Annotated in this window: 48 protein-coding genes, 1 tRNA gene, 1 pseudogene and 1 riboswitch (1 of these 51 cut by a window edge); of the genes and pseudogenes, 25 read left to right on the top strand and 25 right to left on the bottom strand. The window is 61.8% G+C overall.

Features of this window, described 5'->3' with window-relative positions; genetic code table 11:
* Positions 1–12: 12 nt before the first annotated feature.
* The 12 genes from NE851_RS28820 to NE851_RS28875 all read left to right on the top strand — a co-directional run bounded on the left by NE851_RS28820 (position 13) and on the right by NE851_RS28875 (position 13,872).
* Positions 13–219 (top strand): hypothetical protein, encoded by a 207-nt coding sequence (locus NE851_RS28820; protein ID WP_025570485.1) that lies wholly within the window; start codon positions 13–15, stop codon positions 217–219.
* Positions 220–378: 159 nt separating this feature from the next.
* Entirely contained in the window at positions 379–1,185 is an 807-nt protein-coding gene (locus NE851_RS28825; protein WP_029733032.1) for a pseudouridine synthase, read from the top strand.
* A gap of 14 nt (positions 1,186–1,199) precedes the next feature.
* Positions 1,200–1,898 carry a phosphoribosyltransferase gene (locus NE851_RS28830; RefSeq protein ID WP_254962461.1) on the top strand — a complete coding sequence of 233 codons (699 nt, stop codon included), beginning with the start codon at positions 1,200–1,202 and terminating at the stop codon, positions 1,896–1,898.
* A 111-nt stretch (positions 1,899–2,009) separates the two neighbouring features.
* Complete coding sequence (locus tag NE851_RS28835; RefSeq protein WP_254959511.1) at positions 2,010–2,954, top strand: phosphoribosylaminoimidazolesuccinocarboxamide synthase; 945 nt, start codon at positions 2,010–2,012, stop codon at positions 2,952–2,954.
* A gap of 108 nt (positions 2,955–3,062) precedes the next feature.
* Complete coding sequence (locus tag NE851_RS28840) at positions 3,063–3,665, top strand: TetR/AcrR family transcriptional regulator (protein ID WP_183906166.1); 603 nt, start codon at positions 3,063–3,065, stop codon at positions 3,663–3,665.
* A gap of 156 nt (positions 3,666–3,821) precedes the next feature.
* Positions 3,822–5,033: an efflux RND transporter periplasmic adaptor subunit gene (locus tag NE851_RS28845; RefSeq protein ID WP_025570605.1), complete on the top strand. Its 1,212-nt coding sequence runs from the start codon at positions 3,822–3,824 to the stop codon at positions 5,031–5,033.
* A 48-nt stretch (positions 5,034–5,081) separates the two neighbouring features.
* The gene (locus tag NE851_RS28850) at positions 5,082–8,192 is read left to right on the top strand and encodes an efflux RND transporter permease subunit (RefSeq protein ID WP_183906167.1); all 3,111 of its coding nucleotides are present in this window, start codon (positions 5,082–5,084) and stop codon (positions 8,190–8,192) included.
* A gap of 147 nt (positions 8,193–8,339) precedes the next feature.
* Positions 8,340–9,779 carry an efflux transporter outer membrane subunit gene (locus tag NE851_RS28855; RefSeq protein WP_029733030.1) on the top strand — a complete coding sequence of 480 codons (1,440 nt, stop codon included), beginning with the start codon at positions 8,340–8,342 and terminating at the stop codon, positions 9,777–9,779.
* Between the two features lie 171 nt (positions 9,780–9,950).
* Positions 9,951–10,991, top strand: a complete 1,041-nt coding sequence (locus NE851_RS28860; RefSeq protein WP_029733029.1) for a LacI family DNA-binding transcriptional regulator — start codon at positions 9,951–9,953, stop codon at positions 10,989–10,991.
* Positions 10,992–11,010: 19 nt separating this feature from the next.
* A complete protein-coding gene (locus NE851_RS28865) occupies positions 11,011–11,163 on the top strand; it encodes a hypothetical protein (protein ID WP_165932280.1) in 153 nt (50 codons plus the stop codon).
* A gap of 4 nt (positions 11,164–11,167) precedes the next feature.
* Complete coding sequence (locus NE851_RS28870) at positions 11,168–12,088, top strand: nucleoside hydrolase (protein WP_025570667.1); 921 nt, start codon at positions 11,168–11,170, stop codon at positions 12,086–12,088.
* Positions 12,085–13,872 carry an adenine deaminase gene (locus NE851_RS28875; protein WP_097545467.1) on the top strand — a complete coding sequence of 596 codons (1,788 nt, stop codon included), beginning with the start codon at positions 12,085–12,087 and terminating at the stop codon, positions 13,870–13,872. The genes NE851_RS28870 and NE851_RS28875 overlap by 4 nt, the downstream gene beginning before the upstream one ends.
* A 54-nt stretch (positions 13,873–13,926) precedes the next feature.
* On the opposite strand, the gene NE851_RS28880 is transcribed toward NE851_RS28875, so the two are convergent.
* The 6 genes from NE851_RS28880 to NE851_RS28905 form a co-directional block, all read right to left on the bottom strand.
* A complete protein-coding gene (locus tag NE851_RS28880; RefSeq protein ID WP_097545466.1) occupies positions 13,927–15,096 on the bottom strand; it encodes a M20 aminoacylase family protein in 1,170 nt (389 codons plus the stop codon).
* Positions 15,097–15,203: 107 nt separating this feature from the next.
* Positions 15,204–16,709 (bottom strand): tripartite tricarboxylate transporter permease, encoded by a 1,506-nt coding sequence (locus tag NE851_RS28885; RefSeq protein WP_018243405.1) that lies wholly within the window; start codon positions 16,707–16,709, stop codon positions 15,204–15,206.
* Between the two features lie 9 nt (positions 16,710–16,718).
* Positions 16,719–17,180, bottom strand: a complete 462-nt coding sequence (locus tag NE851_RS28890; RefSeq protein ID WP_029868283.1) for a tripartite tricarboxylate transporter TctB family protein — start codon at positions 17,178–17,180, stop codon at positions 16,719–16,721.
* Between the two features lie 180 nt (positions 17,181–17,360).
* Positions 17,361–18,344, bottom strand: a complete 984-nt coding sequence (locus tag NE851_RS28895; RefSeq protein ID WP_029868282.1) for a tripartite tricarboxylate transporter substrate-binding protein — start codon at positions 18,342–18,344, stop codon at positions 17,361–17,363.
* A gap of 283 nt (positions 18,345–18,627) precedes the next feature.
* On the bottom strand, positions 18,628–19,962 hold the full coding sequence (locus tag NE851_RS28900; protein WP_029868281.1) for a sigma-54-dependent transcriptional regulator: 1,335 nt from the start codon (positions 19,960–19,962) through the stop codon (positions 18,628–18,630).
* Complete coding sequence (locus NE851_RS28905) at positions 19,959–21,755, bottom strand: sensor histidine kinase (protein WP_254959512.1); 1,797 nt, start codon at positions 21,753–21,755, stop codon at positions 19,959–19,961. Before NE851_RS28905 ends, NE851_RS28900 begins: the two co-directional genes overlap by 4 nt.
* Before the next feature lie 296 nt (positions 21,756–22,051).
* On the opposite strand from NE851_RS28905, the gene NE851_RS28910 reads away from it, so the two are divergent.
* The gene (locus NE851_RS28910; RefSeq protein ID WP_127430769.1) at positions 22,052–22,714 is read left to right on the top strand and encodes a sulfite oxidase-like oxidoreductase; all 663 of its coding nucleotides are present in this window, start codon (positions 22,052–22,054) and stop codon (positions 22,712–22,714) included.
* Here the strand turns inward: NE851_RS28910 and NE851_RS28915 are convergent.
* The 3 genes from NE851_RS28915 to NE851_RS28925 form a co-directional block, all read right to left on the bottom strand.
* On the bottom strand, positions 22,699–23,331 hold the full coding sequence (locus tag NE851_RS28915) for a hypothetical protein (RefSeq protein WP_183904059.1): 633 nt from the start codon (positions 23,329–23,331) through the stop codon (positions 22,699–22,701). The genes NE851_RS28910 and NE851_RS28915 overlap by 16 nt on opposite strands.
* 49 nt (positions 23,332–23,380) lie before the next feature.
* A complete protein-coding gene (locus NE851_RS28920; RefSeq protein ID WP_097543134.1) occupies positions 23,381–24,127 on the bottom strand; it encodes a CbtA family protein in 747 nt (248 codons plus the stop codon).
* A 113-nt stretch (positions 24,128–24,240) separates the two neighbouring features.
* Complete coding sequence (locus tag NE851_RS28925) at positions 24,241–24,450, bottom strand: CbtB domain-containing protein (RefSeq protein ID WP_047616573.1); 210 nt, start codon at positions 24,448–24,450, stop codon at positions 24,241–24,243.
* A 13-nt stretch (positions 24,451–24,463) separates the two neighbouring features.
* Positions 24,464–24,606, bottom strand: a riboswitch (adenosylcobalamin (AdoCbl) riboswitch).
* An 88-nt stretch (positions 24,607–24,694) separates the two neighbouring features.
* Here NE851_RS28925 and NE851_RS28930 point away from each other — a divergent pair.
* Together NE851_RS28930 and NE851_RS28935 are read left to right on the top strand one after the other, a co-directional pair.
* Positions 24,695–25,249: a histidine phosphatase family protein gene (locus tag NE851_RS28930; protein ID WP_047616570.1), complete on the top strand. Its 555-nt coding sequence runs from the start codon at positions 24,695–24,697 to the stop codon at positions 25,247–25,249.
* A 544-nt stretch (positions 25,250–25,793) separates the two neighbouring features.
* Positions 25,794–27,365 carry a putative bifunctional diguanylate cyclase/phosphodiesterase gene (locus tag NE851_RS28935; RefSeq protein ID WP_047616569.1) on the top strand — a complete coding sequence of 524 codons (1,572 nt, stop codon included), beginning with the start codon at positions 25,794–25,796 and terminating at the stop codon, positions 27,363–27,365.
* Positions 27,366–27,374: 9 nt separating this feature from the next.
* On the opposite strand, the pseudogene NE851_RS28940 reads toward NE851_RS28935, so the two are convergent.
* A pseudogene (locus tag NE851_RS28940) lies at positions 27,375–27,596 on the bottom strand (inorganic phosphate transporter); the annotation flags it as partial.
* 113 nt (positions 27,597–27,709) lie between these two features.
* On the opposite strand from NE851_RS28940, the gene NE851_RS28945 reads away from it, so the two are divergent.
* Both NE851_RS28945 and NE851_RS28950 read left to right on the top strand, forming a co-directional pair.
* Entirely contained in the window at positions 27,710–28,888 is a 1,179-nt protein-coding gene (locus NE851_RS28945) for an acetate/propionate family kinase (RefSeq protein WP_063475372.1), read from the top strand.
* Between the two features lie 71 nt (positions 28,889–28,959).
* Entirely contained in the window at positions 28,960–31,341 is a 2,382-nt protein-coding gene (locus NE851_RS28950) for a phosphoketolase family protein (RefSeq protein ID WP_127430766.1), read from the top strand.
* A 63-nt stretch (positions 31,342–31,404) separates the two neighbouring features.
* Here the strand turns inward: NE851_RS28950 and NE851_RS28955 are convergent, their stop codons facing one another.
* Positions 31,405–32,295, bottom strand: a complete 891-nt coding sequence (locus NE851_RS28955) for a helix-turn-helix domain-containing protein (protein ID WP_127430765.1) — start codon at positions 32,293–32,295, stop codon at positions 31,405–31,407.
* Positions 32,296–32,412: 117 nt separating this feature from the next.
* On the opposite strand from NE851_RS28955, the gene pobA reads away from it, so the two are divergent.
* The 7 genes from pobA to NE851_RS28990 all read left to right on the top strand — a co-directional run bounded on the left by pobA (position 32,413) and on the right by NE851_RS28990 (position 39,600).
* Positions 32,413–33,585: a 4-hydroxybenzoate 3-monooxygenase gene (gene pobA, locus NE851_RS28960; protein WP_063475370.1), complete on the top strand. Its 1,173-nt coding sequence runs from the start codon at positions 32,413–32,415 to the stop codon at positions 33,583–33,585.
* 199 nt (positions 33,586–33,784) lie between these two features.
* Complete coding sequence (locus NE851_RS28965; RefSeq protein ID WP_063475369.1) at positions 33,785–34,957, top strand: ABC transporter substrate-binding protein; 1,173 nt, start codon at positions 33,785–33,787, stop codon at positions 34,955–34,957.
* Positions 34,958–35,064: 107 nt separating this feature from the next.
* On the top strand, positions 35,065–35,928 hold the full coding sequence (locus NE851_RS28970) for a branched-chain amino acid ABC transporter permease (RefSeq protein WP_127430764.1): 864 nt from the start codon (positions 35,065–35,067) through the stop codon (positions 35,926–35,928).
* A gap of 1 nt (position 35,929) precedes the next feature.
* Entirely contained in the window at positions 35,930–36,934 is a 1,005-nt protein-coding gene (locus NE851_RS28975; RefSeq protein WP_127430763.1) for a branched-chain amino acid ABC transporter permease, read from the top strand.
* Complete coding sequence (locus NE851_RS28980; protein ID WP_047616555.1) at positions 36,931–37,695, top strand: ABC transporter ATP-binding protein; 765 nt, start codon at positions 36,931–36,933, stop codon at positions 37,693–37,695. The genes NE851_RS28975 and NE851_RS28980 overlap by 4 nt, the downstream gene beginning before the upstream one ends.
* Positions 37,676–38,392, top strand: coding sequence for an ABC transporter ATP-binding protein (locus tag NE851_RS28985; RefSeq protein ID WP_097595158.1), 717 nt, complete (start codon positions 37,676–37,678; stop codon positions 38,390–38,392). Before NE851_RS28980 ends, NE851_RS28985 begins: the two co-directional genes overlap by 20 nt.
* 374 nt (positions 38,393–38,766) lie before the next feature.
* Positions 38,767–39,600 carry a cadherin-like domain-containing protein gene (locus tag NE851_RS28990; protein WP_047616551.1) on the top strand — a complete coding sequence of 278 codons (834 nt, stop codon included), beginning with the start codon at positions 38,767–38,769 and terminating at the stop codon, positions 39,598–39,600.
* A gap of 440 nt (positions 39,601–40,040) precedes the next feature.
* Here the strand turns inward: NE851_RS28990 and NE851_RS28995 are convergent.
* The 3 genes from NE851_RS28995 to NE851_RS29005 form a co-directional block, all read right to left on the bottom strand.
* Positions 40,041–40,117, bottom strand: a tRNA-Met gene (locus tag NE851_RS28995).
* A gap of 135 nt (positions 40,118–40,252) precedes the next feature.
* Positions 40,253–41,452: a tRNA 2-thiouridine(34) synthase MnmA gene (gene mnmA / locus NE851_RS29000; RefSeq protein ID WP_063475365.1), complete on the bottom strand. Its 1,200-nt coding sequence runs from the start codon at positions 41,450–41,452 to the stop codon at positions 40,253–40,255.
* A gap of 461 nt (positions 41,453–41,913) precedes the next feature.
* Positions 41,914–43,998 carry a putative bifunctional diguanylate cyclase/phosphodiesterase gene (locus NE851_RS29005; RefSeq protein WP_254959513.1) on the bottom strand — a complete coding sequence of 695 codons (2,085 nt, stop codon included), beginning with the start codon at positions 43,996–43,998 and terminating at the stop codon, positions 41,914–41,916.
* Positions 43,999–44,211: 213 nt separating this feature from the next.
* On the opposite strand from NE851_RS29005, the gene NE851_RS29010 reads away from it, so the two are divergent.
* The gene (locus tag NE851_RS29010) at positions 44,212–44,478 is read left to right on the top strand and encodes a hypothetical protein (protein ID WP_168332515.1); all 267 of its coding nucleotides are present in this window, start codon (positions 44,212–44,214) and stop codon (positions 44,476–44,478) included.
* Between the two features lie 96 nt (positions 44,479–44,574).
* On the opposite strand, the gene serA is transcribed toward NE851_RS29010, so the two are convergent.
* The 11 genes from serA to tolA (NE851_RS29065) form a co-directional block, all read right to left on the bottom strand.
* The gene (gene serA / locus NE851_RS29015) at positions 44,575–46,170 is read right to left on the bottom strand and encodes a phosphoglycerate dehydrogenase (RefSeq protein ID WP_047616765.1); all 1,596 of its coding nucleotides are present in this window, start codon (positions 46,168–46,170) and stop codon (positions 44,575–44,577) included.
* A gap of 87 nt (positions 46,171–46,257) precedes the next feature.
* The gene (locus tag NE851_RS29020) at positions 46,258–47,436 is read right to left on the bottom strand and encodes a phosphoserine transaminase (protein ID WP_047616763.1); all 1,179 of its coding nucleotides are present in this window, start codon (positions 47,434–47,436) and stop codon (positions 46,258–46,260) included.
* Between the two features lie 190 nt (positions 47,437–47,626).
* The gene (locus tag NE851_RS29025) at positions 47,627–48,463 is read right to left on the bottom strand and encodes an outer membrane protein (protein ID WP_047616539.1); all 837 of its coding nucleotides are present in this window, start codon (positions 48,461–48,463) and stop codon (positions 47,627–47,629) included.
* Positions 48,464–48,721: 258 nt separating this feature from the next.
* On the bottom strand, positions 48,722–50,074 hold the full coding sequence (gene glmM, locus NE851_RS29030; protein WP_047616623.1) for a phosphoglucosamine mutase: 1,353 nt from the start codon (positions 50,072–50,074) through the stop codon (positions 48,722–48,724).
* Positions 50,075–50,315: 241 nt separating this feature from the next.
* Positions 50,316–52,247: an ATP-dependent zinc metalloprotease FtsH gene (gene ftsH, locus NE851_RS29035; RefSeq protein WP_047616537.1), complete on the bottom strand. Its 1,932-nt coding sequence runs from the start codon at positions 52,245–52,247 to the stop codon at positions 50,316–50,318.
* A gap of 97 nt (positions 52,248–52,344) precedes the next feature.
* Positions 52,345–53,766, bottom strand: a complete 1,422-nt coding sequence (gene tilS, locus NE851_RS29040; RefSeq protein WP_254959514.1) for a tRNA lysidine(34) synthetase TilS — start codon at positions 53,764–53,766, stop codon at positions 52,345–52,347.
* 11 nt (positions 53,767–53,777) lie between these two features.
* Entirely contained in the window at positions 53,778–54,764 is a 987-nt protein-coding gene (gene ybgF / locus NE851_RS29045) for a tol-pal system protein YbgF (RefSeq protein ID WP_168332517.1), read from the bottom strand.
* Between the two features lie 162 nt (positions 54,765–54,926).
* On the bottom strand, positions 54,927–55,460 hold the full coding sequence (gene pal / locus NE851_RS29050; protein ID WP_018243435.1) for a peptidoglycan-associated lipoprotein Pal: 534 nt from the start codon (positions 55,458–55,460) through the stop codon (positions 54,927–54,929).
* A gap of 153 nt (positions 55,461–55,613) precedes the next feature.
* The gene (tolB, locus tag NE851_RS29055) at positions 55,614–56,924 is read right to left on the bottom strand and encodes a Tol-Pal system beta propeller repeat protein TolB (RefSeq protein ID WP_254959515.1); all 1,311 of its coding nucleotides are present in this window, start codon (positions 56,922–56,924) and stop codon (positions 55,614–55,616) included.
* A gap of 23 nt (positions 56,925–56,947) precedes the next feature.
* Positions 56,948–57,385 (bottom strand): cell envelope integrity protein TolA, encoded by a 438-nt coding sequence (tolA, locus tag NE851_RS29060; protein ID WP_254959516.1) that lies wholly within the window; start codon positions 57,383–57,385, stop codon positions 56,948–56,950.
* Positions 57,386–57,671, bottom strand: partial view of a cell envelope integrity protein TolA gene (tolA, locus tag NE851_RS29065; protein WP_047616750.1) — the end only. The gene runs 857 nt beyond the window's last position; 286 of the gene's 1,143 nt are visible here — the last part of the coding sequence; its start codon lies off the right edge, out of view — the gene reads right to left on this strand; its stop codon occupies positions 57,386–57,388.

The raw sequence follows: 57,671 nt of genomic DNA on the forward strand, positions 1-57,671 counted from the left end.
GGGAGGATCATCATGGAAAACAAGAGGGCCAACTGCATCATCGAAGTCAGCGTCGACGGCGCCAATGGCCGTCACGCGGTCGGCATCATGAATATGCGCCAGGCACTCGACCTGCCGGAAATGCCAAGCCTTTCTTATACACATCCGGACCCGGTCAAGGCCGCCGCCGGTATTGTCGTCAGCCGCCAAGAACTGGCGGGCTTCATGGCCTGCCACTGAGGCAGCGTTACCCTGTCAAAGCCCTGACGGCGCTTTATCCCAAAGCGCCGAAATTGTTTTGCGGCGTCTTTTATTCCCCTCGTTTTTTTGTTCCGATTGCTGGCATCCTTGTGCCGTTCATGCCAAGAAACGGCATCAAAAGCAGGACAAGGACGGCAGATGAGGGAGCGGCGCCCACCGCATAAGACGCGCGAGCGGACAAAGCCCGCCGATAACGCCGCGGCTAAGCGGGTTACCCTTCCCCGTGCCCTTTCCAAGCTCGGTTATTGCTCCCGCACCCAGGCCGAACGGCTGATTGCCGAAAACCGCGTTGCCGTCGACGGCCGCACGGTCAGCGAGACCTCGGCATGGGTCGATCTTAGCACTGCCAGGATCAGCATCGACGGCCTGGTCATCGCTGCCGAAGCGAAAATCTATCTGATGCTCAACAAGCCCCGCGGTCTCGTCACCACCCGCCACGATCCCGAAGGCAGGCCAACGGTCTATGATTGCCTCAGGGATTTCGACATCCCGCATCTCTCTCCGGTCGGCCGGCTCGACAAGGCGAGCGAGGGCCTGCTGCTTTTCACCAACGACACCGAATTCGCTCAGATCCTGCTCGATCCGGTCACGCATGTGACGAAGACCTATCATGTCCAGATCGACGGCATCATGGACGACGAGGGCATTGCCGCGATGACATCGGGCATCCGCCACGACGGCGAGCTGCTGACGGCAACCGCCGCACGGCGCCTGCGCCAGGGCGACAGGAACTCATGGATCGAGGTTGAGCTGGACGAGGGCCGCAACCGCCAGATCCGCCGCATGCTGGAAGCGCTCGGAAGCGAATGCCTGCGCCTCGTGCGCGTTGCAATCGGCGGGCTCGCACTCGGCGAACTGCCGAAAGGCGCGGTGCGTGCCCTGACAGAGACGGAATTGCAGGCATTGCGCCGGAAGGCCGGGATGGAAAAGGCGAGACGCAATTGACTGAAATGACGGAGATGGCGCCGCACGATTTCTGGCAGGAGATTCACCCGTCGGGCACCTTTGCCGATGATGGCGAGTTCACCTCCTTCTATGTCGCCGTTCTCGAAGACGGCCGCCAGCTTCGCCTGCCGATCCGCGCGCTGGCGGATGGCGATCACGCTCTCGCTTCGCTGATCGTCAACCAGGCGAGCTTCGCCGTTCTCGATGCGCTCGCCGAAAGCCTCGCCGAAAAGATCAGGCCGATGCGCATCGATATCGTCGCCGGTCTGCCGACCCTCGGCCTGACGCTGGCCGCCGCCGTGGCGCAAAAGCTCGGCCACAGCCGCTACGTCCCGCTCGGAACCTCACGCAAATTCTGGTATCGCGACGAGCTCTCCGTTGCCCTGTCGTCGATCACCACGCCGATGCAGCAGAAACGCCTCTATATCGATCCGCGCATGCTGCCGCTGCTCAAGGGACGGCGCGTCGCGCTGATCGACGATGTGATTTCCAGCGGCACCTCGATCGTCGCGGGCCTCAACCTGCTGACAGGCTGCGGCATCGAACCCGCCGTCATCGCCGCCGCCATGCTGCAATCGGAGCGCTGGCGCGAAAGCCTCGCGGCCGCTGGGCCGCAATGGACCACGCGCACCGTCGGCGTCTTCGCAACGCCTATTCTGGAGCGGAACAAAGCAGGCCGCTGGCAGGCACCATCGGCCAGACGCGGGACATGAGGATTGTTCTTCTTTGCTTGAGGGCGCCTCTGTCCAGCCTCTGCTTGACTTCCCCAGCAATAAAACTAGAGCAGGAAGTCTTCACCCAATAATCAAGGATAGTCGAGCGCCGTGCGAATTCTCTCCGAAGCCCATTTCCCCGAATTGCCGAACTATTATCGCGGCAAGGTGCGCGAGAATTACGATCTTCCGGACGGACGCCGTATCATAATCAGCACCGACCGGCTGAGCGCTTTCGACCGCATCCTTACCTGCATCCCCTATAAGGGCCAGGTCCTGACGCAGACAGCGCGCTTTTGGTTCGAGGCGACGAAGGACATCTGCCCCAACCACGTTCTCGACTATCCGGATGCGAATGTCGTCATCGGCAAGCGGCTCGACATCCTGCCGGTCGAGATCGTCGTGCGCGGTTATCTCGCCGGCACCACCGGTACCTCGATCCTGACGCTTTATAGAAAGGGTGAGCGCGAGATGTACGGCATGCGTCTGCCCGACGGCATGCGCGACAACCAGATCCTGCCCGAGCCCGTCATCACGCCGACCAGCAAGGAATTCGACGGCGGCCATGACGAGCCGCTGACGCCTGCCGAAATCGTCAGCCGCGGCCTTTTGACCAAGGAGCAGTGGGACACTCTGTCGGGATATGCGCTCGCCCTTTTTGCGCGCGGCCAGGAAATGGCGGCCAAGCGCGGTCTGATCCTCGTCGACACCAAATATGAATTCGGCACCGATGGCGACGGCAACATCATTCTCGCTGACGAGATCCACACCCCCGATAGTAGCCGTTACTGGCTTGCCGAAAGCTACCCGGCAAGTTTTGCCGCCGGAAAACGTCCGGAAAGTTTCGACAAGGATTTCGTCCGCGCCTGGGTTGCCGAGCGCTGTGATCCCTATAAGGACGAGATCCCTGAAATTCCTGTCGAACTGATCGAGCAGACCTCGGCCGTCTATATCAAGGCTTACGAGGCGATTACCGGCGAGCGCTTTGTTCCCGACAATAGCGGCGAGACGCCGCTTGCCCGCGTGCGAGGCAGCCTCGCTCCCTATTTCCCTTGACATGGCGATACATGAAAGCTGCCAGGCCGAGCATTGGCTTGGCAGCCTCCCTCCAATCGCGCTAGCATCAGAAAAAAGGGGCATCGGGCTCGGCCGGGCGGGGGACAGATGACGAGAAGGCCGAGACGCAAAGCCGAGGAAACGCGGGAGGACATCCTCTCCATGGCAGAGGTGCTGTTTCGTGAGCGCGGTTACCTCGCGGTGTCAATCGCCGATATCGCCAGTGCATTGCACATGTCACCCGCCAATGTCTTCAAGCATTTCCGTTCCAAGGTCGCGCTGGTCGATGCGATCGCCGGACGCCATCTCGACAATGCCACCGAGCGTTTCGCAGCCTTCGACCAGAATCTGCCACCGAAGGAGCAATTGCTCCGCTTCGTCCTGCGCCTGCTGGAAGGTCATCTGCAGGACATTCAGAAAAATCCTTACATCTTCGAAATGGTGCTTTCGACGATCGAGGCCAAACTCGAGGCCGGCAACCGTTATCGCGCCCGAATCGAGTTGAAGCTCGGCGAGATCATCCGCGAGGGTATCGCGGAGGGGCGTTATCATTGCTGCGATCCCGAGCGCGCCGCACACACCGTCGCAGACCTCCTGGCCTGCGTATTGCACCCCATCCTCATCGCCCGCGACGACAAGGAAACCCTCGTGCACCGCGCCGAGGATATCGTCGGCTTTGTCGATGCCGCACTGCAAAATAACGCTTGCTAAGTGACGATTGCTGACTTACGTCACTTCATAAAGCTTTTGTTAAATTCGGATAATGGCATTTGAAGCCAGATCAATCCTGACGCTTATATAAGCCTGCGCTCGGCCGGGCCGAGCCTGCGGATTGAACGCCGATTGCCACCGAACAGGGAATTCAGAATGATACGGCGTGCCCTCCTCCTCTCCACGGCCCTGGCGTTCGGCGCATTGCTCGCCGCCTGCAGCGACAATGCCGGCAAGCCCGCCGGCAATGCCGGTGCGGGCGCAGCACAGCAGGCCTCGCCCGTCGGCGTGATCACCCTGAAAAAAGCCAGTTTCCCGATCACGACGATCCTTCCTGGCCGCGCCGAGACATTTCAGACAGCCGATATCCGGCCGCAGGTAAGCGGCCTCATCCGCGAGATCGCCTTTAAAGAAGGCGGCGAGATCAAGAAGGGCGACCTTCTCTACCAGATCGAGGATGCGCCCTATATCGCCGCCGTCGAGCAGGCCAAGGCGGCAATCTCCAAGGCGCAAGCCAGCGTGCCGAGCGCTGAAAGCAATCTCGACCGCTATCAGCGCCTCGTCGGCAGCGGCGCCACCCAGATCGAATTCGAAACGGCCAAGACGACGCTGCTCCAGGCCAAGGCCGAAGTCGAGTCGGCGAAGGCCGCACTTTCCGCCGCGCAGATCGACCTCGACCATACCAAGATCATCGCCCCCTTCGACGGCGTCATCGACCAGACGGCCTATAATGTCGGCAACGTCGTCTCGGCCAACCAGACGACGGCGCTGACGACGATCCGCCAGCTCGATCCGATCTACATCTCGCTGACGGAATCGAGCACCAACCTCTTGAAGCTGCGCGACGCGATGACCGCCGGCGACATCAAGGGTGCAGACAACGTCGCCTTCCACCTGATCCTCGAAGACGGCAAGGAATATAACCAGCAGGGCAAGCTCGACATGTCGAAGCAGGTGGTCAGCGAGACCACAGGCACCTTCATCATCCGCGTGCTCTTTCCCAATCCCGATCGCATCGTCCTGCCCGGCATGTATGTCCGGGCAACCGTCGAGCTTGGCGCCGAGGCCGGTTATGCATTGCCGCAGCTGGCGACGAGCCGTGATGCCAACGGCCGGCTGACGGCACAGTTCATTTCCGCCGAAGGCAAGGTCGAAACCCGTGCCTTCGAGAACAGTTCGCCCTCCAACAATTCCTGGCTCGTGACCGAAGGCATCAAGGACGGCGATCAGCTGATCGTCAGCGGCCTGCAATCGATCACATCAGGCATGCCGGTGAAACCGGTCCCGATGAAGATCAACGACAATGGCGTGGTCGTGGCTGCCGAGCAGCCAGCGGCCGGTGATGCTGAGAAGCCTGCAGCGAAATAATCGCTGAAGCCCCGCATCGTCACCGTCTCAGCCGCACAGGAACAACCGATGGCCAAGTTTTTCATCCGACGTCCGATTTTCGCCTGGGTCATTGCGATCACCATCATGCTCGCCGGCCTGCTGGCGATCTTCACGCTGTCGATCTCGCAATATCCCGACATCGCCCCGACGACGGTTCGCATCAACGCCACCTATCGCGGCGCCAGCGCCGAGACCGTCGAAAAATCGGTGACGACGATCATCGAGGATGGCATGACCGGCCTCGACGATCTCACATACATGACCTCAACCTCATCGACGGGCTCGGCCAGTATCCAGCTCACCTTCGGGACGAGCGCCGATCCCGATATCGCCCAGGTGCAGGTGCAGAACAAGCTGCAGCTGGTTCAGTCGCAGCTTCCAAGCGACGTCATCGATGCCGGCATCAGCGTCACCCGCTCGACCTCGAGCATCCTGCTCGTCGGCTCGCTGGTTTCGACCGACGGCAAGCGCAACTCGGTCGATCTCGGCAACATCATGTCGACCTCCATCGAGGATCAGATCCAGCGCCTGGAAGGCGTTGGCAGCATCAACGTCTTCGGTTCGGGATACGCCATGCGCGTCTGGCTCGATCCCTTCAAGCTCTTGAAATACCAGTTGACGCCGAGCGACGTCACATCAGCCATCCAGGCGCAGAACACCCAGGTCTCCGTTGGTTCGCTCGGCGCGCAGCCGGCGACCCCCGGCCAGCAGATCAACGTCACCATTACCGCCCAAAGCCAGCTGACCACCGTCGCCGACTTCGAGCACATCATCCTGAAGGTCGAAAAGGACGGCGCGACCGTGCGCCTGAGCGATGTCTCGCGCATCGAGATCGGTCAGGAAAGCTACGGCGGCGGTTCACGGTATAACGGCCAGCCGTCGACCGGTTTTGCCGTCAACCTGGCGATCGGCGCCAACGCCATCGATACCGCCGCCCGTGTGCGCTCCGCGCTCGAGGTCATCGGTCGCGGCCTGCCGGCAGGTGTCGCGATCACCTATCCCTACGACACCACGCCCTTCGTCGAGCTGTCGATCGAGAAGGTCGTCCATACCCTGATCGAGGCGATCGTGCTGGTTTTCGTCGTCCTCCTCATCTTCCTGCAGAACCTGCGGGCGACGCTGATCCCGACGATTGCGGTGCCCGTGGTGTTGCTCGGCACCTTCGGAGTGCTGGCGGTCACCGGCTACTCGATCAATACGTTGACGATGTTCGCCATGGTGCTGGCGATCGGCCTTCTTGTCGACGACGCCATCGTCGTCGTCGAAAACGTCGAACGCATCATGACCGAAGAGAAGCTCTCGCCACTTGAGGCGACGGAAAAATCGATGGGAGAGATCACCGGCGCCATTGTCGGCATCGCGCTCGTGCTGACTGCCGTCTTCATTCCGATGGCCTTCTTCGGCGGTTCGACCGGCATCATCTATCGCCAGTTCTCGATCACCATCGTCTCGGCCATGCTGCTGTCGGCGCTCGTCGCCCTGGTGCTGACGCCTGCACTTTGCGCCACAATGCTGAAGCCGGTCGGCGAACACAGGAAACACCGCGTCGGCGACTGGTTCAACCGCAACTTCACGCGCTCGACCAACGGCTATATCAGCGCCATCGGCTATCTGCTGCAGCGGCCGATCCGCGTCATGCTGGTCTTCCTCCTCGTCGGCGCCGGCTGCGCCTATCTCTTCACCCGTCTGCCGAGCTCCTTCCTGCCTCAGGAAGATCAGGGCGTGCTGTTGACCATCGTCACCACGCCGCCGGGCTCGACCACGCAGCAAACCCAGGCAGTCGTCGAGAAGGTTGAGAAATACTATCGTGAAAACGAGAAGGACGCCGTCGAATCCGTGTTCGGCGCGCTCGGCTTCGGCTTCAACGGTTCCGGCCAGAACAGCGCCATCGTCTTCACCAAGCTCAAGGATTTCGCACAGCGCACCGATCCGACGCTGAGCGCCCAGTCGGTCGTCAACCGCGCGTTGCGCAGCTTCTTTGCCATCCGCGAGGCGCAGGTCTTCGCGCTCCTGCCCCCGGCGATTCAGGGTCTCGGCGTATCGAGCGGCTTCTCCATGTATCTCGTCGACACCGGCGGCCACGGCAACGACGCCCTGACGGCCGCCTCCAAGCGGCTGATCCAGATGGGCAACACCTCGGGCAAGATCGTGGCGCTGCGCAGCAGCAACAAGGAAGTCGAGCCGCAGATGCGCATCGTGCTCGATCAGGAGAAGATCGGCGCTATGGGCGTCGACATCGCCTCGGTCAACTCGATGCTGTCGATCATCTTCACCGGCCGCGACGTCAACGACTTCACGCTGAACGGCGAGATCAAGCCGGTCTATGTTCAGGGCGATGCGCCCTTCCGCATGCAGCCGGATGATCTCGACCATTGGTACGCGCGCAACACTGCCGGTGAAATGGTACCCTTCTCCGCCTTTACCAAGACGGAGTGGGTGAAAGGCGCGCCATCGCTTGCCCGCTTCAACGCCGTTAGCGCCATTCCGCTCGACGGCGCTTCCGCACCCGGTGTCTCCTCCGGCGATGCGATGAACGAAATGGAAGCGCTGACCGAACAGCTCGGCGGCGGTTATACGGTCGCCTGGCAGGGCATCTCCTATCAGGAGCGCCTTTCCGGTTCGCAGGCGCCGATGCTCTACGCGATCTCGGTTCTCGTCGTCTTCCTCTGCCTGGCGGCACTTTACGAAAGCTGGTCGATCCCCTTCTCGGTGATCATGGCGGTACCCGTCGGCATTCTCGGGGCACTGGCGGCGGCAACGCTTTTCGGCCAGGCAAACGACGTCTATTTCAAGGTCGGCCTGCTCACCACCATAGGGCTGGCGGCGAAGAACGCGATTCTGATCGTCGAATTCGCCAAGGACCGTATGGAAAGCGGCATGGGGCTCTACGAAGCCACGCTGGAGGCGGCAAGATTGCGCCTGCGGCCGATCATCATGACCTCACTTGCCTTCATTCTCGGCGTCGTGCCGCTGGCGATCGCGACTGGCGCTGGCTCGGCGGCACAGAACGCCATCGGCATCGGCGTTCTCGGCGGCATGCTGGCGGCGACGATGCTCGGAATTTTCTTCGTACCGTCCTTTTTCGTCGTCATCCGACGCATCTTTGCCACACGCGGCAAAAATGCGGCAGGAGTGTGATATAAATGCACTGTGATAATGCTGTTCCGATTGCTACATTGCGCCCGACTGCTTCGGTGTGTGTTTTTGGTAACGAGGCGCGGCGCGCGTTAGTGAAGCATGAAGCTTCGGACAAGAATTGACTTGCTCGAGTACAGGATGAAATGAATGGTATCTCTTCGTTTTGCCACCCCGGCATTATTGTTATTGTTGTCGGGCTGCGTTGTTGGCCCGGATCATGTTCCTCCTGAAATGCCGCTGCCCGCCAAATTCGGAGAAGGCGGAACGAAGAGTGATGGTGATGTTGCTACCGCAGCCTGGTGGACCGCCTTCAACGATTCGAGGCTGAACGGCTACGTCAACGCGGGCCTTGAGCAGAACCTGACAGTCCAGCAGGCGATCGAACGCATCAATGCGGCCTCCGCCGCCGTCACCACCGCCGGAGCCGGCGGCCTGCCGAACCTGACGGTTGGCGCGTCGCACACGATCAGCGGTCAGAAGGGCGAACTGCGCACGCAACTCGACACGCGCAACACCAGCGCCGGCGACGTCCAGCTGAGCTGGCTGCTCGATCTCTTTGGCCTCTACAAGCGCAGCACCGAAAGCGCGCTCGCTTCGCTCGATTCCGCTTACGCATCGGCTGATGTCGCCAAGCTGACCCTCGTCCAGGACCTGGTCTCGAGCTATATCGACGTTCGCTACTATCAGCAGCGCCTGGCGCTTTCGAAGGCCAACCTGAAGTCTCGTCAGGAAACCTACGAACTGACCAAGTTCCAGCTTGAAGCCGGCGCCGCCTCGCGTCTCGACGTCGTTCAGGCCGAAGGCCTCGTACAGTCCACGCTCGCCGAAATTCCGGGCCTTGAAACCAACATCCGCATATCAGCCCATCACATCGCCACGCTGCTCGGCCTGCCGGCCTCGGCCCTCGTCGACGAACTGCTGAGGGGCGCCGGTCAGCCGGTATTCCGCGGCGGCATCAACTCCGGCATCCCGGCCGATCTGATCCGCAACCGTCCCGACATTCGCGTCGCCGAGCGTGATCTCGCCGCCGCAACGGCCAATATCGGTGTTGCCCAGGCCCAGCTCTATCCGAGCATATCGCTCAGCGGCTCGATCTCGCCATCCTACATCAACCAGCGCGGCGTCCACGGTGGCCTGACCCCCTGGTCCTTCGGTCCGACCCTCAACCTGCCGATCTTCGATGGCGGCCGCCTGCGCGCCAACGTCAAGTCGGCCCAGTCCGATGCCGCTACGGCCTACCTCAACTGGAAGTCGACGGTGCTGACCGCCGTCGAACAGGTCGAGAACGCGCTTGCGGCTGTCCGGCGCGACGCCCGTACGGTCGCCGCACTTCAGGCCCAGGTCAAGACCACCCAGGAAACGCTCGAGCTTTCCACAGCATCCTACAAGGACGGCGCCTCTTCACTGCTCGACGTTCTCGACGCGCAGCGCCAGGTTTCGCTGGCTCAGGCAAGCCTTGCCCAGTCCGTCCAACAGATGGCCAAGGACTACGTCTCGCTGAACATCGCAGTCGGCGGCGGCTATGCGCCCGGCGGCAAGACCACCGCACCCAATACCACAGCAGCGGTGAAGCCCGCCAAGAGCTGATCGGCGTTTGGCCCTTCTGAAAAGGCAGAGCCCCGCGATCGTCTCGCGGGGCTTTTTCGTTGCCGCCGAACTCTCCTCCAGCTAATTACACACAGGACGAATTTGGATTCGACAAGCTGAGATAGCTGAGGTAAGCCTTTGATTAAACGATTAATCAGAGCGCCGTCGATTATGGCTCCATCGCGTTCGGGACCAAATCTCAGCAGGATAGCGACGTCGCTCGGCGTCTCCGTCGCCACGGTCTCCAATGCGCTCTCCGGCAAGGGCCGGGTCTCCGGCCAATTGATCGAAAGAATCCGTGAACATGCAGCCGAGCTCGGCTATGTCCCAAGCCAGGCCGGCAGGGCGCTCAGGACCGGCCGCAGCGGCGTTCTCGGCCTGGTGCTACCCGATATCGCCAATCCGCTGTTCCCGAAGATCGCTCAGGCGATCGAATTCGCCGCCTCGGCTGCGGGTTACGGCGTGCTGATCGCGGATTCCCGCGGCGATATCGCCACCCAGACCGAAGCGATCGACCGTCTGGTCGAGCGTGGCGTCGATGGCATGATCGTCATTCCCCGCCGCGCCACCCGCATCTCGTCCACCACCTGTCCGGTCGCCATCATCGACACTCCCTCGACGCCGGGCAACACCGTTTCCGCCGATCATTGGCAGGGCGGCCGCGAAATCGCCGACCACCTCGCGGATCTCGGCCATCGCCACATCCTCATCATCGGCAACAATCAGGAATCCAGCGTTCAGAACGACCGCGTCGGCGGCATCCGCGCCGGCATGCGCCCGGGCATGCATTCCGAAACACTATGGATCGATAGGCTCGAGCAGGATGGCGGCAGGGGCTGCCCGCTCGGCCTTGCCGAAAAGGCCAGGCAGGGATTCACCGCTTTCGCAGCCCTTTCCGATTTGCAGGCGCTACGCGCGCTGACGGAGTTACAGCAGGCCGGCGTCAACGTTCCCGCCGATGTCAGCGTCACCGGCTTCGACGACCTCATCTGGTCGCCTGTTGTCACGCCGTCGCTGACGACGGTGCGGATGGACATGGATAGGATTGCCGGGATTGCCGTGTCGGCGCTGGTCGCTACGATAAGAGCAAACCGCATCCGGGAGGGCATGCTCGTTACCGCGGAGATCGAACGCGTTGCCATGCAGTTGATCGTCCGCCAATCATCCGGGCCTGCGAAGCCGGCACCAGAAACCTCAGAGCCGAAAACCTGAGAGATGGGGAACGTGTAAGATGAAAAAAGCTCCCATTGCCTCGGCAGTACTCCTGCTCGATACCATGCCCGGCCCAATCGAGACCGAGATCGATGTAGGCCTGCCGCCACACGGCGCGCTCGCCTGCGATCTACCAGTTGCCGACACGGCAAGTCTCAAACGGTTCGGATGAAATCATGGGCGTCTGGATCGACACGGACATGGGCTTCGACGACATCGCCGCCATTCTGGTGGTGGGACAGTCGGAATTCGAGATCGACGGCCTATCGCTGGTCTTCGGCAATACGCCGCTGCCGCAGGTAAGAATGAATGCCGCCGGCGCCGCCAGCGCCTTCGGCTGGAACTTCCCCATCCACACCGGTCGCGCCATGCCCGTTCTCGGCAAGCTTGAGACCGCTCAGGCGATCCTTGGGGAAACCGGCATCCCGACATCAGGCAAGAGCCTGCCGCAGGCACCCGCCCTTGCCGAAAGCGATGCCTTCACAGGGCTCTGCCGCTGGCTGGAACGCCAGGGCCAGCACCGCATCCTGGCGCTCGGCCCGCTCACCAACATCGCTGCCGTGGCGCTCGCCCGGCCTGATCTTGCCGCCCGCATCACCGAACTCGTCTGGATGGGCGGCGGCGTCACATCAGGCAACCATACGGCCTCCGCCGAGTTCAACGCACTTGCCGACCCGGAAGCGCTTTCGATCGTCATTGCCCACGGCCTGCCGCTGCGCATGGTCGATCTCGATCTCTGCCGCAAGGTGCTGGCAAGGCCCGAGGATGCCGAGCCGGTGCGCAATGCCGGCGGCGCCAATGCCGAGCTGATCGCGGATATGTTCTCAGGCTATATCCGCATCGCCACCAGCCGCGGCCGCCCCGCCATGGCGATCTACGATCCCTCCGCCGCCGTCGCCTTTGTCGCCCCCGATATCGTCAGCTTCCGTCCCGCGCGCATCGACGTCGAGCTGCAGGGCGCCCTCACCCGTGGCCGCACCGTTGTCGAGACCCGCGCCACACATGCGAGTTTCAATGCCCAATTCGCCGCCGACATCGATGCTGACATGGCCCGTGTCATCATTCTCGCTGCCCTGGTCAACGAGGCCCGCAAATGAACGCCAGCCCTCGCCAGGAACCCGCCGACCTCAATGATCCCGCTTTGCGCGCCCGCGCCGTTACTGCTGCGCGCGGCGATGCCCCCTTCGACGTGCTGATCACCGGCGGCCGGTTGCTCGATGCGGTGACGGGCCTGATCCGCGAGACCGATATCGGCCTTGTCGGTGCGCTGATCGCCAGTGTCCATGCGCCGGCAAGCCGAACGGATGCCGCCGAGATCATCGATGCGACGGGCAGCATCCTGACGCCCGGCCTGATCGACACGCACATGCATGTCGAAAGTTCGATGGTGACACCGGCCGAATATGCTAGCGCCGTTTTGCCGCGCGGCGTCACATCAATCGTCTGGGATCCGCATGAATTCGGCAACGTCCATGGTCTCGACGGCGTGCGCTGGGCGATCGAGGCCGCGCGTTCCCTGCCGCTGCGCATGATCCTGCTCGCCCCCTCCTGCGTGCCGTCTGCGCCGGGCCTGGAACTTGCCGGCGCCGATTTCGATGCCACCGTCGTCGCCGAAATGCTGCGCTCCTCGACAGTCGGCGGCGTCGCCGAGGTCATGAATATGCGCGGCGTCATCGACGGCGATCCACGCATGACTGATATCGTCAATGCCGGCCTTGCCGCCGGCAAGCTTGTCTGCGGCCACGCACGCGGCCTCGAAGGCGCCGATCTCAACGCTTTCATGGCATCGGGCATCACCTCCGACCATGAACTCACCTCCGGCGCCGATCTCCTCTCCAAGCTTTCCGCCGGCCTGACAATCGAGCTGCGCGGCTCTCACGATCATCTGTTGCGGGAATTCGTCGAGGTTCTGAACGGTCTCGGCCACCTGCCCCCGACCGTGACGCTCTGCACCGACGACGTTTTTCCCGATGAGCTTCAGGAAGGCGGCGGCCTCGACGACGTCGTCAGGCGCCTGGTGCGCTACGGCATGAAGCCGGACTGGGCGATCCGGGCCGCGACCTTCAACGCCGCACAGCGTCTGAAGCGTCCCGATCTCGGCCTTGTCGCCGCGGGCCGCCGGGCCGACATCGTGCTCTTCGAGGACCTTACGGATTTCCGGGCGCGGCTGGTCGTATCAGGCGGCCGCGTCGTCGCTCACAACGGCCGCATGCAGCGTGCCGTCCAGCAGATTGATACGGCGCCGCTCGTCAATTCGGTGAAGCTGCCGCCGCTGACCGAGGATGATTTCCGCATTCCGGCGACGGGCGAGCGTGTCCGTGTCGCCACCATCGACCGGCCACGCTTCACGCAATGGGGCGAGGTCGAAACCGAGGTGCGGGATGGTTTCGTCGTGCCGCCGGCCGGCAGCGCCATGATCGCCGTCGCCCATCGTCACGGCAAGGCCGACGGCACCCCACGCGTCGGTTTCCTCACCGGCTGGGGCGAATGGCGCGGCGCCTTCTGCACCACCGTCTCGCATGACAGCCACAACCTCACCGTCTTCGGCGGCAATGCGCGCGACATGATGCTCGCCGCCAACGCCGTCATATCAGCCGGCGGCGGCATGGCGGTCGCCAAAGACGGCCGGATCGAAGCGCTCCTGCCGCTGCCACTCTCCGGCCTGGTGACGGATGCAGCGCTTGAGGACACAGCCCTGGCCTTTACCGATATCCGCAAGGCCATGGACAAGATCGTCGACTGGAAACCGCCCTATCGGGTCTTCAAGGCCTGCTTCGGCGCCACTCTCGCCTGCAATGCCGGCCCGCACCAGACGGACCGCGGGATTGCCGATGTGGTGACGGGGAAAGTGATGGAGAGTCCGGTGCTGGAAGATTGGTAAGTCAAGACGCACAGATCATAATGTGAAGGAGTGCTGCTGTAGCCCAAACACCAGTTATGCCTTCAACTCCCGCTCCACCAGCGCCACCCAATAAGCCGCCCCGTATCCAAGCGCCCCATCGTTGAAATCATAAGCCGTATTGTGATGCAACGCCCCGTCCACCGCCGGCCCATTGCCGAGCCAGACGTAACAACCCGGCGCATTCTGCGCGAAGAAAGCGAAATCGTCGCCCGCCGTCGACGGCGGAAAGCTTGTCAGCACCTTTCCGCCGAACGCCGATCGGGCCGCTGCGAGCGCCCGCGCGGTCGCATCCGGATCATTGATGACAGGCGGAATCCGCCGCTCGAATGCATAGTCGACTGATATGCCGTACATAGAAGCAGTGCCATGCGCCAATCGGCCGATCTCGGTCTCCAATTGATCGCGCACCTCGGGCGAATAAGCTCGCGCCGTTCCGCCGATCTCGACCATATCCGGAATGACGTTCAGCGCCTTCGGGTCACCTGCCTGCAAGGAGCAGGCGCTGACGACGGCCGGCTGCAGCGGATCGACCACCCGTCCGACGATCGTCTGCAGCGACGACAGGAAAGTGCCGGCGGCCGTGATCGAATCGCGGCCGAGATGTGGCTTGGCGCCGTGTGTGCCGGTCCCACGAAAGGTCGTGCGCCAGCTATCGGAGGAGGCAAGCTGCGGCCCCTCGACCACGGCGATCTCATCGACCGCAAGTCCTGGCATATTGTGCAATCCATAAACGGCATCGCAAGGAAAAAGCCGAAACAGCCCCTCCTCGACCATGCGCCTGGCTCCGCCCCGCCCCTCTTCGGCGGGTTGGAAGATGAAATGCACCGTGCCGGAAAAATTCCGAGTCACCGCCAGATGCCGCGCGGCGCCAAGAAGCATCGCCGTATGTCCATCGTGCCCACAGGCGTGCATCTTGCCGGGTATGGTCGATTTATAAGGCCGCTCCACCAGCTCGGGCATGGCGAGCGCATCCATATCGGCGCGTAGCCCGATCCTGCGCGCGCCCCTCCCGACCTGCAACGTACCGACCACGCCGGTGCCGCCGAGGCCGCGATGCACGGTGATACCGGCATCATCGAGAAGCCTCGCGACGATGCCGGCGGTGCGCTCTTCCTCGAAACCAAGTTCGGGATGGGCGTGCAGGTCGCGGCGCAAGGCCATGAGAAACGGCAGATCGTCCTCGATCCGGGCGGGAATGCTCATCGGGCGATGCTCCTGGGGCCTGGATATCCTGTCATGCGAAACGGGCACCCAACCGGCGCCCGCCTCAGATCATCCGTTGTTCATCAAACAAGGCGCGAGTTCAACCCTTACGCCTCTTCGACGAACACCTCCTCGCGCTTCTTCTTGACGCTCGGCAGGAAGACGACGATGAGGACGGCAACCGCAATGGCCAGAAGAATGGCGCTGATCGGCCGCGTGACGAAAGTCGTCGGATCGCCGCGCGAGAGGATCATGGCCCGCCGCAGGTTCTCCTCGAGCAGCGGCCCGAGCACGAAGCCGAGCAGAAGCGGCGCCGGCTCGCAGCGAAGCTTGGCCAGCACATAGCCGATGAGCCCGAAGAAGGCGACGGCATAGAGGTCGTAGACGTTGGCATTAACGCTGTAGACCCCGATCGAGCAGAAAGCCATGATGACCGGGAAGAGCACGTAGTAAGGCACGGTCAACAATTTCACCCAGAGCCCGATCAGCGGCAGGTTGAGGATGACCAGCATCAGGTTGCCGATCCACATCGAGGCGATGATGCCCCAGAACAGCGCCGGCTGCTCGGTGGCGACATTCGGACCCGGCACGATGCCCTGAATGATCATCGCGCCGATCATCAGCGCCATGACGGGATTGGCAGGAATGCCGAGCGTGAGCAGCGGAATGAACGAGGTCTGCGCACCGGCATTGTTTGCCGATTCCGGCCCTGCGACGCCGGCAACCGCACCCTTGCCGAATTCCTCCGGCGTCTTCGACATCCGCTTTTCCACCGTATAGGAGGCGAAGGAGGCAAGGATGGCGCCACCGCCCGGCAGGATGCCGAGCGCCGAACCGATCGCCGTGCCGCGAATGACCGGTGCGATCATCTCCTTGAATTCCTGGCGCGACGGCAGCAGGCCGGACACCTTGGCCATCAGCACCGTGCGTGTCGATTCGCCCTCGAGGTTGCGCAGGATTTCCGCCACCCCGAAAACGCCGACGGCGAGCGCCACGAAATTCAGCCCGTCTGCATATTCACGGATGCCGAGCGTGAAGCGCGGCGTGCCGGTATAGATGTCGGTGCCGACAAGGCCGAGCAGCAGCCCGAGCGCCACCATCGCTAAGGCCTTGACAACGGAACCATGCGCCAGTGCGATCGAGGAGACGAGGCCGACGATCATCAGCGAGAAATATTCCGCCGAGCCGAATTGCAGCGCGATTGCGGTGAGCGGCGGCGCGAAGATCGCGACGAGAAAGGTCGACACGGTGCCAGCGAAGAACGAGCCGAGCGCGGCGATCGCAAGCGCTGCGCCGGCCCGGCCTTTGCGCGCCATCTGGTAACCGTCGATCGCGGTGACGGCCGAGGAAGATTCGCCCGGCATGTTGATGAGGATCGCCGTCGTCGAGCCACCATACTGCGCGCCGTAATAGATGCCGGCGAGCATGATGAGCGACGAAACCGGCTCGAGCTGGAAGGTGATCGGCAAGAGCATGGCGATCGTCGCCGTGGCGCCGATGCCGGGCAGCACGCCGATCAGCGTGCCGAGCAGCACGCCGATCAGGCAGAAGAACAGGTTTTCCGGAGTGCCGGCTGTCGCAAAGCCGAGCGCGAGATTGCTGAAAAGATCCATCATCGCCTCCTAGAACCGGACCCAGGGGCCGAAACGCTCGAACGGCAAGCCGAGCCCGTAGCTGAACACCGCGACCGAAAAGATCGTCAGCAGCAACGACAGCACGATCGCAAAGAACAGGTTCATCTTTTGCGATGCGAAACAGGCGATGAAGGCGGTGAGGAACAAGGACGGTGCGAAGCCGAGCCCGCGCACGGTCAGCCCGAAAAAGACTGGCGCCGGCAGGATGAAGAGCATGCCGCGCCAGGCAAACGGGTCGATCGGCTCGCCCTCGACCCGAAGGGCCTGAATGAAGATGATCGCACCGAGAAGCACGAGCACACCGGCAAGCAGCAACGGAAAATAGCCTGGCCCCATACGCACCGTCGTGCCGAGGTCGAGCCCCAGCGACTGGATGGCGAAGAAAGCCCCGGAGGCGACGAAAAGCGCGCCGCAGATCGCATTGGTGGTATCGAAACTGATGGATTTCATGGTGTCTCCTGGGGTTGGAGATGGTTCACGTCACGCCGCGGCAAAGGAGCTAGCCCCTCATCCGCCTGCCGCCACCCTCTCCCCGTAAACGGGGGTCCGGAGGACGGGTCCAGACAAGTGGCTCGACCCCAGTAGGTTAGGATGAGGGGCTCGTCCGGCATGCCCGGACGAGGACAAGCCTTAGTCGGCATATTCGCCAGCGGCCTCGATCACCGTTTTCCAACGGGCGATCTCGCTTTCGAGCTTGGCTTTCAGTGCGGCCGGCGTCGCATCGGCGTCTGAGGATGGTGCGGTGCCGAGCTCGGCAAAGCGGGCGCCGACATTCGGATCCTTCAGCGCCACCTGCAGCGATTTCGACAGACGCTCGTTGATCTCGGCCGGCGTGCCCTTCGGCGTATAGATGCCATGCCAGATGCCGACTTCAAAACCCGGCAGGCCGGCTTCGACGGCCGTCGGAATGTCCTTCATCACGTCGAGGCGCTTGGGCGAGGTTACGGCATAAGCCTTGATCGTGCCGCCCTGGATCTGCTTGGTCGTGTTGGTCGTCTGGTCGCACATGACGTCGACCTGGCCGCCGAGCAGGTCGGTCATGGCAGGGCCGGTACCCTTGTAGGGCACGGTCGTCAGCGGTGTCTGGATGGCGCTCATGAACATCATGCCGCAGAGATGCGAAGCCGCACCGATGCCGGCATTGGCGACCGTCACCTTGTCCTTGTTGGCCTTGATATAGTCGATCAGCCCCTTGAGGTCGGTCGGCTCCATGTCCTTGCGTGCAACGATCGTCATCGGCACTTCGGTGACGAGGCCGACATAATCGAAAGCGCCGAGCGTGTCGTAGGCGAGCTTGCGGTAGAGCGTGGCGCTGGTCGCCATGCCGATATGGTGCAGCAGAATGGTGTAACCGTCGGGATCGGCATTTGCCACGCGGCCGGCGCCGAGCGTGCCGCCGGCGCCGCCGACATTTTCGACGACGATCTGCTGGCCGAGATCCTTCGACATGGATTCTGCGACCAGGCGCGCCACGGTGTCGGTCGGGCCGCCGGCCGCAAACGGCACGACCATGGTAATGGTGCGCTCGGGATAGGTCTGCGCCGAAGCGACGCCGGCGAGAAGAGAGACCGCGGCAGCCGCGGTCAGGCCGAGCATGGCCTTCAGTATTTTCATCGTTTCCTCCCTGATGAAACAAGCAAGCCCGCCGACACATCCTCCGCGCCGGTTGGGATGGCCTATTTGCCGCCGGGAAAAATCGACCTGCAATCATTGCAGCCGCTTTCGAAAGGCGATTTTGCAAAAGTGCAATGCAGCATGGGTCGATTCGGAAACAAACGGCCGGTGCGATGGGTGGAAATCCACCCATCGCACCGGAGGACAATCGACTTGAGATTGGAAAGAGTGCGCGGCCACAGCCGGAATCGTCACTCGGAAAACAGGCATTTTCCGAAAGCAGTCAGCTTTCGATAATCATCATCCGCTTGTCGAGACCGTATTTCTGCATCTTTTCATAGAGGGTCTTGCGGGAAATGCCGAGTGACTCATAGACCGCCTTGAGGCTGCCGCCATGCGCCACCAGCGCGGTTGCAATCACCCCTCGCTCGAATTCAGCGACGCGTTCCGCAAGCCCCGTCGCCTCCTCGGCCTGCCGCCCGCCATTGTCGAGACCGAGGACCAGCCGGTCGGCGGCGTTCCTCAATTCACGCACATTGCCGGGCCAGTCGCGTTGGGCAATGTCGGAGATCACCTCCGGCGGCACGGGCATCTCGTCGCGGCCGTAGCGGGCCGCCGCCTCCCGCACCAGTTGCAGGAAAAGCAGCGGAACGTCCGCCCGCCGCTGCGACAGCGACGGCACGTGCAGCGTCGCAACGTTCAGCCGATAGAAGAGGTCGGCGCGGAAGCGCCCGGCTGCCACCTCCGCCTCCAGATCGACCTTGCTTGTGGCGATGAACCGCACGTCGAGCGCCACCACTTCGTTCGATCCGAGCCGCGAGATCACCCGCTCCTGCAGTACCCGCAGGAACTTGGCCTGCAGGTCGAAGGGCATGGAGCCGATCTCGTCGAGCAGGATCGTGCCGCCGCGCCCGTGTTCGAATTTTCCGTAGCGCGGCCTCACCGCGCCCGGAAAGGCCCCCACCTCATGGCCGAAGAGTTCGCTCTCGATCAGGTTTGCCGGCAGTGCGGCGCAATTGATCGCGATGAACGGCCGGCTTGCCCGGGCGCTGATATCGTGGAGCGCCCGGGCCACCACTTCCTTGCCGGCTCCCGTTTCGCCGACGATAAGCGTATCGGCATCGCTCGCCCCGATCGCCCGGATACGGTAGCGCAAATCCACCATCACCTGCGTGCGCCCCGGCAGCCGCGCCTCGATATCGTCGCGTTTGCCGGCGACCGCTTTCAGCAGCCGGTTTTCGAGCACGAGGCCGCGCCGCTCCATCGCCCGGCGGATGACGCCGGCAAGCATTTCGGGCGTGAACGGCTTCTCGATGAAATCATAGGCGCCTTCGCGCATCGCCTTCACCGCGAGCTGCACGTCGCCGTGGCCGGTGACAAGAATGACCGGTACCTCTGGATCGAGCTCGCGGATCTTCTGCATCAGCGTCATGCCGTCCATGCCGGGCATGCGGATGTCGCTGACGACGACACCGGGAAAGCTGTAGCCGATCAGCTCCAGCACGTGGTCGCCGTTCGAAAAGGTCTCGACGCTGAAGCCGGAGAGCTCCAACGCCTGCGCCGTCGAGCGGCGCAATTCCTCCTCGTCGTCAACCAGCAGGATCTTCGCATCGTTCATTCCGCCGCCTCCGGCATCAGCCCTGCCGCCGACTGCAGCTCGATGCGGAACACCGCGCCCCCTTCGGGATGATTGGCCGCCTCAAGGCTGCCGCCAAAATCCTTGATGATGTTGTAGGAGATCGAAAGCCCGAGGCCGAGCCCCTTGCCGACGCCCTTCGTCGTGAAGAAGGGATCGAAGATACGCTGGGCAATCGCCGCCGGCACGCCCGGCCCGTGATCCCGCACCGTCAGCACCACTTTGCCGGCCTCCTCGAAGGCCGAAACCTCGATACGCCTGTCGTCCAGCCCTTCCACCGCATCGGCCGCATTCGAGATCACGTTCACCAGCACCTGTTGCAGACGCACCGAACCGGCGCGCACGACGGGCGGACGTGGGCCTAGATCGAGCAGGAGTTCGGCATCCGCCGCCTTTAGCCGCCAGGCGATGATCTCGAGCGTGTCATGCATCGCTTCGTCGAGAGAAACCGAGCCGAGCTTCTCGTTCGGTTTGCGGGCGAAGTTGCGCAGGTGCCGGCTGATCGCCGCCATGCGGTCGATGAGCCCGCCGATACGCCGGATATTGTCCCGCGCCTCCTCCGTCCGGCCCCGATCGATGAGCACGGAGGCGCTGTCCGTATAGGTCTTCGCCGCGGCGAGCGGCTGGTTGAACTCGTGCGAAAGAGCGGCCGACATCTGTCCGAGGCCGGCGAGCTTTCCGGCCTGGATCAGATCGGCCTGTGTCTGGCGGAGCTGTTGCTCGGTCAGGCGCCGCTCGGCGATCTCTTCTTCAATGCGGCTGTTGACGCGGGCAAGATCGGCTGTGCGTTCCTCGACGCGCCGCTCCAGCTCGTTGCGGGCGTCGGCCTGCATCTGCATGCGCTCGGCAAGCCGCGCCCGCCGCTGGCGAATGACCGCGACTGCGAGCCCGGCAATGCAGAGGATGAGAAAGACCGCCGCAAGCGCGGTGCGCGCCTGGGCGCGGATGGAACTCGTCTCCATCAGCACGTTCACGGTCCAGTCCTCGGCCGGCATGTAATGCGAGAGCACCAGATATTCGCTCGAGCCGCGCTCGCCGGCGAGCGTCATCAACTCATGCGGCTCTAAGCGCTGACGCGTCACCGGCAACGCCGTCAGCCTGGCATTGGCATACCGCCGCGACGCTTCGGTGCGTGCGATGCGATCGGCCGTCAGCGGCAGGATGGCGCCATAGAGCCATTCGGGGCTGCCGGACATGAAGATGATGCCCTCCGGATCGGAGACGAAGATCTTGTATTCGCCGCCGCCCCAGGAGGATTCGATCATGTCGATATCGACTTTGAAAACGATGACGCCCCGAATATCCGCGCCGGTCCGGATCGGCGCGGCAAAATAATAGCCGCGCTTCAGCGAGGTGGTGCCGAGCGCGTAGAACCTTGCCTGCCGGCCTGCGATCGCATCCTGAAAATAGGGCCGGTAGCTGAAATTCTGTCCGACGAAGCTTCCCGGTCCGTCGTAATTGCTCGCCGCGATCGTCTCGCCATCCGGTTTGACCACATAGATGTCGGAGGATTTCAGCAGCCCGTTGATCTCCTTGAGATAGAGATTGGCGGCATCGCGTAGCGCCGCATCCTCAGGCGCGCTCACCAGTTCCTTGATGTCGTCGTGATCGGCAATCAGCGCCGGCAGCGCCTCGTAGCGGTTGAGGTGGCCGCTGAGCGCCGACACGGCAAGGCGCAGCGCCGTTCCTGCCTGCGCCGAGGCTTCCCCCATATAAGCGCGTGTCGCAATCGCGCTTCCATAGGTGAAGAAGGCGAAGATGATCAGCGGCACCATGAGCAACGCCGCTATCGCACGATATCTCGAAGACAGATCCGGCTCCTCCCCTTTCTGCCTCCACTCCCCAGCAAGGCATACCCAACAACGGCAAGTCTAGCGCATCGGCCCGAAAATCGGAATCGATTTTCAGAAAGCACGACGCGTAGATTCAAAATGCTAGAGCGTCCTTTGTGCGTCCGAAAGGACGTACAAAGGACGCTCTAATAACCCCGGCAAGGTTTTCCAAGGGCCTGCCGAAACTTGACACTTAACGAGCGCGGATATCCTATTGCTGCATCGCAAGGAAGCCCATCATGAGCGACGATCAGACCCCCGCCGACAGCAAGCTCACCACATCCAAGCGTCGCTGGGCGGCCGAGGGCAAGTTCCTGACCGGCCGCATCAGCCGACCTGAAACCGAGCGTTTGCCGCCCGGCCAGCACCTCGTCAAAAACTGGCCGGTGCTCGATCTCGGCCAGCAGCCTGTTGTCTCCACAGAGACTTGGCGGCTCGACGTGCGCGGCCTCGTCGAAACACCGCTCACCCTCACCTGGGCCGCCTTCCAGGCGATCGAGCAGAGCACCAGGATGAGCGATATTCACTGCGTCACCACATGGTCGCGCTACGACAACAAATGGAAGGGCGTTTCGACGCGCGATCTTCTCGACCTCGCCATGCCGAAACCCGAAGCTGGTTACGTCATGCTGACGAGTTATGACGGCTATACCACCAACCTGCCGCTCGCCGATTTCGCCGCCGAGGATGCGATCCTTGCCACCGCCTGGGAAGGCCTGCCGCTGACGCCGGAACACGGCGGCCCGATGCGCCTGGTCGTGCCGCATCTCTATTTCTGGAAGAGCGCCAAATGGCTGCGCCGCATCGAGCTGATGCCCGACGACGAAGCCGGCTTCTGGGAAAAGAACGGCTACCATATCTACGGCGATCCATGGCGCGAGCAGCGCTATTCCGACGATTGAGCCTTCGGCCGCAGGAAGTGGCGAAGCCCAAAAAAACCAAGGCCGAACAATGCAGCGAGCCCGGTCAGCGACGCCATGCTGGCTGGATGAAGTGGCACCTTGCCCCAGTGTGGCTTGATGACATCGGCGGTGTTGAAGGCCTCGCCGCTGAACCGGCAGGTGACGAGCGCAAGGCCGCGCCGCGTCATGTCGGCGTCGACGGCGGAAATGATTTCATTCGCGGCAGCCCTCTCTTGCGGCATCTCGCGCATCGACAGCAAGACCGCCTTGGCCGCCGCGAGATAGGCATGGGCGCATTCGTTGAACGGGCTTTCCTCGTCCGTCACGCTGCCCGGCACCCGGCCCCAGAGACAATAGGAATACTGGATCTCGGCATAGTTCAGGACGCGGCGGAACGGCTCGTTGGTATCGACTGCACGGGAAGCAAGATCGATGATCCCACTGCGATAGTCTGCAATCACCGCCATCTCGCCATGGGAAATTTCCGGAATATCCAGTCCGGTATGGCTGCCGCCGCCGCTAGGGCTATGGGCAAGAGCGCTTCCAGCAACCACACAAAAAAAGACGGCGGTGGCTAACGCCGTCGACACGAGTGGTATGGTTCTGCTGCTTGTCATGGCCGCCCGAAAAGTTCAGGGCGCCGGCAAGCGGCGCCCTTCGATGCGTTCAGTGAAATGCCGTTGCCGGCCGGCCGCGTTGACCGTCCTTAACGGCAAGCCGCTTTTCCGCCAGCACTCCGAAGGTAAGGCCCAAGGTTGTCCAGAGGATCACATGCATGCCGAGCGAAGTCGTGCGGAACCGCCAGAGGACCATCGCCGAGAAGTTCTCCGGCAGCTCGTTGATCGGCGGCAGCAGATAGAGCACGACGCCGATGAAGACGAGATAAGCGATGCCGGCGATGATCGCGCCATTCCAGAGACCGAAACGCTCCGCGAGGCGGCGCGACAGCGCCACCGCGGCAATCAGCGCGGCGAGCGAGACGACGATCATCAGGAAGAACAGTTCGGTCCTGACGCCGATCGTATCGGGATTGCCGACCGCCGGCGGGTTGGCCGGATACTTGATACCGGGAACGAGGACGATCGCCACGAAGGCGGCAATGGCGATGACGGCCGAGGTGCCGCGCGCCGAAAGGCTGCTGAAACGGCCGTGCACGAAAGCGAAGGCGAGAGCGAAGAGCCCGCCAACGGCAACGCTGTAGGCCATGACGCCGGTGAAAAGGCCGAGACCGGCCTGCGTGGCGCGGCTGACGATTTCAGGTTCGGCAGCTTCACCGGCCGCCTGGGCACTCGCCTCCTCGAAGGCGATCGCCGCATCGACCAGCGGCTCGCCGAAGATATGCGCAAAAGCGAAAACGAGGATGCCAGCAATCAGGCCCGCGAGCATGCCGCGAAGCAGAAGATTTCCAACCATGTCAGGAACTCCCCTAAAGCATGTCGCGCAAAAGTGTGCAGCGATTTTGCGATAACGACATGCGAAAACAAAGACCTAAAGTGAGGCGCGAATCTGAAAGATCGCGACGCGCTTTAGTGGCAGGGAAAGCCGAGGAGATGACGGCCGTCATGCACGAATTCGTGCACATACATCCCGTTGAACAGCGCCATCGCGCCTTCCTCGGTGCCGACAAAATAGAGAACGATGAGCATCAGCAGGCCACCGAAGATCGCCCATGGCAGGATCTCTCCCAGGGGGATCGGCGCCGGTGCCGCGACGGGCGCAAAAGTGGTGTCAGACATGTATTCCTCCGGGAATGACGCGTTCAGTCGAAAGAGTGCTTGTGCAGTAGGGTCTGACTTCCAGCGCGAAGAGCTTTCGACACGCTGGTCACAGTGGCGCGACCGCGCCGGATTTCCACCGGCTTCCAAACCCGCAACAGCACGGTTATATCTGCACGCCGAAGAGACTGTCAACGAAACTTCACAAGCCGGCCAAGGGCCGTCCTGCGCCGCTACAGCCGCACTCCGGGAGATCAGAACGACCGTGAATACGCGCCTCACCTGGATCTGCCACGGCGCGACGATGGCGAGCCGCAAGGCCCTGTTCCCGCTCGACGAACCGCTGGAAGGCAAGGCGGCGGAAGAAGCCGACAGGATGGCCGCCCTGCCCCGCGCCGATCGCGTTGCCACGAGCCCCGCTTTGCGCGCCCGCCAGACTGTTGACGCGCTCCGCCTCCAAGCCCGGATCGATCCGGCGCTTCGCGACTGCGACCATGGCCGCTGGGCCGGCAGATCGATCGCCGCGATAGAGGCGGAAGAGCCTGAGAACCTCATGGCCTGGATGAGCGATCCGGAAGCGGCCCCGCATGGCGGCGAGAGCCTTCTTGATTTGAGAACACGCGTCGCCGACTGGATGGAGAGCGAATCCGCCCTCGGCGGCCATGTGATCGCCGTCAGTCACGCAGCCGTCATCCGGGCGGCGGTCGCCCATGTGCTTCAGGCGCCGCTCTCCTCTTTCTGGCTGAGCGACATCGAGCCGCTCGCCGTCATTCGCATGACCAGCAATGGACGACGCTGGTCTCTGCGCTTCCAGCATTAGAGCGCCGTGCGTCCTTTCGGACGCACAAGGACGCTCGGACACTTTCAATCCTCGCATCGCGCTGTCCGAAAATCGATTCCGATTTTCGGACCGATGCTTTAGCGAGTCCTGATCATATCCAGCCTTACACAAGCAAATCGCGTCATCTCTGTTGAACCCGGTTTCGCGGGGACTACTTCCTTATCCCAAGGAGATGGAAGAATGACATATGATTGGAGTGGGGAGCGCACGCGGCGCCTGCGTTTGATGCGTGTCGCCACAGTCACAGTTCTGGTCGGTCTCATCGTCAGCGTCCCGCTGCTGATCGTCACCGCCTGAAGCACGAAAAAGGGCGAGCGATGCCATGGCACGCTCGCCTTCGTTTTTTCCGCACCTGCCATTCTGCCAACCACGAAGAGGGCTCGCTCGGCGTTTTCCTCTGGCGCCAACGGTCTCTCGACGGCACATCAGGAGGCTGCCGCCTCCGATAATTCGCCTTCTGGTTTCAACGAACATTTCAGACTTTCGTGCTACTTCCGCGAAGGGTGGAGATGGAGAAGGCGCAGTGCCGGTATTTTTCCAGAGCAGGGCCGGAAGGCAATGTGTTTCGATCGTCGGGTTCGGGATTACTCTCTGGCTCCTCTGCACCCTGTTGCAGCTTGACGACAGCCTTGTCTACTTCATGACCGGTTTCGGCGAGTACGGCGCCGACAAGCTCGTTCTGGCGCTCGGCATCGCCGGCGCCATGAGCTTCATCTATTCGGTGCTGCGCATAGCCGACCTGCGCAAGGAAACGGAACTGCGCGCCACCGCCCAGGCAAAGGCCGATTGGACCGCAACCCACGACCATCTCACCAAACTGCCGAACCGCTACGCCTTCGAGCGCAAGATCCTCTCGCGGCCGATCAAGGACGATGAGGCCGAGATCGAGGAGTGGGATCGCAACGTCACTCTCTTCTCCGTCGACCTCGACGGTTTCAAGAAAGTCAACGATCTCGTGGGCCACAAGGGCGGCGACGTCCTGTTGATCGAGGTTGCCAGACGCATCTGTGCACTCGGCAATGCCGATTGCGTCTATCGCTTCGGCGGCGACGAATTCATCGTCGTCGCCTTCGCCCTGACGGCGCAGCGCGAGGAGCGTTTTGCCAAGCTGCTGATCCAGGCGGTCACCCGGCCGATCCATATCGATGGCTTTGCCGTCGAGGTCGGCGCCAGCGTCGGCTACGACCGCTGGGCCGAGGGAGCCGAACCACTGGAAGACGCCGCCCACCGTGCCGACCTCGCCATGTATGAGGCGAAATCACGCGGACCGAACCACTATTTCGTCTTCGAACCTTCGATGCAGGACAAGGTGACCGAACGCGCCGCACTGGAAACCAGGCTGCGCGCCGCGATCTCCAACAAGGCGATCAAACCCTTCTACCAGCCGCTGATCGATCTGAAGACCGGCCAGCTCTGCGGCTTCGAGGCGCTGGCGCGCTGGATCGGCGACGATGGCGTCAACATCCCGCCGCCTGTTTTCATCGGCATCGCCGAGGAAACCGGCATGATCACTGCATTGTTCGAGGATCTTCTCGCCCAGGCCTGCAGCGACGCACTCACCTGGCCGGAGCATGTGATGTTGTCTTTCAACGTCTCGCCGGTGCAGATGGAAGACAGGCTGCTGACCTCCCGCATCCTCAAGGTGCTTTCGGCAAGCCGGTTGCCGCCGCAGCGCCTGGAAGTGGAGATCACCGAAAACGCGCTGATCCAGGATCCCGCCATCGCCGCCGTCATTCTCGACGAACTGCATGCGGCCGGCATCCAGATCGCGCTCGACGATTTCGGCACCGGCTATTCGAGCCTCGCCCAGCTCGCCCGCTATCGTTTCGACAAGATCAAGATCGACAAAAGCTTCATCGCCACCTATCGCGACGACGAACGCCAGGAAAAGATCGTCCGCGCCATGCTCGGCCTCGGCCGGAGCCTCAACATCAAGACGACCGCGGAAGGCGTCGAGGAGCATGGGCAGCTCGCCTTCCTGCTGCAGCTCGGCTGCGACATCGGCCAGGGCTATCTCTTCGGCAAGGCGATGCCCGCCGCCGAGGCGGGCATCTTCATCAGCGATCGCAATGCCAGTCTGGCCTCGACGGCCTGACGGGACGTCTTAAAACACCTGGCGCAGGATCACGAAGGGCACGAAGGGCACGAAGGCGATCGCAATCGAGGCCGGCAGCGTCAGCACCCAGGCCATCAGCATGTCGCGCACGGTCGACCATTGCAGGCCGGAACCGTTCGCCGCCATGGTGCCGGCGACGCCTGACGACAGCACACGCGTGGTCGAGACCGGCAGGCCGAGATGATCGGCCGAAGCGATGGTGACCATCGCACGACTTCGGCTGCCGCGCGGCGGCAAAAACACGTGGAGGCCCGAATATTCCCTTTCCGTCAGGAGGCCCGACGCTAAGTTCAGCTATCGTCACGCCCGCGCGGAGTCTGAGAATGTCATCGACCGACCTCCTCCTGACCTTCAATGCCGGTTCCTCGACCGTCAAGATCGGCATTTTTACGATGGAGGGTGATGCGGCGCGACGCCTCGGCAAGGGCGTGATCGATTTCCGCGCCGAACCGCTCTCGCTCGGCCTGACCAGGGGATCGCAGACATTCGAGATGCCATTGAAGGCCGAAATGACGGAAGACCTGCACGGCGTTATCGACGAGACCTTGGCGCATCTCGCCGACCATTTCGACACGACCGCCACACGCGCCGCCGGCCACCGCGTCGTCCATGGCGGCGATCGCTTCACGAAGGTGATCGCCCTCGACGACGCAGCAATCGATGCGATCGATGCGCTGACCCCGCTTGCGCCCCTGCACCAGCCGCAGGCGCTGCGTTTCATCCGCGCGCTCCGGCATCTGAAGCCGCATCTCACCCAGACGGCCTCCTTCGACACCGCCTTCCATGCCACGCAGGACGATCTCGTTCGCCGCTTCGCCATTCCCCGTGCGCTGCATGACGAGGGCGTCAAGCGCTACGGCTTCCACGGCCTCTCCTATAAATTCATCGCCGGCGAGCTTGCCCGCAAGGCGCCACGCGCGGCAAAGACCGTCGTCGCCCATCTCGGCAGCGGCGCCAGCCTCTGCGCGCTGGACGGCGGCGTCAGCCGCGATTGCAGCATGGGCTTTTCGACGCTCGACGGCATCCCGATGGCGACACGCCCAGGCCCGCTCGATCCCGGCGTTATCCTGCATCTGGCCGGAGAGAGAAAACAGTCCTTCGAGGCGATCGAAGACCTGCTCTATCACCGCTCCGGCCTGCTCGGCGTCTCCGGCATCAGCGCCGATACGCGCGATCTGCTGAAGGATGGACGGCCGGAGGCGCGTCAGGCGATCGACCTCTTTACGTTGCGCATCGCCGGCGAGATCGGCCGCATGGCGGCGACACTCGGCGGCCTTGACGCCATCGTCTTCACCGCCGGTATCGGCGAACATCAACCGGCGATCCGCGCCGGCGTTGCCAAGCGGCTGTCCTGGCTTGGCCTTGCGATCGACGAAAAGGCCAATGCCGCCAATGATTTCACGATCAGCACTGGGGAAAGCCGCATCGCCGCTCATGTCATCGCCACCGATGAGGAGCAGGTCATCGCCGACGAGGCGCTGACCCTTCTTCGTGGTGGATGATCCAGATCAATAACAGGCTGACGCCGGCCGATAGAATTGACGTTGAACACGTTTTCGAACGGGAGAAATCCATGGAAAAGCATGTCTCGACCGCCCTGGCCGATGCCGAACTCACCCTGATCGACCGCTATTGGCGCGCCGCCAACTATCTCTCGGTCGGTCAGATTTATCTGCTCGCCAATCCGCTGCTGCGCGAGCCGCTGAAACCGGAGCACATCAAACCCCGCTTGCTCGGCCATTGGGGCACGACACCCGGCCTCAACTTCATCTATGCGCATCTGAACCGTCTCATCCGCGCTCGCGACCTCGATATCATCTACATGTGTGGCCCCGGCCATGGCGGACCGGGCATGGTCGCCAACACCTATCTCGAAGGCATCTACAGCGAAATCTATCCCGATATTTCCGAGGATACGGAGGGCATGCGCAGGCTCTTCCGGCAATTCTCCTTTCCTGGCGGCATTCCGAGCCACGCGGCACCCGAAACACCGGGCTCGATCCACGAGGGCGGCGAGCTCGGCTACGCCCTCGTCCATGCCTATGGCGCCGCCTTCGACAATCCCGATCTGATCGTCGCCTGCGTCGTCGGCGACGGCGAGGCCGAAACCGGGCCGCTGGCGGCGAGCTGGCATTCCAACAAGTTTCTGAACCCTGCCCGCGATGGCGCCGTGCTGCCGATCCTGCATCTGAACGGCTACAAGATCGCCAATCCGACCATTCTTGGCCGCGCCAGTCACGAGGATTTGCATAGCCTCTTTGAAGGCTATGGCTACGAGCCCTTCTTCGTCGAGGGTCACGAGCCGCGCGACATGCACCAGCAGATGGCCGCAACCTTCGACAGGGTCTTCGATCGCATTCGCGAAATCCAGGAGGAAGCACGCAATGGCAAGGCGCCCGATATCTGCCCGCGCTGGCCGATGATCGTGCTGCGCAGCCCGAAGGGCTGGACAGGACCGAAGGAGGTCGACGGCAAGAAGGTCAAAGGCTTCTGGCGCTCCCACCAGGTGCCGGTCTCCAACTGCCGCGAGAATGACGGCCATCGCAAGATCCTCGAGGACTGGATGCGCAGCTATGATCCGAAAGACCTGTTCGGCGCCGACGGCCGGCTGAAACCGGAACTGCGGGCGCTGGCACCGGCCGGCGAACGCCGCATGGGCGCCAATCCGCACGCCAATGGCGGATTGCTGCGCAAGGAGCTCGATGTTCCCGATATCAGCGCCTATGCGGTCGAGATAGGCAAGCGCGGCAGCGCCATGGTGCAGTCGACGGAAATCCTCGGCCATTATCTGCGCGACACGATGAAGCGCAATGCGGAGGCCGCCAACTTCCGTATCTTCGGTCCTGACGAAACGGAATCAAACCGTCTCGGCAGCGTCTTCGAAGTCACCGACCGTGTCTGGATGGAGGATATCGAACCCTACGACATCCACCTCTCCCGCGACGGCCGTGTCATGGAGGTGCTGAGCGAACATCTCTGCCAGGGCTGGCTTGAAGGCTATCTGCTGACCGGCCGGCACGGCCTGTTCTCGTGCTACGAAGCCTTCATCCACATTATCGATTCCATGTTCAACCAGCACGCCAAATGGCTGAAGGTGACGCGCGAACTCGAATGGAGAAAGCCGATCTCGTCGCTCAACTACCTGCTGACCTCCCATGTCTGGCGCCAGGACCACAACGGCTTCAGCCACCAGGATCCCGGCTTCGTCGACCTCGTCGCCAACAAAAAGGCCGATATCGTCCGCATCTATCTGCCGCCGGATGCCAATACCCTGCTCTGGGTCGGCGACCATTGCCTGCGCACCTATGACCGCATCAACGTCATCGTCGCCGGCAAGCAGCCGGAGCCGCAATGGCTGTCGATGGACGAGGCGGTGAAACATTGCGAGGCCGGCATCGGCATCTGGCACTGGGCGAGCAACGAGGACGACACGATCCTGCCCGATCTCGTCATGGCCTGCGCCGGCGACGTGCCGACCATGGAGACGCTGGCTGCCGTCGATCTTCTGCGCAAGGCCATTCCGGAGCTGAAGATCCGCACCGTCAACGTCGTCGACCTCCTGGCGCTGCAATCCAGCGATCAACATCCGCACGGCCTGACCGACGGGGCCTTCGACGCGATCTTCACATCAGACAAGCCTGTCATTTTCGCCTATCACGGCTATCCCTATCTCATTCACCGCCTGACCTATAAGCGCACCAACCACCGCAACATCCATGTCCGCGGCTTCATCGAGGAGGGCACGACGACGACGCCCTTCGATATGACCGTCCTCAACGAACTCGACCGCTTCCATCTCGCCATCGAAGCGATCGAGCGTGTACCCGGCCTGAAAGAAAAGGCAGGCGAAGCGCTCGCCGCCTTCCGCGGCAAACTTGCGGAGCATCACGCCTATGTCCGCGAACATGGCGAGGACATGCCGGAGGTGCGGAACTGGACGTGGCCAGCGGCGTGAAGCGAAAACCAAACAGGACCGCAGCGAACCGGCCCGCAGAGATCATCCGTCGGGCGCGACACGTCACGCGCCTTCAAGCCGACCCTTTTCCTTGATGCGCCAGACCCGCGGCGTTTCGCCGGTATATTTGAGAAAAAAACGCGAGAAATAGGCCGGATCGGCAAAGCCGAGCCGAAACCCGATCTCCTGGACGCTGCCAAGTGTGAAAACGAGCTGGCGTTTCGCCTCTTCGATGAGTTTGCCGGCGAGCAATTCATGGGGGGTGTTGCCGGTCATCGACCGGACGATACGGGTAAGATGCGTCGGCGAAACTCCAAGCTCCCTGGCGTAGAAGGACGCGGGCTTGTGCGATCGGAAATGGCGTTGAATGAGCTCGTTCAGCATTTCCAGCCGCCGCTCGTTCTCGTCGGGCGGGAGCTCGTGCATGTTTCCTTGATGGGAAATCCTCGCAGTCAGCCTGAGCACCAAGCCGACATAGGCCGCCAACACCTCGTTGCGGCCGCTGCGCCGGTTTTCGAATTCGTCGCCCAGCCGCCTCAACGTCTGCATCACATAGGCTGCCTCGGCATCCTCAGGATCGAGTAGCGTCAGATGCGGTGTCGCCAGCCATTCGCCGAGCTGGCTTCGCTCGCCAAGCGGATGGCTGAGATGGGATCTCAATAGGGTGATCACCAAGCCGTCGATGTCGCGTGAAAAACGAAAGCCGTGATTGAGCCCAGGCGGGACCGTGATGACTGCCGGCGGCCGGATGGCATGGCTCTTTTCGCCGAAGATCGCATCGCCGGAACCGCCTTCGATGTACAATATCTGAAAGAAGCTTTCGTGGCGGTGCGGGCGAATTTCCCATTGATGCAGGCTGCTGCGGGAGCGAATTGTTTCGCAATGCAACCAAAAATCCGGCCCTCGCCCGGTATTTTCGCCGTAAAGTTCGTAGGTCGGAACATGTTTGCTCATGGGGCTCCTCCCGCACCAATGTTCGAGTAGTGCAATTTTTAGGCGGAGATGTCCATTGCTGCGGCGAGAGCGGCACGGCAGAATCTGGCAAAACGCAAAAGTGCAGGGAGGAAGCATTTGCGAACCCAGGTCACCATCATCGGTTCGGGACCGTCCGGCCTGCTGCTCGGTCAGCTTCTCGCGGAAGCCGGTATCGACAATGTCGTTCTCGATCGTGTGAACAAGGAATACATCCTTGGGCGGGTTCGCGCCGGTGTTCTGGAGGAAGGCACCGTCGGGCTGCTGGACCAGGCCAAAGCGGGTGCGCGGCTGCATGCCGAGGGCCTGCCGCATGACGGTTTCTCACTGGCCTTCGACGGACGTGACCATCGTATCGACCTGCACGAATTGACCGGCGGCAGGCGTGTCACCGTTTACGGACAGACCGAAGTGACGCGCGATCTCATGGAGCGGCGCGAAGCGAGCGGCTCCCTATCGATCTACGATGCCGTCAATGTCACGCCGCATGACTTCGACGGCCATTCTCCTTTCGTCACCTACACCAAGGACGGCGCAACACAACGCATCGATTGCGATTTCATCGCCGGCTGCGACGGCTTTCACGGCGTCAGCCGCAAGGCCATCCCAGAAAAGGCGATCAGGAGTTTCGAGAAGGTCTACCCTTTCGGCTGGCTGGGCGTCCTGGCCGATGTGGCGCCGGTGAGCCATGAACTGATCTACGCCAACCATCCCACGGGCTTTGCGCTCTGTTCGATGCGCTCGGCCACGCGCAGCCGCTACTATATCCAATGCGCGCTCGACGAGAAGATCGAGGACTGGAGCGACGATCGCTTCTGGGACGAGTTGCGAAGACGACTGCCGACCCATCACGCCGAGGCACTGGTGACCGCGCCGTCCTTCGAGAAATCCATCGCCCCATTGCGCTCCTTCGTCGCCGAACCGATGCGCTTCGGCCGGCTTTTCCTCGTCGGCGACGCCGCCCATATCGTACCGCCGACCGGCGCCAAGGGGTTGAACCTTGCCGCCAGCGACGTCCACTACCTTTTCTCCGGGCTGATCGAGCATTACCGCGAACGCTCGAATAGCGGCATCGACGCGTATTCGCAGAAGGCGCTCGCCCGGGTGTGGAAGGCCGTACGGTTTTCCTGGTGGATGACGACGATGATGCACCGTTTTCCCGATACCGGTGATTTCGAACAGAAGATCCAGGAGGCGGAGCTCGACTATCTCACCCATTCCCGCGCCGCCTCGACGGTGCTCGCGGAAAACTATGTGGGATTGCCATTCTGACGGGGAGATTGGCGATGGATGCAAGCCACGTTGAACACGGAGCTGGCCGTCCATTGTTTCCGCTCCCGTTCATAACCGTGTGAACATGAATTCCGGGATTTATTTCATTTTACATCACCATTTCGCATGACAAGCTAACGCTCAATTTTGAGAGGTTGGCGGATACGGCGCGGGAGTGCGCCCAAAAGGGAGAGAGAGAATGAAGAAGCTGTTTCTGGCCGCCGTTGCGGCCATCGCCATAGGCACGAGCGCCTATGCCGAGACCATCAAGGTCGGCGTCATCGGCCCGTTCTCCGGTCCGTTCGCGCTGCAGGGCAAGAACTTCAAGGCCGGCATCGACGCCTATATGGCGGTCAACGGCAACAAGGTCGGCAGCGACACGGTCGAAATCGTCTATCGCGACGTACCGCAGGCCGATCCCGCCCAATCCAAGGCGCTGGCGCAGGAACTGATCGTCAAGGAGAAGGTCCAATATCTCACAGGCTTCTATTTCACGCCCGATGCCATGGCAGTGACGCCGATCCTGAAGCAGGGCAACGTGCCGATGGTCATCATGAACGCCGCCACCTCGGCGATCGTCACCAAGAGCCCGCTCGTCGTCCGCACCTCCTTCACCACCTGGCAGACCTCGACGCCGATCGCCAAGGTCGCCTTCGACGCCGGCGTCAAAAAGGTGATTTCGGTCGTCAGCGATTACGGCCCCGGTATCGACGCCGAGAATGCCTTCAAGGCGGGGTTCGAAAAGGCCGGCGGTCAGGTGGTCGAGGCAATCCGCATGCCGCTTGCGACCAACGACTTCAGCCCGATCATGCAGCGCATCAAGGATTCCGGCGCGCAGGGCGTCTTCGCCTTCCTGCCATCGGGGCCGACGACACTCGGCTTCGTCAAGGCGTACAACGACAATGGCCTGAAGGCCGCCGGCATCAAGTTCTTCGCGCCGGGCGATCTGACGCAGGAATCCGACTTGCCGGCGCTGGGCGATGCCGCGCTCGGCATTCAGACGACCTTCCACTACGCGGTGTCGCACGACTCTCCTGAGAACAAGGCTTTCGTCGAGGCGGCTGCCAAAGCGATCGGCAACAAGGCCGAACTCTCCTTCCCCGCGGTCAGCGCCTATGACGGCATGTATGTGATCTACAAGATGATCGAGGCGACGGGCGGCAAGCAGGATGCCGAGAAGGCCGTCGATGCGGTCAAGGGTCTTGCCTGGGTAAGCCCACGCGGCCCGGTTTCGATCGATCCGGAAAGCCGTCACATCACGCAGAACATCTATCTGCGCGAAGTCGTCAAAGCCGATGACGGGACCTATATCAACAAGGAAGTCCAGACCTTCGAGAAACAGGGCGATCCAGGCCTGGCGGCGGCCAAGTAACCGACGCCATCCTGATTTGCGACGGGTTTGGCGATTGCCGGGCAGGCTTCCGATCTCCGGAACGGTCAAGGCGCGCCAAGCCCGTCGCATCGAAGCAAGGTAGTTCCATGCAGACAGTCTTCAGCATAGCCGTCGATGCCTTTGCCTACGGCATGGTGCTCTTCGTGATATCGATTGGCCTTTCCGTCACCATGGGGCTGATGCGTGTCGTCAACCTCGCTCACGGCGCCTTCGCGATGATCGGGGGCTATATCGCCTCCTATGTCGCCCGCGACCTCGGCCTTGGTTATGCCGTGGCGGTCCTCGCCGCCGTTGTGATCACCATCATCGTCGCAATCCCGGTCGAGCGTTTCCTCTACCGCCGGATCTATGGCGCGCCCGAGCTGACCCAGGTGCTGATGACGATCGGCCTCACTTTCTGCATCATCGGCATCGCAAACTACCTGATGGGGCCGACGCTGAAGACCATACCGCTGCCCGCTGCGTTGCAAGGATCGGCCGATCTCGGCTTCCGCACCATTCCCGTTCAACGGCTCTTTGTCATCCTCTGTGGCCTGGCCGTTGCACTCGCCCTCTGGTTTGCGATCGACAGGACGAGCTTCGGCGTCAAGCTGCGCGCCTCCGTCGATGATGCGGCGATGGCTGCAGCACTCGGCGTGCGCACCGAGATCATCTATGCGGTGAGCTTTGCCGTTGCCGTCGGGCTTGCCGCGTTCGGCGGCGTGGTCGGCGCCGAACTCCTGCCGGTCGAACCCTATTACGCGCTGCGCTACATGGTCACCTTCCTGGTCGTCGTCTCCGTCGGCGGCGCGGGTTCCATTCCGGGCGCGCTGATCGCCTGCCTGTTGCTCGGCGCGATCGATACGACCGGGCGGTATCTGATGCCTGAATTCGGCGAATTCTTCTTCTATCTCGCCGTGATCGCGATCATCTGCGTCTTCCCGCGCGGCCTTGCCGGAAGGGCGAAATGAGATGGCACTTGTGATCAACAACGAAAACGGACGTCTCCAGCATCGGCGCGGCACCATGGGCCGGGATCTCGCCGGAATAGCGGTCATGGCAGTCTTTGCCGCGATCGGCTATTTCGCCTTCCCCGATAATCTCGCCCTTCTGACCCGGATGATCACGATCGCGCTGCTCGTCCTGTCGCTCGATCTCGTGACCGGTTATTGCGGCGTCGCAACGCTCGGCCATGCAGCACTTTTCGGCTCCGGCGCCTATGCCGCCGGGATCCTGTCGGCACATTACGGCATCAATGATCCACTGCTGATGATGTTGGCCGGCATAACAGGCGGCGCGGTTGCCGGGCTCTTCTGCGGCGCAATCATCCTGCGTGCGCATGGCTTGCCGCAGCTCGTGCTGTCAATTGCGCTCATCAACCTCTTCCATGAATTCGCCAACAAGGCGTCGTCATGGACAGGCGGCAGCGATGGGCTTTCCGGCATCGCGCCGGATCCGGTCTTCGGCCTCTTCGAATTCGACCTCTACGGACATACCGCCTTCTTCTTCGGAATGGCGCTGCTGCTGATCGTCTTCGTGCTGCTGCGGTTCCTGGTCCGCTCACCCTTCGGCATGCTCTGCCGCGCCATCAAGCAGGACCCGCTGCGCGTTCGCGCCATGGGCGCTTCGCCTAAGGCCGCTCTCATCAGGATGTATGGAATCTCGGGCGCGGTTGCCGGTGTCGGCGGCGCCTTGAATGCGATCTCGACACAGGTCGTCGGCCTGGACAGCCTGTCTTTCACCCAATCTGCCGAAGCGCTTGTCATGCTGGTGCTCGGCGGCACCGGTTCTCTCTTCGGCGCGCTCTCCGGCACTGTCATCTTCATGCTCTTTGAAGATTATGTCTCGGCCGCCAATCCCTTTCATTGGCTGACGATGGTCGGCGCGCTGCTGATCGCCGTCGTGCTCTTTGCGCCGAAAGGCCTCTATGGCACAGCCGCGGCCTTCATTGGACGTCGCACGGAGCAACGCTCATGAGCCCCGTCTTCGAAGTCGCCAATCTCAGGAAAGCCTTCGGCGGCCTTGCCGTCACCAACGATGTATCGCTCGCAATGTCGCCAGGCGATCGCATCGCATTGATCGGCCCGAACGGCGCCGGCAAGACCACCTTCGTCAACCTCGTGACCGGCAATCTGTCGCCCGATTCCGGCGAGGTTCGCCTCGGCGGCGAAAGGGTGACGAAAGTCGATGCGATCGGCAGGGTCAAGCGCGGCCTTGTCCGCTCCTTTCAGGTGACACGGCTTTTCCAGGAGATGACGCCAGCCGAGCATGTGGGGCTTGCCGTCCTCCAACGCGACGGAAAGACCGGCCATATGTTCGGAAATTTCCTGCGTATGCCTGACGTCATGGCGGAAGTCGACGATCTCTTGGGAAAGCTCGGATTGGCTTTGCTGATGCATCGAAAGGTCAGCGAGATCGCCTATGGCCAGCAGCGGCTTCTCGAGATCGCCGTGGCACTGGCGCTGAGACCGAAGGTGCTGCTGCTCGACGAGCCGGCCGCCGGCGTGCCGCAGAGCGATACCGGCCGCATCGAGCAGGCGCTTGCCGATCTGCCCGCCGATCTCGCCGTGCTGATGATTGAACACGACATGGACCTCGTCTTCCGTTTTGCAAAACGCGTCATCGTGCTTGCATCAGGCGCAATCATCTTCGACGGCCTGCCTGAAGACGTCACCAAGGATGCGCGCGTGCGCGAGGCCTATCTCGGGAGCTATGCCAATGCCAGCCATATCGCTTGAGGTCGAAAATCTGTCGGCGGGATATGGGCCGACGAGAGTGCTCGAAGGCATTTCTCTCTCCGTGCCGGCGGGCGCACGGCTGGCCGTGCTCGGCCGCAACGGCATGGGCAAGACCACGTTCTTGGCAACGCTTGCCGGCCAGACCAAGCGCTACGAGGGCAGCATCCGCCTCGGCGGTTCGGATGTCACCACGGCAGCCAGCGCGACACGGGCGCATAAGGGCCTGGGATATGTGCCGCAGACGCGCTGCGTCTTCCCGACGCTGACGGTCGAAGAGAACCTTTTCGTCGGCTTGAAGACGCGGCCGAGGACGGCGCTGGAGGAAGCCTATGCCATGTTCCCGCGTCTGAAGGAGCGCCGCCGCAACCTCGGCAGCCAACTCTCGGGCGGCGAGCAGCAGATGCTCTCGACGGCCCGCACCATTCTCGGCCGCCCCTCCGTCCTGTTGCTCGACGAACCGCTGGAGGGCCTCGCCCCCGTTATCTGCGAGGAATTGATGGCTGCCTTTGCCGAACTCGCCAAGACGGGAGACATGACGATCCTCCTGGTCGAACAGCGTATCCAGAGCGCGCTCGATTTCGCCGATCAGGTCGTCATTCTCGAACGAGGGCGACTGGCCTGGGCGGGAACGCCGGAGCGCCTCACCAGCGATCACGAGGCTGTCGAGAGCCTGCTCGGGGTCGGCGGCCTGCATTGACGCACGGCCGGAGCGGCCGATCAATCCCTCGTCCTGTCTTCACCGTTGCGCCGGACAGACAGAGGAATTCATCCAGTATATCGTCATTATGACGTCATCGTTGGCCTGCCACTATTATACTGCCTGGAACGTCTTGTGCCGGCGAAAATGGTAATCGTCTGAAGAGGCGGGAAATGCTCTGATCGACAAGGCAGCAGCAGCGCGAGACAGGCGTAAAAGCTTGGATCATAGGCAGAATCTGCGTCGATTGTGCCTTTTTTACTTGGAAGCTGGAGCAATAGCCGGTTGATTTATCCGATGCTTCATCGATTTCTGTTGTCAACACACTCGATAAAGTTGCACACTGGAACAGCAGATCAAACGGGGGGATAGAAATGGCAAACCACAAGCCGGTCGCAGGTGACGTGTACCAGCCTATTTTCAACATCGACAACCCGATCGACGGCAACATCCTGGACAACACCAGTTCCACCGATGCCGATGGAGATCGGGTGCGCCTCAACTTCGTGAATGGACAGCGAATTCCGCAACCGGCCGATCCGGATGGACCCGCCACGACGACGACAATCGAGGGAAAATACGGCACGCTGACCGTCTATTCCAACGGCAACTACACGTACGAACTCGATCACTCCAACCCGATCGTGGCCGCGCTCGGCCCAGGAGATCAACTCGCCGACCAGTTCAATTTCAAGATCTCGGATGGCAAAGGCGCCACCGACTTCGGCCTGCTCAATATCGCGGTCGACCTGCCGGAACGCGGCGACGTCTTCGTTAACTTCGAGGATGTCGGCAAACACGACTTCCCTACAGGCTATAAAGGTTTCGATTGGGGCGCCTGGTACGATGGTGACGACGCGACTGTGCGGGAGGAAGCGGATGGCAACCACTATCTGGGAGGAGGCGTGTTCTGGACACCCATCCAAGCCGCCGATGGCGGTGACTTTCAGATCGAGCAATTCAGTGTCGCAAACGGCACATCGGACTATGACAACGTTCTAACGATCGAAGGCAAGTTGAACGGCGATACCGTATTCTTGGTCACGGTCAACGTCACCGCCGACAGCATTCATGACCCGCAAATGATCGATCTCAGCGCCTACGGCCCGATCGACTACCTCATACTCGACACCGAACCCGTGATCACCGAAACGAGCGGCCCGGATTATTATGGTGCGCAATACGACAACTTCCATTTCATCGTTTGACGGATGGGGAAAAAGGCATCGTATCGCCGACATCTTTGCATCTTCGCCAAGCGCTCTCTGCTGTCGTTATTTGATACCAATATCTTGCGATAGCTGACCGAGTTGCGTCTTGCTAGCATAGGATCGTGCGAGGAGGCACGGTTATGCTGGGATGGAGGAATTGATGCAGCCAGTCGGGATCAGGTTAGCGGCGGTCATGTTCTCGCTTGCCGTATGGGCTATTATTATCGCTGTCGCATCCCATTTTTGGGCGACGAAGATGCCTGTATTGCTTTTGACGCTTTACAGATAGGTCTGTCCTCGGCGTTGGCGGCTGCAGACCAGGGGCAACTGGTTTTCCCCTCGCCGCGACATCTGGCGCTGCTACCAACGTGCTACCACGGCCTTCGGAACCGGCTCAAAATCGAGCCGCATAAATCGCTATTTCTGCAATAAGGAGATGGTAGCGGAGGAGGGATTTGAACCCCCGACACAAGGATTATGATTCCTCTGCTCTGACCTACTGAGCTACTCCGCCACTGGTCAACGATACCCGCTCGCGAAGCGATGCCGGTTCGTGGGATGAGCGGCTTATAAGGTGCGCTTCGGCTTTGTGTCAAGCGCATGATCGAGAAAAACGGTGGGCTTTATAGGGCGCCGTTTCCTCTGGCTTTCAGGCGGCGACGGGGCCGGCCAAAAGGGCCTTCAGCGAAGCTTCCGCCGACGGTTCGCGCTCGGAGCGCTCGATGAAGCCGCCGCCGAAGACGCGGGCGTTGTCGCCGGGGGCGGAATAAAGCGCGCAGGCCTGGCCGGGCGCGATGCCTGCCTCGCCGACCGTCAGGTCGACATAGGTGCCGGTCGCATCGACATGCAGCACGGCAGGTGCCGGCGCCCTCGTCGAGCGGACTTTGGCGTAGCAGGCAAAGCCGTCGCCGGAAGCGGCTTCCGCAAGCGTCTCGTCGCCCAGCCAGTTGACATCGCGCAGGTAAACGCGGTGCGTTTCCAGAGCCTCTTTCGGCCCGACGATGACGCGGCGCGAACGGGCGTCGAGAAAGACGACATAGAGCGGCTCGCCGGTGGCGATGCCGATGCCGCGGCGCTGACCGATGGTGAAATGCAGGATACCCTCATGGGTCCCGAGCACGCGGCCATCGAGATGGACGATCTCACCGGCCAGCGCCGCATTCGGCTTCAGCTTGGTGATGATGTCGGAATATTTGCCCTGCGGCACGAAGCAGATGTCCTGGCTGTCGGCCTTCTTGGCGACGACGAGGCCCATTTCTTCGGCAAGCCTGCGGGTCTCGGCCTTCGGCAGGCCGCCCAAGGGAAAGCGCAGATAGTCGATCTGTTCCTGCGTCGTGGCGAAGAGGAAATAGCTCTGGTCGCGGTCGGCATCGGCCGGGCGGAACAGCGCGCGGCGGCCGGGATTCTCGGGCGAAGGGTTAGGGCCCGAGCGGATATAGTGGCCGGTCGCCAGCGCATCGGCGCCGAGCTCCTTGGCCGTCGCCAGCAGATCGGCGAATTTGACGGTCTGGTTGCAGGACACGCAGGGGATCGGCGTTTCGCCCGCCACATAGCTTTCGGCGAAGGGATTGATCACCGTCTCGCGAAAACGCTTCTCGTAATCGAGCACATAATGCGGGATGCCGAGCGTTTCGCAGACGCGGCGCGCATCGTCGATATCCTGGCCGGCGCAGCAGGAGCCGGCGCGGTGAACGGCGGCGCCATGATCGTAAAGCTGCAGTGTGATGCCGAGCACATCGTAACCCTGCTGTTTGAGAAGGCCGGCGACGACGGATGAATCGACGCCGCCCGACATGGCGACGACGACACGGGTCTCTTCCGGCTTCTTATCAAAATCCAGTGTGTTCAACGATGATGCCAATTCTGCTTGGGTCACGATCCGCCCTTGCGCTGCAATTGCGGCGGATTTGCTGATCTCCGGCGGGATCGGCCGCCGTCTCTCGATGAGGGACCGATATAGAAAGGATTGTCCCTGGACGCAAGGGGCGGGCCTTCGGACCCCCGATAGTTTCGAATTCGCGTGGAAAAGAAGGCGCAGCCGAAACCGCGCCTCGGAAGCGGGGGGTGCGGCTCAGGTGCCGATCAGCTTGTTGCAGGCGAATGCGATACCCGGATTGACGATGATGGCAGTCACGAGCGCCAGTCCGATCATCGAGAATGAATAGCGTTTCATATACATCCTCCTTCCAGCCCACGAGAATTATGCCGGTTCGGCCGCCGTTCTCAAAATAACGAATGCTTGATGGTCTCAAGCGGCATGCCTGCTCCTCGGACGGCTGAACCCAGCTCCCGCGCAAGCACCGCCGTTTGTCACCCGCATGAGGAAGCGGCCTTCAGCGCGTGGCCGTGGATCAGCACCTCTGCCTCGTGCTGCGGCATCGGCCGGCCAAGCAGATAGCCCTGCACCTCGCGGAAACCTTCGTCGCGCAGCTTCTGCAACTGCTCTTCGGTCTCGATCCCCTCGGCCAGCGTCGTTGCGTTGAAACCGGAACCGATACCGACGACGGCGCGCACGATGGCAAGATTGCCGGCATCCGTCTCGATGCCTGAAACGAAGCTGCGATCGAGTTTGATCTTGTCGAAGGGGAAAGCCCTGAGATAGCTCAGCGACGAATAACCCGTACCGAAATCGTCGATGGCGATGCGGATCCCAAGCTCCTTCAGTGCCCGCAGCAGCGGCAGGCTTTGATCGGCATCCGTCAGGAAGACGGATTCGGTAATTTCGATTTCAAGCCGGTCGGCATTCAGCCCCGTTTCGTTGAGCGCCGCGACTACGGTCGAAAGCAGGCTCGCATGCCGGAACTGGCTGACGGAGAGATTGACGGCGATCCTCAGATGGGCGGGCCACCCGGCGGCGGCACGACAGGCTTCCCGGATCACCCAGTCGCCGATCGGTACGATGAGGCCGGTCTCCTCGGCGAGCGGAATGAAATCCATCGGCGCCACCAGGCCGCGCTTGGGATGGCGCCAGCGGATCAGCGCCTCGAAGCCGGCGATGCCGTCATTGTCTAGCTGCACGATCGGCTGGTAATGCAGCTCGAACTGGCGCTTCTCCAGCGCCTCCCACAGCTCTGCGGTCATCACATGCCGCCGCTCGGCGGCAAGCCGCATCTCCGTCTCGTAAAAGCGATAGGTCGAGCGCCCACTCTCCTTGGCGGCATAGAGCGCCAGATCCGCATGGCGCATCAGCACATCCGCGTCGCCGGCATGATCCGGCGCCAAGGCGATGCCGATGCTGCAGGTGGCATGCTCCCGGGCGCCGTCGAGATCGAAGGCATGGCTAAGCGTCTGCAGCAACCGCTGTGCAAAACGCCCGACCCGCTCAGGCTCGCCGAGTTCGAGCACGATGGCGAACTCATCGCCGCCGAGACGGGCGACGAGATCGCCCTCCTCCGCCAATTGCAGCAGACGCTCCGACACCTGGCAAAGCAGAGCGTCGCCGGCGGCATGCCCCTTGCTGTCGTTGATATGCTTGAAATGATCGATGTCGATATAGAGCAGCGCGATCGGGCTCTCTGTGGTCGCTTCGGCCACGCGCTTATCGATATGTTCAGAAAATGCTGCCCGGTTCGGTAAGCCGGTCAGGGCATCATGCATAGCAAGATGGGCAAGCTTTGCCTCGATGGCACGCTCCTCCGTGACATCCTGCGAAATGCCAAGCAGATAGCGCGGCGCATGGCCCTCCGGCGCCGGCAGGACGCGCTTGACGGTGCGCAGGATGCGTTGCGCTACGTCGGGACGCAGCATCGTCTCTTCGAAGCTGATCGTCCTCTTGGCTTCGAAGGCCCGGCGATCCTGCTCACGGAAAGCGTCTGTCTGGCCGGCGGCAAACAGCGCCCGGTCGGTTCGGCCGGCCACATCCTGCGCCTTCATGCCAACGATGTCGCCGCAGGCCTCGTTGAAGAGAATGTAAAGCCCGTCCGCTTCCATGTCCTTGACGAAGACCCCGACCGGCAGATTGTCGACAATGCTGTCGAGAAGCGAGCGTGCATCGCTCATCTGGCGCCTGGCGGCGTTGACCTCGGTGCGGTCCTGCACGATTGCCAGGATCGCCGCCCGTCCCTCGAAACGCACTTCACGGCCATAGGTCAGCACCTCGAAGGTCTCGCCGTTCGCCTTGAGATGAAGCCAGCGCTCCGCCTTTTCCATGTCGGTACGGCCGTTGACGGCCTCGATCATCCGTTCCCGCTCATGCTGGGGGCGGATATCCAGAACCGTCATGCGCCGGTATTCGTCCGCGCCATAGCCGTAAAGGGCTACCGCCGCTTCGTTGACGCTGAGAAACCGCAGCGATACCGGATCATAGACCCACATCGGGGATGGGTGCGTTGCAAACAATGACCGGAAGTCATCGTTCAGTGCCTCGATCTGCTCGGTCTTCTGCAAAGGGGCCATGGAAATTCACGCGCGGTTGATGCCGATGCCAGGGTATACTGAGAAAAGTTAAATAAAATCAGAATCATACTCGGCCTAAACTTTAGGCTTCCGCCTGTGAAACGAGCAAACGGCGCTCTGCCTCATCTTCAATAAAATAATTTGGATACCCCGGAACAATTGCGTCGATCGTGCGTTCCGGGTCATCGATGTCGCATTGCTGAGGAGGGTTTCATGGGCAGGTTCGGCACGACGACGGATTACAGCAGGATCAGGCATTGGATCGAGGCGCGTGGCGGCCGTCCCGCCCGTATCAAGAACGCACCGGATAGCGAAACCGTTCGCGTCGATTTTTCCTCTGAAACGCAGGAAGAGATTTCCTGGGACGAATTCTACGAGGGTCTGGACGGCAGCCGGCTTGCCTTCCTTCACCGCACGAAGGCTGAAGACAATATCGCCCGTTTCGGCAAGATCGTCCGCCGAAAACGCCGGCCGCACTGAGATCCATTCGATTCCGACACAACAAAAACCCGGCGCCGTTTCCCGCGCCGGGTTTTTGTTGTCATTCTTGCCGGATCGAGATCCCGAGGAGGAAACTCAGTCGATGTTGAAAGTGAGCAGCTTTGCCTGGCGGATCGCCTGATGGGCCGTCAGCTGCGCAAGCACGGCGTCGTCAACCTCGCCGTCGACATAGAGCAGCGCAATGGCGTCGCCGCCCTGCTTGTCACGACCGAGCTGGAAGTTGGCGATGTTGACGCCGGCCGCTCCGAGCGTCGTGCCAATGAAGCCGATCATGCCTGGGACGTCGGTATTGGTGATATAGATCATGTGCGAGCCGACATCGGCATCGAGGTTGATGCCCTTGATCTGGATGAAGCGCGGCTTGCCATCCGAAAACACCGTGCCGGCGACCGAGCGCGTCATGCTTTCGGTCGTCACCGTCAGCTTGATGTAACCGTCGAATACACCCGTCTTGTCGCGCTTGACCTCGGACAGCACGACACCCTTTTCCTTGACCATGATCGGCGCCGAAACCATGTTGACGTCGGCGACCTGCGGCCGGATGAGGCCGGCGAGCACGGCACTCGTCAGCGCCCGCGTGTTCATGTTGGCGGTGATGCCGTCATAAAGGATTTCGATTTCCTTGATCGGCTCTTCGGTGACCTGGCCGACAAAGGCGCCGAGAACGTCGGCAAGGCGGATGAAGGGCTTCAGGATCGGCGCTTCCTCAGCCGTGATCGACGGCATGTTGATGGCGTTGGAGACCGCACCATTGACGAGGTAATCGGCCATCTGTTCGGCCACCTGCAGAGCGACGTTCTCCTGCGCTTCGGTCGTTGAGGCGCCGAGATGCGGCGTGCAGACGACGTTCGGCAGGCCGAAGAGCGGACTTTCCTTGGCGGGCTCGACCTCGAACACGTCGAAGGCGGCACCCGCGACATGGCCCGACTTGATCGCTTCGGCAAGCGCTGCCTCATCGACCAGGCCGCCGCGGGCGCAGTTGATGATGCGCACGCCGGGCTTGGTCTTTGCCAGTGCTTCCTTGTTGAGGATGCCGCGCGTCTTGTCGGTCATCGGCACATGCAGCGTGATGAAATCGGCGCGGGCGAAAAGCTCTTCCAGCTCGACCTTGGTGACGCCCATCTCCTCGGCGCGCTCCTTGGAAAGGAACGGGTCGTAGGCGACGACGTGCATCTTCAGGCCGATGGCGCGCGCGCAGACGATCGAGCCGATATTGCCGGCGCCGATGACGCCGAGCGTCTTGCCGGTGATCTCGACACCCATGAACTTCGACTTCTCCCACTTGCCGGCCTGCGTCGAGGTATCGGCGGCCGGAAGCTGGCGGGCGACGGCGAACATCAGCGCAATCGCGTGTTCGGCTGTCGTGATCGAGTTGCCGAAGGGCGTGTTCATGACGATGATGCCGCGCCGCGAGGCGGCCGGGATATCGACATTGTCGACGCCGATACCGGCGCGGCCGACCACCTTGAGGTTCTTCGCCCCTTCGATGATCTTTTCCGTCACCTTGGTGGCAGAGCGGATAGCCAGGCCATCATACTTGCCGATGACTTCGAGCAGGCGGTCCTTGTCCTTGCCGAGCTGCGGTTCGAAATCGACTTCGACGCCGCGGTCGCGAAAGATCTGGACGGCGGTTTCCGACAATTCGTCGGATACGAGAACGCGAGGTGCCATGAGGGCCTCCTTCAAAAGTGTTCAGCGATGAATGAAATCAGAAATGCTGGGCTCCGCCGCCTTGTGGCGGAGCCGGATGCGATCACCTCAGGCGGCGGCCTGAGCGAGCTGCGCCTTCTGGGTTTCGAAGGCCCAGGAAAGCCATGGCATGAGCTTCTGCATGTCGGATGCCTCGATCGTGGCGCCGGCCCAGATGCGCAGGCCGGACGGCGCGTCGCGGTAATGGCCGACATCGTAAGCGACGCCTTCCTTTTCCAGGAGGCCGACCAGACCCTTGGCGAAATTCGCCTGACCGTCGTCATCGAGGGCTGCGATGTCCTTGTCGACGATCTTCAGGCAGACGGAGGTGTTGGAGGCGGTTTCCGCCTTGACGGCGAGATTGGCGATCCAGTCGTTTGCCGCGACGAAATCGTGGATGACCTTGGCATTGGCATCGGCGCGCGCAATCAGCGCCTTGAGGCCGCCGAGACCCTTGGCCCAGACGAGCGCATCGATATAGTCCTCGACGCAGAGCATCGACGGCGTGTTGATCGTCTCGCCCTGGAAGATGCCTTCCGTCAGCTTGCCGCCCGAGGTCATGCGGAAGATCTTCGGCAGCGGCCAGGCCGGCGTGTAGGTGACGAGGCGCTCGACTGCGCGCGGCGAAAGAATGATGACGCCGTGTGCGCCCTCGCCGCCCAGAACCTTCTGCCAGGAGAAGGTGACGACGTCGAGCTTGGCGAAATCGAGTTCCTGGGCGAAAGCCGCCGAGGTGGCGTCGCAGATCGTCAGGCCCTTGCGGTCGGCAGGAATGAAATCGGCGTTCGGCACGCGCACGCCCGAGGTGGTGCCGTTCCAGGTGAAGACCACGTCGCGGTCGAAATCGACGGTCGCGAGATCGGGAAGCTCGCCGTAACCGGCTTCGAGCTTGCGCACGTCCTTGAGCTTCAACTGCTTGACGACATCGGTGACCCAGCCGGCGCCGAAGCTTTCCCAGGCGAGCATATCGACGCCGCGTTCGCCGAGCAGCGACCAGAGCGCCATTTCGACGGCGCCGGTATCGGAAGCCGGGACGATGCCGATGCGGTAATCTGCCGGCACTTCGAGAATTTCACGGGTAAGGTCGATGGCCTGCTTCAGCTTGGTCTTGCCGACCTTCGCGCGGTGCGAACGGCCAAGGGCCGCGTCGGAAAGGGCTTCGAGCGACCAACCGGGACGCTTCGAGCAAGGGCCAGAAGAAAAATGAGTATTGTGCGGACGGATGTCCGGCTTTGCGGTCTTCGCCATGATGCTATCCTCTCAGATAGAAAGCCCTTCGTTGGGGAAGGGTGTCCCGCCGCCGTGTGTATGGATCGGACGCGTCATAGTCAAGATGGAAGTGTCGCAGAGAGAGGATATTTTGACGCAGGAGAGGTGGCGAAAATGAAAAAGCCGCCCGGAGCGAGGGCGGCTTTCTGATCTGGTGGCTGGACCAGACTTATTTGTAGACCGGCTGCTGCAGCGGAATTTCCGGCGGCGGCTCATAGCTCGCCTGGGCGCATCCGCCGAAGAGATAACGGGCGCCGACGCGGGCTTCATGGGCGCTGAGGCCCTTGTCACGGCCCGGGCCGCCATTGTCCGAATAGCCGAACATGTTGCCGCCGTCGATATGCAGGTAACGGTAACCGACATCGGCCTTGATGTTGCAGGTGACGTCGATCGAGGCGCCGGCCATGAGCGCGTAGGTGAAGCGCCAGTTGCCCTTGCCGCCATGGGTGACCTCGTCGTCGCAGAAGCTGCCGTCATCGGCGCAGGCAACGTTGCGCAGGTTCTTCCACTTGACGTAGGAACCGCCGATACCGGCGCCGACATAAGGCGTGACATAGCCGTAGGTGCCGAGATCAACGTAAGCGTTGGCGAGCAATGTGTAGGCGGTTAGCGAGGAGCGGTCGCTCGAGGTGCAATCCACCAGCGGGAAGCCGCACTGTCCGACCGTCGAACCGTGGAAATCCGCCTGCGTGAGATAGTCGAAGGTCAGGTCGGTGCGCAGATAGCTGTTGATCTGATAACCGACACCACCGCCGACCGTCCATGCGTCGTCGAGGTCGGCACGGTCGAAATCGACCTCCGTCGCATTGCTGCCCTGAAAATAGCGGGCGCCACGCAGATCGGTGAAGGCATAACCGACATCGCCGCGCAAGTACCAGCCCGTCGCTTCGCTGACCGCCACCTCGGGCGGCTGCTCCGGGATCGGCTCGGCAGGGGCGAGGTCCGCGGAATAGGCGTTTGTCGCGATCAACAATGCGGCGAAGATGCCGGACAAGCTTCTTTTCATGGATCCCACTCCAAAATCCCGTTGCGTCGGCAGGCTCAGTCGCTGCCAATCTGATACGCTTCGGATGGATAATGAATGGGAAACGTTAAAAGCTGCTTAACCACGATCATTTACCTAGATGCCGAGGCATTCGCGGCCCGAGCATAGATCAGTTTGGATCGTGGGGCGCTTGGCAGTAATCGGCTCACGATAGCGGGCATGAATAACGAAAAAGCCGGCGCTGATGCACCGGCTTTTCGTTATTCTTTCCTCATTGGATCAGGCGGCGGTCCGGACGTTCGAGATCGTGCCGATCAGCTCGTTGACGATGCGTTCGATCTGGGCACGGTCGTCGCCTTCGGCCATGACACGGATCAACGGCTCAGTGCCCGAGGGGCGGATGACGAGCCGGCCGTTCCTGGCGAGTTCGGCTTCGGCATCGGCGATCGCCTTTTGCACCTGGATATCTTCCAGCGGCTTGCCACCGCTGATGCGGACATTGCGCAGGAGCTGCGGCACCGGCTCGAAACGGCGGCAGACTTCGCTGACGGTCCGGCCGGTGCGCTTGACCGCGGCCAGGATCTGCAGAGCAGCGACGAGACCGTCGCCGGTCGTGCCGTAATCCGACAGCACGATATGACCGGACTGCTCGCCGCCGACATTGTAATTATTCTGGCGCATATGCTCGACGACATAGCGGTCGCCGACTTTCGTGCGGGCAAGCGCCATGCCGCGGTCGTCGAGGAAGCGCTCGAGGCCGAGGTTGGACATCACGGTGGCGACGATGCCATTGCCGCGCAACTGCTGGCTCTCGGCCCAGCTCTCGGCGATGACCGCCATGAGCTGATCGCCGTCGACGATCGAACCGTTTTCGTCGATGATGATGACGCGATCCGCATCGCCGTCGAGGGCGATACCGATATCGGCACGAACCTCGTCCACCTTCTTCTGCAGCGCGACGGGGCTGGTGGAGCCGCAATTGAGATTGATATTGGTGCCGTTCGGCTCGTTGCCGATGGTGACGACGTCAGCACCGAGCTCCCAGAGCACGGCGGGCGCCACCTTATAGGCGGCGCCATTGGCGCAGTCGATCGCAATCCTCAGGCCCTGCAGCGTCACATCACGCGGCAAGGTGCGCTTGGCATGTTCGATATAGCGGTCATGCACGCCGTCGACGCGCTTGGCGCGGCCGATATCGTCGGATTTGGCGAGCTGCGCGTTCAGGTCCTTTTCGAGCAGATCCTCGATCTCGGCCTCGATATCGTCGGAAAGCTTATAACCGTCGGGGCCAAAGAGCTTGATGCCGTTATCCTCGTACGGATTGTGCGAGGCCGAAATCATCACACCGATATCGCAGCGCAGCGAGCGCGTCAGCATGGCGACGGCAGGCGTCGGGATCGGGCCGAGAATAAAGGCATCGAGGCCTGCGGCGGTAAAGCCTGCGACCATGGCATTCTCAAGCATATAGCCGGAAAGGCGCGTATCCTTGCCGATGACGACTCGGTGGCGGTGGTTGCCGCGGCGGAAGATCGTGCCGGCGGCGATGCCGACCCGCATGGCGAGATCCGGCGTCATCGGGAAGACGTTGGATTGGCCGCGAATGCCATCCGTACCGAAATAGCGTCTTTTCATCTGCACTCCTGTGCTCTCGGCGCGCCATTCAAGGCAGCGCATTCTTCCAAGCGAATCCGGCTTCAGTGAGATCTCGTCAATTCACGAGCGTGATTCATGCTTGCCTCAATTCAGCGGAATGCCACAAAATGCGGCGATCGGCACGTAAATTAGCAAGAAAAATGATTATATCCCGTTACCAATAGAAAAGGCCGGATCTCCCACTTCGGAAATCCGGCCTTGTTCGAGTTGGTCGACGCAGTTAATGCGGCTGCGGTTCGAGACCGCCTTCTGGCTCGTCACCCTTGGTGGCGGGCCGGGCGCCGGCCTTCGGAACGGCCGAGCCGCGGCTTGGCGGCGAATCATCGCCGAGATCGCGGGAAGGCTTCTCGCCGCGGATCAACGCCTTTATCTCTTCGCCGGTCAGGGTCTCGTATTCGAGCAGACCTTCAGCAAGGGCGACGAATTCGTCGTGCTTTTCCGTCAGGATCGTGCGGGCCTGCGTATAGGCTTCGTCGATCAGGCGGCGCACTTCATTGTCGATCTTCTGCGCGGTTGCTTCCGAAACATTCTTCGACTGCGAAACCGAGTGGCCGAGGAAGACTTCCTGCTGGTTCTCGCCATAGGCGACCTGACCGAGCTGATCGGAGAAGCCCCACTGCGTGACCATGGCGCGGGCAAGCTTGGTCGCCTGTTCGATGTCGGAGGAGGCACCTGAGGTGATGTTCTCCTTGCCGAAGGTGAGCTCCTCGGCGACGCGGCCGCCCATCATGATGCAGAGGCGCGAAACCATCCACTTGTAGCTCATCGAGTAGCGATCGCCCTCGGGAAGCTGCATGACCATGCCGAGCGCACGGCCGCGCGGAATGATCGTCGCCTTGTGCAGCGGATCGGCGACGGCGACATTGAGCGCGGTAATGGCGTGTCCAGCCTCATGGTAAGCGGTGAGCTTCTTTTCCGCCTCGGTCATCGCCGAAGAACGGCGCTCGGCGCCCATCATGATCTTGTCCTTGGCGTCTTCGAATTCCTGCATGGTGACGACGCGCTTGTTGCGGCGGGCGGCCATGAGGGCGGCTTCGTTGACCAGGTTCATCAGGTCGGCGCCGGAGAAACCGGGCGTGCCGCGGGCGAGAACCTTGAGATCGACATTCGGCGCCAGCGGAACGTTGCGGGCATGCACCTTGAGGATACGCTCGCGGCCGACGATGTCGGGGTTCGGCACCACGACCTGACGGTCGAAACGGCCGGGACGCAGCAGCGCCGGATCGAGAACGTCGGGACGGTTGGTGGCAGCGATCAGGATCACGCCCTCATTCGCCTCGAAGCCATCCATCTCAACCAGCAACTGGTTCAGCGTCTGCTCGCGTTCATCGTTGCCGCCGCCGAGACCGGCGCCGCGATGGCGGCCGACGGCATCGATTTCGTCGATGAAGATGATGCAGGGAGCATTCTTCTTGGCCTGCTCGAACATATCGCGCACGCGGCTTGCACCGACGCCGACGAACATTTCGACGAAGTCGGAGCCCGAAATGGTGAAGAAGGGCACGTTGGCTTCGCCGGCGACCGAGCGGGCGAGCAGTGTCTTGCCGGTACCCGGAGGGCCGACGAGCAGCACGCCGCGCGGAATCTTGCCGCCGAGACGCTGAAACTTCTGCGGATCACGCAGGAATTCGACGATTTCCTCGAGATCCTGCTTGGCCTCGTCGACACCGGCGACGTCTTCGAAAGTCACGCGGCCATGCGCTTCGGTCAAAAGCTTGGCCTTGGACTTGCCAAAGCCCATCGCGCCGCGCGAGCCGCCCTGCATCTGCCGCATGAAAAACAGCCAGACGCCGAGAATCAGAAGCATCGGCAAAAGTGTGCCGAGATAGCTGAGGAAACCCGAAGAGCCGTCCGTTTCAGGACGGGCGGAAACCAGGACGTTCTTCGACTGCAGGCGATCGAGCAGACTGTCGTCGATCACAGGCGAATAGGTCTGGAAGGTGGTGCCATTTTCAACATAGCTTCCGGAGACACGGTTGCCCGTGACCACGACTTCCTTCACGCGGCCCGCATCGACCTCACGCAGAAACTGCGAATAAGGGATTTCGCGGGAGCCCGTCTGCGCCGGCGCCGTCTGAAACATACTGAAAAGGGCGATCAGCAGAAGCGCGATGATCGCCCACAAGGCGAAATTACGTAAGTTAGGGTTCATTGAACTCCCCAGCACTGGAACAGCCGCCTCATGGCGACCGTCTTATTCGTTTCTAACATAGGGTTGCGCCGTGCCGTTGCCAAGGCGACGCCCCATGTCAGATGGTTTTTCCGTCAATACTTCTTAAAGGCAGCCTCGCATAGGGCGCCGTCGCGAAAACCGCCGAAAGCCTGTTGGCAAAGATGAAATCAAATCGTGTCAAAAAGCGGTCGAACGGCGCGGAATAAGGCGTGAGGCGCACCCGGCCGGCCAAATCGTCGGAAAAAACAATGTCAGCCATTGGCAAAACGACCGGCAACGCAGCAGTTGCGCGCTTCAATGCCGCTTTTGGCAGGGTATCATCCCATCTCACCGCAATGCTGTGCTCGTCGTAGGAACCCGATCGGCGGGACTCTATGGACGCGGAACACTCTTCTTCACGCTTTGGTGACCCAGCCGCACCCGGTCCTGCATTCATCCCGGCCGCCTCGATCCTGACGCCGAACGGGGAATTGTTCACAACCTCGAAACGTCCATCCCAGACGCTGCGCTCACCCGGCTGCAATGACAGCGGGAGGATGCCGCGGCTTTCGCGGGCGAGATAGAGCCCGCTACGTCTGAGATCGAACACCACCCTGCCCGCCGTCATCCGCCCTGCCTTGGCCGCTGCGATAAAGGCGAGAATGCCGTCCATCTGCTTGCCGCCCGGTGGAAAATCCCGGCCGCCGAAAACGGCGGCAAGACGGCCAAGCGCGTAATTCAATACAGCTGCTTCGGCCCTCAGGCCGTCGGGAGAGATATGACCAAGCACACCGCCATGCAGCTGGAAATGCAGATCGAGCCAAGCGGCTGCATCTGCCGCGAGCAAAAGACGTTGCCCTTCGGTCTCCGCCCCTGCCTTGGAAGCCTCCTCCTCCGTGAGCCGCTGGCGCATGCGCACCCGCTCATAGGTCACATCCTCGTTGCTCGGATCGTCGAGCCAGGAAATGCCACGTGTCTTCAGATAAGCGCGGATATCTGCCCGCCGACTGCCGAGCAGCGGCCGCATGATCCAGATATGACGGTCGAACAGCACCGCATCGGCGATGCCGGTCGAAACCTGTTCGGAGCGCAGACCCCGCATGGCAAACGTTTCGCGCTGGTCGTCGAAGGTGTGGCCGGTGACGATGAGATCGGCTTTGAAATTTTGGGCGGCGGCTGCCAGCAGGTCATAACGAGCCTCGCGGGCCGCAGCCATGATGCCGGTTTTCGGCTTGTCGCCCTGCCAGATCAGGATGGTGTGGGGAATGCCGAGCGATGCGCACAGCGCTGCGACCTCGCGCGCCTCGTCTGCGGAGCCGGCGCGCAGCGCATGATCGACGGTCGCGGCGCAAAGGGAAATCTTGAGATCGGGTGCGGCCTTTACGGCTTCATCGAGAAGAAAAAACAGGCCGGTGGAATCGCTGCCGCCCGAGATCGCGACAAGGATGCGCGCGGGGCTTTGAAGCGAGGTGAGAAACTGGAGGATCGCCTGTTGCGGCGATGAGGCTTCCGGAGACATGCCGGAAGACCTTAGCAGGCGAGGCGCTTCTGTTCGCTCGCAACCTTGCTTATGACCGCACGCGAGGCCTTGGGATAACGCTTCGAGACTTCGCGCAGTGTGGCGCATGCCGTCTCGGTATTGTCGAGGGCGGCGAGCGACATGCCGAGCTTCAACAGCATTTCCGGCGCCTTTTCGGATGTGCCGTATTTCTGGTGCGCATTGAGGAAAGTCTTGGCCGCCTCATTGTACTTGCCCTGCGAATAGAGCGCTTCGCCGAGCCAGAAATTGGCGTCCGCCGCCCGCGCGCTGCTTGGGTAGCGGGTGATGTACTGCGTGAATTCCTGTTCGGCCGTGCTGTAATCGCCCGATAACACGTGGCCATAGGCCGCCTTGTACTGATCAGCCTCGCTGCCGAGCGAGGCGGTCTGCTGCGGCGTCCCGGGATTGGCATCGGGAATCGGGCCGGAGCCGATGGTGGCGTTTTCATCCATGGTTTCGCCGACCGGATTGCCGTTCTGATCGAAATCGATCGAGCCGAGCTCCTTCGGTGGCTGGCCGAGGCCGGTATTGGCAGGTACGTTGGTGGAGGGAGCCGTTTCGGCTCCCTGCGGTGCTTGAATCACCTTGGCGATGTCGTCGCCGCCGGAAGCAGCCGGCGCGACATCAGTCTCACTCTTCTTGACCGGAGCCTTGGCGGCACCGCCGCCGCCCGTCTTTTCCAGCTGCTGGAAGCGGAATTCATTGTCTTCCTGCTGCTTGCGGATCGTCTCCTGCATCTGCAGAAGCTGAAAGCTCATCTCTTCGATCCGGCCGTTCAACTGCCGCAGTTGCTCTTCGAGCTGCTGCACACGGACCTCCGCGTCGCCGCTCTGCACCTTGACAACAGGTGGCGCCGCCTGGTTTTCCGCGGATCGGCCGCCAAGATGCAGCCCGAAAAACGAAGCGGAATAGGCCGCTCGTTCGCTCCCGGTCACAGCCGCGAGGCACAGCATGCCTGCCACGACAAGTTTCTTCATATGTATCGTCCTGTCCCAGTGATTCTTCGCACCTCGATGGCACGAACAGGAGATTTTTCCAATTGCTTTCAAAAAGCAACGGAGTCTGGCCAAAGTGTGGTCAAAAAGAAAAGGCGGCCCCTGATGGGACCGCCCGTCGAAAAAGCGAATTGTTGCCGGAAGTTACATACCGGCGCCGCCGAGCACGGTAACCGCGCGGCGGTTCTGCGACCAGCAGGAAATGTCGTCGCAGACGGCGACCGGCCGTTCCTTGCCGTAAGAGATCGTCTTCAGGCGCTGCGCCGGGACGCCGCGCGAAGCGAGGTAATCCTTGGCGGCAGCCGCACGGCGGGCGCCGAGCGCGAGGTTGTATTCGCGCGTGCCGCGTTCGTCAGCATGGCCTTCAACGGTGATCTGGTAGTTCGGGTAGCGGGCAAGCCACTGGGCCTGACGGTCGAGCGTCTGCGAAGCATCGGCGCGGATCGACGAGGAGTCGGTGTCGAAGAAGATGCGGTCGCCGACATTGACCGTGAAGTCCTGGGCAGAGCCCGGCGTTGCAGCCCCACCAGCACCGGTGCCGAGGCCGAGGTCGCCGGCGCTGTTCGGCGGCTTCTTGGCGCAGCTTGCGAGCGCGAGGCCGGCGATAAGCGCGATCATGACGGGGTTGCGGGCGAAATTCTGCATGCGGCTCATTGCCGGGGTATGAATTCGGCTCATGGCCGGTCTCCTTGCGATTTCATCAGGGTTTCCGGACAGTAACCGCACTCGGTTAACCGCCCCTCAAAGATTATGGTTAACGATTTACTGATTTGTCCCGTAGTCGCCCGGTTTCCATGACTTTGAGGCGACATGAAGGCAGCACCACATCGCCTACTCCAGAAGCGGCGACCAGGCCGGGTCTGAACCGTAGGTCGGCGTCTTGACCAACTGCTCGTTGTAACCGGTCAGATCGATCGAATAGAGCTGCGGGCCGCCGGACCCCGCCGCCTGGCGGAAGAACATCAAAACGCGGCCGTTTGGCGCCCAGGTCGGGCCCTCATTGTGGAAGCCCGTCGTCAGGATGCGCTCGCCCGAGCCGTCCGGCTTCATCACGCCGATCGAGAACTTGCCGCCGGCCTGCTTGGTGAAGGCGATCAGATCGCCGCGCGGCGACCAGACCGGCGTCGAATAGGAACCGTCGCCGAAGGAAATGCGCGTCTGGCCGGAACCGTCGGCATTCATCACGTAGATCTGCGGCTTTCCGCCGCGGTCGCTTTCGAAGCTGACACGGGCACCATCAGGCGAATAGGAAGGCGAGGTATCGATCGCAGCCGTCGAGGTCAACCGTGTCGTCGTGCGCGAGCGCAGGTCCATCGTATAGATATTGGAATTGCCTTCCTGCTGCAGGCTCATGATCACCTTCTGGCCATCCGGCGAAAAGCGTGGAGAGAAGGTCATGCCGGGGAAATTGCCGACGACCTCGCGCTGCCCGGTTTCGAGCTGCAGCAAATAGACCCGCGGCTGCTGGTTGGCAAAGGACATGTAGGTGACTTCCTGCCGGTTCGGCGAGAAGCGCGGCGTCAGCACGAGATCACTGCCATCGGTCAACATGCGCACGTTGAACCCGTCCTGATCCATGATCGCCAGCTGGCGCTTGCGCTGCTGCTTGGTGCCGGATTCGGAAACGAAGACGACGCGGGTGTCGAAATAACCTTCCTCACCGGTGATCTGCTTGTAGATCGCATCGGCAATGATGTGGGCCACGCGGCGCCAGTTCTCCGGCTGGGTGTAAAACTGCTGCCCGGTCATCTGCTGCCCGGCAAACGTGTCCCAGAGACGGAATTCGGCGCGAAGACGGCCATCCGCTTCCTGGGTGACACGACCGGTGACCAGCGCCTGCGCATTGATAACCTTCCAGTCTTCGAAACGCGGCGCTGCATCCGGGTTGGAGATCTTCTCGATGAAGGCCGTCTTGCTGATCGGTGCAAACAACCCGGAACGCTGAAGATCTGCGGCGATGACCTGCGAGACCTGCGCACCCATGTCGCCCTGAAGGAAGTCAGTCACCGCAATCGGCAGCGGCTGGATGTTACCCTTGTTGATGTTGATCTCGACACGCGCGTTCGCTGGAGTCGTGAAGGCGGCGATCCCAACCAGGCCGGCAACGACCATCAGGGCGCGGATGAGGGAACACTTGACCATATCAAAACAAGCCTTTCAGCACTTTATAGGTTCAGTTGGCTGGCGTCGAAGTTCAAAATGACTTCTTTCCAGACATCGTATTTGTCTTTTGGAAGCATCGCGTAAGGAGCTGCACGGATAATTGCACGAAGAGCAGCGTCGGCGATGATTTTCCGCGTACGTTCGCTGCCACCACTCACCACCATGTCGGGAGTGCCGATAACACGACCGTCCCTATCAAGACGCACACGAAAGCGTAGATGAACGCTGGCGGCATCCTTGAGGTTGCTAGGAAGAACAAAACGATTTGTAATGGCATTTCGCAACGCGTCGATAACGGCCACAGTTAAAATCGGTGCTTTTGGATCGCTTTTTTCACCACTTTTCGTCTCCGCATGCACGCTGAGCGGAAATGCAAAAACGACGGTGAATATCGTCAACGTCCCGATAGCTTTCAGGAAATGGCATAGGCTTCTCAGCATTTAGATTCCTAGATCGCTTGCATCGAAGGTGAGATCCATCTCGTTCCAGCCGTTTTCTCCCTCATATTTGTCTGCCGGCAAATTCTTGAGGGGAGATGATTTCATAACAGCACGGTAAACGCTGCTCTTTAGAGCTTGACGTGTTGAATCCGGGCCGCCCGTCGCAATGACCTCAGGATCACCAACGACATTCCCGGCCTGATCAAGTTGAACACGAACCTGAAGATGAACCTCGTTGGCACCCGCCAACCCGGAAACAACCGTCCAGTTGCCAGAGATTTGGCCG

Source organism: Rhizobium anhuiense bv. trifolii (assembly GCF_024346605.1).
Lineage (GTDB): Bacteria > Pseudomonadota > Alphaproteobacteria > Rhizobiales > Rhizobiaceae > Rhizobium > Rhizobium anhuiense.

Bases quoted from the DNA above. Each gene is read 5' to 3' on its own strand.
- tolA (WP_254959516.1), bottom strand. From the start codon at position 57,385: ATGCTGAGAAGCCTATGCCATTTCCTGAAAGCTATCGGGACGTTGACG.
- NE851_RS28920 (WP_097543134.1), bottom strand. From the start codon at position 24,127: ATGGTTGGAAATCTTCTGCTTCGCGGCATGCTCGCGGGCCTGATTGCT.
- NE851_RS28905 (WP_254959512.1), bottom strand. From the start codon at position 21,755: ATGGTGCCGCTGATCATCTTCGCCTTCTTCACCTATGGAAGCGCGATT.
- NE851_RS28950 (WP_127430766.1), top strand. From the start codon at position 28,960: ATGGAAAAGCATGTCTCGACCGCCCTGGCCGATGCCGAACTCACCCTG.
- pal (WP_018243435.1), bottom strand. From the start codon at position 55,460: ATGAGCCGAATTCATACCCCGGCAATGAGCCGCATGCAGAATTTCGCC.
- NE851_RS28925 (WP_047616573.1), bottom strand. From the start codon at position 24,450: ATGTCTGACACCACTTTTGCGCCCGTCGCGGCACCGGCGCCGATCCCC.
- NE851_RS28915 (WP_183904059.1), bottom strand. From the start codon at position 23,331: ATGACAAGCAGCAGAACCATACCACTCGTGTCGACGGCGTTAGCCACC.
- NE851_RS28820 (WP_025570485.1), top strand. From the start codon at position 13: ATGGAAAACAAGAGGGCCAACTGCATCATCGAAGTCAGCGTCGACGGC.
- NE851_RS28870 (WP_025570667.1), top strand. From the start codon at position 11,168: ATGGGCGTCTGGATCGACACGGACATGGGCTTCGACGACATCGCCGCC.
- NE851_RS28860 (WP_029733029.1), top strand. From the start codon at position 9,951: ATGGCTCCATCGCGTTCGGGACCAAATCTCAGCAGGATAGCGACGTCG.
- NE851_RS28880 (WP_097545466.1), bottom strand. From the start codon at position 15,096: ATGAGCATTCCCGCCCGGATCGAGGACGATCTGCCGTTTCTCATGGCC.
- glmM (WP_047616623.1), bottom strand. From the start codon at position 50,074: ATGAAAAGACGCTATTTCGGTACGGATGGCATTCGCGGCCAATCCAAC.
- ftsH (WP_047616537.1), bottom strand. From the start codon at position 52,247: ATGAACCCTAACTTACGTAATTTCGCCTTGTGGGCGATCATCGCGCTT.
- NE851_RS28850 (WP_183906167.1), top strand. From the start codon at position 5,082: ATGGCCAAGTTTTTCATCCGACGTCCGATTTTCGCCTGGGTCATTGCG.
- tolB (WP_254959515.1), bottom strand. From the start codon at position 56,924: ATGGTCAAGTGTTCCCTCATCCGCGCCCTGATGGTCGTTGCCGGCCTG.
- NE851_RS29025 (WP_047616539.1), bottom strand. From the start codon at position 48,463: ATGAAAAGAAGCTTGTCCGGCATCTTCGCCGCATTGTTGATCGCGACA.
- NE851_RS28890 (WP_029868283.1), bottom strand. From the start codon at position 17,180: ATGAAATCCATCAGTTTCGATACCACCAATGCGATCTGCGGCGCGCTT.
- NE851_RS28895 (WP_029868282.1), bottom strand. From the start codon at position 18,344: ATGAAAATACTGAAGGCCATGCTCGGCCTGACCGCGGCTGCCGCGGTC.
- NE851_RS29020 (WP_047616763.1), bottom strand. From the start codon at position 47,436: ATGGCGAAGACCGCAAAGCCGGACATCCGTCCGCACAATACTCATTTT.
- NE851_RS28830 (WP_254962461.1), top strand. From the start codon at position 1,200: ATGGCGCCGCACGATTTCTGGCAGGAGATTCACCCGTCGGGCACCTTT.
- NE851_RS28840 (WP_183906166.1), top strand. From the start codon at position 3,063: ATGACGAGAAGGCCGAGACGCAAAGCCGAGGAAACGCGGGAGGACATC.
- NE851_RS28845 (WP_025570605.1), top strand. From the start codon at position 3,822: ATGATACGGCGTGCCCTCCTCCTCTCCACGGCCCTGGCGTTCGGCGCA.
- NE851_RS28945 (WP_063475372.1), top strand. From the start codon at position 27,710: ATGTCATCGACCGACCTCCTCCTGACCTTCAATGCCGGTTCCTCGACC.
- NE851_RS28825 (WP_029733032.1), top strand. From the start codon at position 379: ATGAGGGAGCGGCGCCCACCGCATAAGACGCGCGAGCGGACAAAGCCC.
- NE851_RS28980 (WP_047616555.1), top strand. From the start codon at position 36,931: ATGAGCCCCGTCTTCGAAGTCGCCAATCTCAGGAAAGCCTTCGGCGGC.
- NE851_RS28910 (WP_127430769.1), top strand. From the start codon at position 22,052: ATGAGCGACGATCAGACCCCCGCCGACAGCAAGCTCACCACATCCAAG.
- tilS (WP_254959514.1), bottom strand. From the start codon at position 53,766: ATGTCTCCGGAAGCCTCATCGCCGCAACAGGCGATCCTCCAGTTTCTC.
- NE851_RS29010 (WP_168332515.1), top strand. From the start codon at position 44,212: ATGGGCAGGTTCGGCACGACGACGGATTACAGCAGGATCAGGCATTGG.
- NE851_RS28955 (WP_127430765.1), bottom strand. From the start codon at position 32,295: ATGAGCAAACATGTTCCGACCTACGAACTTTACGGCGAAAATACCGGG.
- NE851_RS28900 (WP_029868281.1), bottom strand. From the start codon at position 19,962: ATGAACGATGCGAAGATCCTGCTGGTTGACGACGAGGAGGAATTGCGC.
- NE851_RS28855 (WP_029733030.1), top strand. From the start codon at position 8,340: ATGGTATCTCTTCGTTTTGCCACCCCGGCATTATTGTTATTGTTGTCG.
- NE851_RS28875 (WP_097545467.1), top strand. From the start codon at position 12,085: ATGAACGCCAGCCCTCGCCAGGAACCCGCCGACCTCAATGATCCCGCT.
- NE851_RS28985 (WP_097595158.1), top strand. From the start codon at position 37,676: ATGCCAGCCATATCGCTTGAGGTCGAAAATCTGTCGGCGGGATATGGG.
- ybgF (WP_168332517.1), bottom strand. From the start codon at position 54,764: ATGAAGAAACTTGTCGTGGCAGGCATGCTGTGCCTCGCGGCTGTGACC.
- NE851_RS28885 (WP_018243405.1), bottom strand. From the start codon at position 16,709: ATGGATCTTTTCAGCAATCTCGCGCTCGGCTTTGCGACAGCCGGCACT.
- NE851_RS28865 (WP_165932280.1), top strand. From the start codon at position 11,011: ATGAAAAAAGCTCCCATTGCCTCGGCAGTACTCCTGCTCGATACCATG.
- NE851_RS28975 (WP_127430763.1), top strand. From the start codon at position 35,930: ATGGCACTTGTGATCAACAACGAAAACGGACGTCTCCAGCATCGGCGC.
- NE851_RS28970 (WP_127430764.1), top strand. From the start codon at position 35,065: ATGCAGACAGTCTTCAGCATAGCCGTCGATGCCTTTGCCTACGGCATG.
- NE851_RS29005 (WP_254959513.1), bottom strand. From the start codon at position 43,998: ATGGCCCCTTTGCAGAAGACCGAGCAGATCGAGGCACTGAACGATGAC.
- NE851_RS28990 (WP_047616551.1), top strand. From the start codon at position 38,767: ATGGCAAACCACAAGCCGGTCGCAGGTGACGTGTACCAGCCTATTTTC.
- NE851_RS28965 (WP_063475369.1), top strand. From the start codon at position 33,785: ATGAAGAAGCTGTTTCTGGCCGCCGTTGCGGCCATCGCCATAGGCACG.
- serA (WP_047616765.1), bottom strand. From the start codon at position 46,170: ATGGCACCTCGCGTTCTCGTATCCGACGAATTGTCGGAAACCGCCGTC.